This window comes from Actinoplanes missouriensis 431, from assembly GCF_000284295.1.
GTDB lineage: Bacteria > Actinomycetota > Actinomycetes > Mycobacteriales > Micromonosporaceae > Actinoplanes > Actinoplanes missouriensis.
The window spans coordinates 4416445-4470761 of sequence record NC_017093.1; the positions used below are offsets into that span (position 1 = coordinate 4416445).

64 protein-coding genes (2 of these 64 only partly in view) are annotated in these 54317 nt (G+C 71.9%); 36 read left to right on the top strand and 28 right to left on the bottom strand.

Features of this window, described 5'->3' with window-relative positions; translation table 11 throughout:
• From AMIS_RS20675 to AMIS_RS20685, 3 genes are all read left to right on the top strand, one after another.
• Window positions 1-61, top strand: partial view of a hypothetical protein gene (locus tag AMIS_RS20675; protein ID WP_014444317.1) — the 3' end only. 284 nt of this gene lie to the left of the window's left edge; 61 of the gene's 345 nt are visible here — the last part of the coding sequence; its start codon lies off the left edge, out of view; its stop codon occupies window positions 59-61.
• Window positions 48-689 (top strand): nucleotidyl transferase AbiEii/AbiGii toxin family protein, encoded by a 642-nt coding sequence (locus AMIS_RS20680; protein WP_014444318.1) that lies wholly within the window; start codon window positions 48-50, stop codon window positions 687-689. Before AMIS_RS20675 ends, AMIS_RS20680 begins: the two co-directional genes overlap by 14 nt.
• Window positions 690-854: 165 nt before the next feature.
• A complete protein-coding gene (locus tag AMIS_RS20685; RefSeq protein ID WP_014444319.1) occupies window positions 855-1271 on the top strand; it encodes a MarR family winged helix-turn-helix transcriptional regulator in 417 nt (138 codons plus the stop codon).
• A gap of 960 nt (window positions 1272-2231) precedes the next feature.
• Here the strand turns inward: AMIS_RS20685 and AMIS_RS20690 are convergent.
• The 5 genes from AMIS_RS20690 to AMIS_RS20710 form a co-directional block, all read right to left on the bottom strand.
• Entirely contained in the window at window positions 2232-3068 is an 837-nt protein-coding gene (locus AMIS_RS20690; protein WP_041831085.1) for an IS5 family transposase, read from the bottom strand.
• Window positions 3069-3387: 319 nt separating this feature from the next.
• Window positions 3388-5583, bottom strand: coding sequence for a putative bifunctional diguanylate cyclase/phosphodiesterase (locus AMIS_RS20695; RefSeq protein WP_014444321.1), 2196 nt, complete (start codon window positions 5581-5583; stop codon window positions 3388-3390).
• 3 nt (window positions 5584-5586) lie between these two features.
• Entirely contained in the window at window positions 5587-6396 is an 810-nt protein-coding gene (locus tag AMIS_RS20700) for an SAM-dependent methyltransferase (protein ID WP_014444322.1), read from the bottom strand.
• 34 nt (window positions 6397-6430) lie between these two features.
• Window positions 6431-7570, bottom strand: a complete 1140-nt coding sequence (locus AMIS_RS20705) for an acyl-CoA dehydrogenase family protein (protein ID WP_014444323.1) — start codon at window positions 7568-7570, stop codon at window positions 6431-6433.
• A complete protein-coding gene (locus AMIS_RS20710) occupies window positions 7567-8208 on the bottom strand; it encodes a TetR/AcrR family transcriptional regulator (RefSeq protein WP_014444324.1) in 642 nt (213 codons plus the stop codon). Before AMIS_RS20710 ends, AMIS_RS20705 begins: the two co-directional genes overlap by 4 nt.
• Before the next feature lie 123 nt (window positions 8209-8331).
• Between AMIS_RS20710 and AMIS_RS41255 the strand changes: the two genes are divergently transcribed.
• Both AMIS_RS41255 and AMIS_RS20720 read left to right on the top strand, forming a co-directional pair.
• A complete protein-coding gene (locus tag AMIS_RS41255) occupies window positions 8332-11364 on the top strand; it encodes a type II toxin-antitoxin system Rv0910 family toxin (RefSeq protein ID WP_014444325.1) in 3033 nt (1010 codons plus the stop codon).
• On the top strand, window positions 11364-12950 hold the full coding sequence (locus AMIS_RS20720; protein WP_014444326.1) for an acyl-CoA synthetase: 1587 nt from the start codon (window positions 11364-11366) through the stop codon (window positions 12948-12950). Before AMIS_RS41255 ends, AMIS_RS20720 begins: the two co-directional genes overlap by 1 nt.
• Window positions 12951-12974: 24 nt before the next feature.
• Here the strand turns inward: AMIS_RS20720 and AMIS_RS20725 are convergent, their stop codons facing one another.
• Together AMIS_RS20725 and AMIS_RS20730 are read right to left on the bottom strand one after the other, a co-directional pair.
• Complete coding sequence (locus tag AMIS_RS20725; RefSeq protein ID WP_014444327.1) at window positions 12975-13607, bottom strand: DivIVA domain-containing protein; 633 nt, start codon at window positions 13605-13607, stop codon at window positions 12975-12977.
• 78 nt (window positions 13608-13685) lie between these two features.
• Window positions 13686-14624 (bottom strand): LysR family transcriptional regulator, encoded by a 939-nt coding sequence (locus AMIS_RS20730; RefSeq protein WP_014444328.1) that lies wholly within the window; start codon window positions 14622-14624, stop codon window positions 13686-13688.
• A gap of 69 nt (window positions 14625-14693) precedes the next feature.
• Between AMIS_RS20730 and nadE the strand changes: the two genes are divergently transcribed.
• Together nadE and AMIS_RS20740 are read left to right on the top strand one after the other, a co-directional pair.
• Window positions 14694-15521 carry an ammonia-dependent NAD(+) synthetase gene (gene nadE / locus AMIS_RS20735; protein ID WP_014444329.1) on the top strand — a complete coding sequence of 276 codons (828 nt, stop codon included), beginning with the start codon at window positions 14694-14696 and terminating at the stop codon, window positions 15519-15521.
• Between the two features lie 111 nt (window positions 15522-15632).
• Window positions 15633-16745, top strand: coding sequence for a TDT family transporter (locus AMIS_RS20740; protein WP_014444330.1), 1113 nt, complete (start codon window positions 15633-15635; stop codon window positions 16743-16745).
• On the opposite strand, the gene AMIS_RS20745 is transcribed toward AMIS_RS20740, so the two are convergent.
• Window positions 16726-17799: a DUF3616 domain-containing protein gene (locus tag AMIS_RS20745; protein WP_014444331.1), complete on the bottom strand. Its 1074-nt coding sequence runs from the start codon at window positions 17797-17799 to the stop codon at window positions 16726-16728. The genes AMIS_RS20740 and AMIS_RS20745 overlap by 20 nt on opposite strands.
• Window positions 17800-17909: 110 nt before the next feature.
• On the opposite strand from AMIS_RS20745, the gene AMIS_RS20750 reads away from it, so the two are divergent.
• From AMIS_RS20750 to AMIS_RS20765, 4 genes are all read left to right on the top strand, one after another.
• Window positions 17910-18281 carry a YciI family protein gene (locus AMIS_RS20750; protein WP_014444332.1) on the top strand — a complete coding sequence of 124 codons (372 nt, stop codon included), beginning with the start codon at window positions 17910-17912 and terminating at the stop codon, window positions 18279-18281.
• Window positions 18269-19612: an RNA polymerase sigma factor gene (locus AMIS_RS20755; protein WP_014444333.1), complete on the top strand. Its 1344-nt coding sequence runs from the start codon at window positions 18269-18271 to the stop codon at window positions 19610-19612. Before AMIS_RS20750 ends, AMIS_RS20755 begins: the two co-directional genes overlap by 13 nt.
• Window positions 19613-19619: 7 nt before the next feature.
• Window positions 19620-20159: a hypothetical protein gene (locus tag AMIS_RS43420; RefSeq protein WP_051042084.1), complete on the top strand. Its 540-nt coding sequence runs from the start codon at window positions 19620-19622 to the stop codon at window positions 20157-20159.
• A 136-nt stretch (window positions 20160-20295) separates the two neighbouring features.
• Entirely contained in the window at window positions 20296-21579 is a 1284-nt protein-coding gene (locus AMIS_RS20765) for an MFS transporter (RefSeq protein ID WP_014444335.1), read from the top strand.
• A gap of 125 nt (window positions 21580-21704) precedes the next feature.
• On the opposite strand, the gene AMIS_RS40700 is transcribed toward AMIS_RS20765, so the two are convergent.
• The 5 genes from AMIS_RS40700 to AMIS_RS20790 all read right to left on the bottom strand — a co-directional run bounded on the left by AMIS_RS40700 (window position 21705) and on the right by AMIS_RS20790 (window position 24280).
• Window positions 21705-22376 (bottom strand): hypothetical protein, encoded by a 672-nt coding sequence (locus tag AMIS_RS40700; RefSeq protein ID WP_014444336.1) that lies wholly within the window; start codon window positions 22374-22376, stop codon window positions 21705-21707.
• A gap of 304 nt (window positions 22377-22680) precedes the next feature.
• Window positions 22681-23010, bottom strand: a complete 330-nt coding sequence (locus AMIS_RS20775) for a hypothetical protein (protein ID WP_014444337.1) — start codon at window positions 23008-23010, stop codon at window positions 22681-22683.
• Window positions 23011-23186: 176 nt separating this feature from the next.
• Window positions 23187-23492 carry a type II toxin-antitoxin system Phd/YefM family antitoxin gene (locus AMIS_RS20780; protein WP_014444338.1) on the bottom strand — a complete coding sequence of 102 codons (306 nt, stop codon included), beginning with the start codon at window positions 23490-23492 and terminating at the stop codon, window positions 23187-23189.
• 106 nt (window positions 23493-23598) lie between these two features.
• Complete coding sequence (locus tag AMIS_RS20785) at window positions 23599-23991, bottom strand: VOC family protein (protein ID WP_014444339.1); 393 nt, start codon at window positions 23989-23991, stop codon at window positions 23599-23601.
• Window position 23992: 1 nt separating this feature from the next.
• Window positions 23993-24280 (bottom strand): ArsR/SmtB family transcription factor, encoded by a 288-nt coding sequence (locus AMIS_RS20790; protein ID WP_014444340.1) that lies wholly within the window; start codon window positions 24278-24280, stop codon window positions 23993-23995.
• Window positions 24281-24365: 85 nt separating this feature from the next.
• Between AMIS_RS20790 and AMIS_RS20795 the strand changes: the two genes are divergently transcribed.
• Complete coding sequence (locus tag AMIS_RS20795) at window positions 24366-25574, top strand: globin domain-containing protein (protein ID WP_014444341.1); 1209 nt, start codon at window positions 24366-24368, stop codon at window positions 25572-25574.
• A gap of 4 nt (window positions 25575-25578) precedes the next feature.
• On the opposite strand, the gene AMIS_RS20800 is transcribed toward AMIS_RS20795, so the two are convergent.
• Entirely contained in the window at window positions 25579-26043 is a 465-nt protein-coding gene (locus AMIS_RS20800) for a hemerythrin domain-containing protein (RefSeq protein WP_014444342.1), read from the bottom strand.
• A 100-nt stretch (window positions 26044-26143) separates the two neighbouring features.
• Here AMIS_RS20800 and AMIS_RS20805 point away from each other — a divergent pair, with 100 nt between their 5' ends.
• The 7 genes from AMIS_RS20805 (at window position 26144) to AMIS_RS20835 (ending at window position 30696) form a co-directional block, all read left to right on the top strand.
• On the top strand, window positions 26144-27331 hold the full coding sequence (locus tag AMIS_RS20805) for a sensor histidine kinase (protein ID WP_014444343.1): 1188 nt from the start codon (window positions 26144-26146) through the stop codon (window positions 27329-27331).
• Complete coding sequence (locus tag AMIS_RS20810; RefSeq protein WP_231859040.1) at window positions 27316-27990, top strand: response regulator; 675 nt, start codon at window positions 27316-27318, stop codon at window positions 27988-27990. Before AMIS_RS20805 ends, AMIS_RS20810 begins: the two co-directional genes overlap by 16 nt.
• 66 nt (window positions 27991-28056) lie before the next feature.
• Complete coding sequence (locus AMIS_RS20815) at window positions 28057-28629, top strand: hypothetical protein (RefSeq protein WP_014444345.1); 573 nt, start codon at window positions 28057-28059, stop codon at window positions 28627-28629.
• A gap of 83 nt (window positions 28630-28712) precedes the next feature.
• Entirely contained in the window at window positions 28713-28901 is a 189-nt protein-coding gene (locus tag AMIS_RS20820) for a hypothetical protein (protein ID WP_041829938.1), read from the top strand.
• 9 nt (window positions 28902-28910) lie between these two features.
• Entirely contained in the window at window positions 28911-29210 is a 300-nt protein-coding gene (locus AMIS_RS20825; protein WP_014444347.1) for a hypothetical protein, read from the top strand.
• 165 nt (window positions 29211-29375) lie between these two features.
• Window positions 29376-30056, top strand: coding sequence for an alpha/beta fold hydrolase (locus AMIS_RS40705; protein WP_014444348.1), 681 nt, complete (start codon window positions 29376-29378; stop codon window positions 30054-30056).
• Window positions 30057-30072: 16 nt separating this feature from the next.
• The gene (locus tag AMIS_RS20835) at window positions 30073-30696 is read left to right on the top strand and encodes a hypothetical protein (RefSeq protein WP_014444349.1); all 624 of its coding nucleotides are present in this window, start codon (window positions 30073-30075) and stop codon (window positions 30694-30696) included.
• Between the two features lie 14 nt (window positions 30697-30710).
• Here AMIS_RS20835 and AMIS_RS20840 read toward each other — a convergent pair whose 3' ends face one another.
• A complete protein-coding gene (locus AMIS_RS20840) occupies window positions 30711-31067 on the bottom strand; it encodes a hypothetical protein (protein WP_041829939.1) in 357 nt (118 codons plus the stop codon).
• 58 nt (window positions 31068-31125) lie between these two features.
• Here AMIS_RS20840 and AMIS_RS20845 point away from each other — a divergent pair, with 58 nt between their 5' ends.
• Both AMIS_RS20845 and AMIS_RS20850 read left to right on the top strand, forming a co-directional pair.
• Entirely contained in the window at window positions 31126-31704 is a 579-nt protein-coding gene (locus tag AMIS_RS20845) for a sugar O-acetyltransferase (protein ID WP_014444351.1), read from the top strand.
• Window positions 31705-31772: 68 nt separating this feature from the next.
• Window positions 31773-32546, top strand: coding sequence for a hypothetical protein (locus AMIS_RS20850; RefSeq protein ID WP_157434958.1), 774 nt, complete (start codon window positions 31773-31775; stop codon window positions 32544-32546).
• Window positions 32547-32553: 7 nt separating this feature from the next.
• Here the strand turns inward: AMIS_RS20850 and AMIS_RS20855 are convergent, their stop codons facing one another.
• On the bottom strand, window positions 32554-33273 hold the full coding sequence (locus AMIS_RS20855; RefSeq protein WP_014444353.1) for an SDR family NAD(P)-dependent oxidoreductase: 720 nt from the start codon (window positions 33271-33273) through the stop codon (window positions 32554-32556).
• Between the two features lie 9 nt (window positions 33274-33282).
• Window positions 33283-33900, bottom strand: coding sequence for a hypothetical protein (locus AMIS_RS20860; protein ID WP_041829940.1), 618 nt, complete (start codon window positions 33898-33900; stop codon window positions 33283-33285).
• An 83-nt stretch (window positions 33901-33983) separates the two neighbouring features.
• Here AMIS_RS20860 and AMIS_RS20865 point away from each other — a divergent pair, with 83 nt between their 5' ends.
• On the top strand, window positions 33984-35120 hold the full coding sequence (locus AMIS_RS20865; protein ID WP_014444355.1) for an FAD-dependent oxidoreductase: 1137 nt from the start codon (window positions 33984-33986) through the stop codon (window positions 35118-35120).
• A 42-nt stretch (window positions 35121-35162) separates the two neighbouring features.
• Complete coding sequence (locus AMIS_RS20870) at window positions 35163-35456, top strand: hypothetical protein (protein WP_014444356.1); 294 nt, start codon at window positions 35163-35165, stop codon at window positions 35454-35456.
• Here AMIS_RS20870 and AMIS_RS20875 read toward each other — a convergent pair whose 3' ends face one another.
• Entirely contained in the window at window positions 35457-36599 is a 1143-nt protein-coding gene (locus AMIS_RS20875; RefSeq protein WP_014444357.1) for a MalY/PatB family protein, read from the bottom strand.
• 53 nt (window positions 36600-36652) lie between these two features.
• On the opposite strand from AMIS_RS20875, the gene AMIS_RS20880 reads away from it, so the two are divergent.
• Window positions 36653-37549, top strand: a complete 897-nt coding sequence (locus AMIS_RS20880; protein ID WP_041829941.1) for a prenyltransferase/squalene oxidase repeat-containing protein — start codon at window positions 36653-36655, stop codon at window positions 37547-37549.
• On the opposite strand, the gene AMIS_RS20885 is transcribed toward AMIS_RS20880, so the two are convergent.
• A complete protein-coding gene (locus tag AMIS_RS20885; RefSeq protein WP_014444359.1) occupies window positions 37486-38847 on the bottom strand; it encodes an FAD-dependent monooxygenase in 1362 nt (453 codons plus the stop codon). The two genes, AMIS_RS20880 and AMIS_RS20885, sit on opposite strands and share 64 nt — an antisense overlap.
• 100 nt (window positions 38848-38947) lie before the next feature.
• Here AMIS_RS20885 and AMIS_RS20890 point away from each other — a divergent pair, with 100 nt between their 5' ends.
• Together AMIS_RS20890 and AMIS_RS20895 are read left to right on the top strand one after the other, a co-directional pair.
• Entirely contained in the window at window positions 38948-39499 is a 552-nt protein-coding gene (locus AMIS_RS20890) for a TetR/AcrR family transcriptional regulator (protein ID WP_231859041.1), read from the top strand.
• Window positions 39500-39539: 40 nt separating this feature from the next.
• The gene (locus tag AMIS_RS20895) at window positions 39540-40232 is read left to right on the top strand and encodes a VOC family protein (protein ID WP_014444361.1); all 693 of its coding nucleotides are present in this window, start codon (window positions 39540-39542) and stop codon (window positions 40230-40232) included.
• On the opposite strand, the gene AMIS_RS20900 is transcribed toward AMIS_RS20895, so the two are convergent.
• Window positions 40221-40766, bottom strand: coding sequence for a hypothetical protein (locus AMIS_RS20900; protein ID WP_014444362.1), 546 nt, complete (start codon window positions 40764-40766; stop codon window positions 40221-40223). The two genes, AMIS_RS20895 and AMIS_RS20900, sit on opposite strands and share 12 nt — an antisense overlap.
• 175 nt (window positions 40767-40941) lie before the next feature.
• Here AMIS_RS20900 and AMIS_RS20905 point away from each other — a divergent pair, with 175 nt between their 5' ends.
• Window positions 40942-41439 (top strand): molybdopterin cofactor-binding domain-containing protein, encoded by a 498-nt coding sequence (locus AMIS_RS20905; protein WP_157434959.1) that lies wholly within the window; start codon window positions 40942-40944, stop codon window positions 41437-41439.
• A gap of 5 nt (window positions 41440-41444) precedes the next feature.
• Window positions 41445-41855 (top strand): MarR family winged helix-turn-helix transcriptional regulator, encoded by a 411-nt coding sequence (locus tag AMIS_RS20910; protein WP_014444364.1) that lies wholly within the window; start codon window positions 41445-41447, stop codon window positions 41853-41855.
• Here AMIS_RS20910 and AMIS_RS20915 read toward each other — a convergent pair.
• Both AMIS_RS20915 and AMIS_RS20920 read right to left on the bottom strand, forming a co-directional pair.
• Complete coding sequence (locus tag AMIS_RS20915; RefSeq protein ID WP_014444365.1) at window positions 41848-42432, bottom strand: class I SAM-dependent methyltransferase; 585 nt, start codon at window positions 42430-42432, stop codon at window positions 41848-41850. The two genes, AMIS_RS20910 and AMIS_RS20915, sit on opposite strands and share 8 nt — an antisense overlap.
• A gap of 6 nt (window positions 42433-42438) precedes the next feature.
• Window positions 42439-42795 (bottom strand): VOC family protein, encoded by a 357-nt coding sequence (locus tag AMIS_RS20920; protein WP_014444366.1) that lies wholly within the window; start codon window positions 42793-42795, stop codon window positions 42439-42441.
• A 56-nt stretch (window positions 42796-42851) separates the two neighbouring features.
• On the opposite strand from AMIS_RS20920, the gene AMIS_RS20925 reads away from it, so the two are divergent.
• The gene (locus tag AMIS_RS20925; RefSeq protein WP_014444367.1) at window positions 42852-43565 is read left to right on the top strand and encodes an HAD family hydrolase; all 714 of its coding nucleotides are present in this window, start codon (window positions 42852-42854) and stop codon (window positions 43563-43565) included.
• The gene (locus tag AMIS_RS20930; RefSeq protein WP_014444368.1) at window positions 43558-44295 is read left to right on the top strand and encodes an SAM-dependent methyltransferase; all 738 of its coding nucleotides are present in this window, start codon (window positions 43558-43560) and stop codon (window positions 44293-44295) included. Before AMIS_RS20925 ends, AMIS_RS20930 begins: the two co-directional genes overlap by 8 nt.
• An 83-nt stretch (window positions 44296-44378) precedes the next feature.
• Here AMIS_RS20930 and AMIS_RS20935 read toward each other — a convergent pair whose 3' ends face one another.
• The gene (locus tag AMIS_RS20935; protein WP_014444369.1) at window positions 44379-44933 is read right to left on the bottom strand and encodes a CGNR zinc finger domain-containing protein; all 555 of its coding nucleotides are present in this window, start codon (window positions 44931-44933) and stop codon (window positions 44379-44381) included.
• A gap of 70 nt (window positions 44934-45003) precedes the next feature.
• Between AMIS_RS20935 and AMIS_RS20940 the strand changes: the two genes are divergently transcribed.
• A complete protein-coding gene (locus tag AMIS_RS20940) occupies window positions 45004-45963 on the top strand; it encodes an EamA family transporter (protein ID WP_014444370.1) in 960 nt (319 codons plus the stop codon).
• A gap of 22 nt (window positions 45964-45985) precedes the next feature.
• On the opposite strand, the gene AMIS_RS20945 is transcribed toward AMIS_RS20940, so the two are convergent.
• Window positions 45986-47353 (bottom strand): M20/M25/M40 family metallo-hydrolase, encoded by a 1368-nt coding sequence (locus AMIS_RS20945; RefSeq protein WP_014444371.1) that lies wholly within the window; start codon window positions 47351-47353, stop codon window positions 45986-45988.
• 40 nt (window positions 47354-47393) lie between these two features.
• On the opposite strand from AMIS_RS20945, the gene AMIS_RS20950 reads away from it, so the two are divergent.
• The 3 genes from AMIS_RS20950 to AMIS_RS20960 all read left to right on the top strand — a co-directional run bounded on the left by AMIS_RS20950 (window position 47394) and on the right by AMIS_RS20960 (window position 49236).
• Window positions 47394-48197: an endonuclease/exonuclease/phosphatase family protein gene (locus AMIS_RS20950; RefSeq protein WP_014444372.1), complete on the top strand. Its 804-nt coding sequence runs from the start codon at window positions 47394-47396 to the stop codon at window positions 48195-48197.
• Between the two features lie 105 nt (window positions 48198-48302).
• Window positions 48303-48836 (top strand): SUKH-4 family immunity protein, encoded by a 534-nt coding sequence (locus tag AMIS_RS20955; protein WP_014444373.1) that lies wholly within the window; start codon window positions 48303-48305, stop codon window positions 48834-48836.
• A 97-nt stretch (window positions 48837-48933) separates the two neighbouring features.
• Window positions 48934-49236 (top strand): hypothetical protein, encoded by a 303-nt coding sequence (locus AMIS_RS20960; RefSeq protein WP_041829945.1) that lies wholly within the window; start codon window positions 48934-48936, stop codon window positions 49234-49236.
• Between the two features lie 4 nt (window positions 49237-49240).
• On the opposite strand, the gene AMIS_RS20965 is transcribed toward AMIS_RS20960, so the two are convergent.
• Together AMIS_RS20965 and AMIS_RS43425 are read right to left on the bottom strand one after the other, a co-directional pair.
• The gene (locus AMIS_RS20965) at window positions 49241-49822 is read right to left on the bottom strand and encodes a cadmium resistance transporter (RefSeq protein ID WP_014444375.1); all 582 of its coding nucleotides are present in this window, start codon (window positions 49820-49822) and stop codon (window positions 49241-49243) included.
• Between the two features lie 98 nt (window positions 49823-49920).
• Window positions 49921-50082: a hypothetical protein gene (locus AMIS_RS43425; RefSeq protein ID WP_172666608.1), complete on the bottom strand. Its 162-nt coding sequence runs from the start codon at window positions 50080-50082 to the stop codon at window positions 49921-49923.
• 126 nt (window positions 50083-50208) lie between these two features.
• Between AMIS_RS43425 and AMIS_RS20970 the strand changes: the two genes are divergently transcribed.
• Entirely contained in the window at window positions 50209-52149 is a 1941-nt protein-coding gene (locus AMIS_RS20970; RefSeq protein ID WP_014444376.1) for a purple acid phosphatase family protein, read from the top strand.
• 46 nt (window positions 52150-52195) lie between these two features.
• Here the strand turns inward: AMIS_RS20970 and AMIS_RS20975 are convergent, their stop codons facing one another.
• Window positions 52196-52744: an SMI1/KNR4 family protein gene (locus AMIS_RS20975; protein WP_014444377.1), complete on the bottom strand. Its 549-nt coding sequence runs from the start codon at window positions 52742-52744 to the stop codon at window positions 52196-52198.
• The gene (locus AMIS_RS20980; protein WP_014444378.1) at window positions 52741-53655 is read right to left on the bottom strand and encodes a LysR substrate-binding domain-containing protein; all 915 of its coding nucleotides are present in this window, start codon (window positions 53653-53655) and stop codon (window positions 52741-52743) included. Before AMIS_RS20980 ends, AMIS_RS20975 begins: the two co-directional genes overlap by 4 nt.
• A 70-nt stretch (window positions 53656-53725) precedes the next feature.
• Between AMIS_RS20980 and AMIS_RS20985 the strand changes: the two genes are divergently transcribed.
• Window positions 53726-54317, top strand: the 5' portion of a protein-coding gene (locus AMIS_RS20985; RefSeq protein ID WP_014444379.1) for a thiolase family protein. It continues 590 nt past the right edge of the window; only the first 592 of its 1182 coding nucleotides appear in the window; it begins with the start codon at window positions 53726-53728; its stop codon lies beyond the right edge, outside the window.

Consider the following 54317-nt stretch of genomic DNA (forward strand, 5'->3'; position numbering starts at 1 on the left):
CGTGCGCGCCGCCTGGGAGGCACGGCACCGCCCGCTGAGAGAAGCCAGTGCACGTCGATGACTTCTACCGCGACGTGGCCCGCATCGCCCTGACCGTGGCGACCAAGCACGGTTTCGTCCTCGGTGGTGGCGTGGCCTGGCTGGTCAACGGCCTGGTCGCCCGCCCGACCGAGGACATCGACCTGTTCACCGACACCGCCGGCGGGGTGCGCGCGGCGGCCGGCGACGTCACCGCGGCGCTCACCGAAGCCGGGTACCGCGTGGTCCGCGAGGAGGCCGACGAGCTGTTCGCCGGCATGGACGCCGACATCCAGGAGTTCCTGGTCGCGAGCGACGACCGCGCGCTGCGGCTCACCCTGTGCCGCCTGGACCGGCACCGCACGCCGGTGGTGATGGACGTCGGCCCGGTCATGCACCTGGACGACCTGGTCGCCACGAAGGTGGCCGCCCTCGTCAACCGCCGCGAGGTCCGCGACTACATCGACGTCGCCGCCGCCCTCGACCGCTACCCCCTGGACCGCATCCTGCACCTCGCCCACGCCGCGGACCCGGCCCTCGACCCGGAGGACATCGCCGACGCCGGCCGCTACCTGGACCGCCTCGACGACGCCCGCTTCGCCCTCTACGGCCTGGACGCCCACGCCATCCAGGAGCTGCGATCCCGCCTGTCCGCCTGGCCAAGATCATAATTGGGTACGGGGATCCCGGAACTCCCCGAGAAGCCCCCGCCGCGACCTCATCGTTCCCGCACGGCCCCTGCGGCGGCCGTGCGGGCCGAGCCGGCCGTGCGGCCCGAGCCGGCCGTCCGGCCCGGGTTTGACCTCAACTGCCCTTCACGTCCTACCGTCCGCACCATGACTGATCCCGTAGCGGAGCCGGCCGCCTACTGGACCGGCGCGGCACACCGCGCGCTGATCGCGTTCACCCGCGCCCGGGAGGCCGAGCTGGGCCTGACCCACGCCCAGTTCTGCCTGCTCCGAGCCCTGACCGAGCGCGACGACCGCACCCTCCAGGACCTCAACCGCGACCTGCGCGCCCACCTGCTCACCACCGACGACCTGGCCGCCGAGGCAGAGTCCCTCCTCGACCGACACCTGGTCACCGTCGACCGTCACGGCCGCCTCCGCATCACAGCAGCCGGCCACACCGCCCGCGACGAGCAGAGCCGGCACCTCCCCGAGATCGCCGCCCGCATCCACGCCGGCATCCCCGACGCCGACTACAACGCCGCCCTGTCCGTCCTCCGCCAGATCGTCACCAACGTCTCCTGACCTCTCTTCACGCTCGGCGCCACGACCTTCTCGCGCCTCCGGTTGATCAGCCCGCGGACAGGGAGCCGCCTGCGATACCTGCGCGACGACCCCCTGGAGACGGCCGAGGTCCGCGCCGCGGCCGCACCGCGCAGACTGGTCTTTGATAGCGCCGGATCAGCGGATCAACCAGTCGGCTGGGGATTATTGCCTGATCTGAACTTCGGGCGAACACCATCGCCGATCCCGGATGCGCCGGGAACAATTAATTCATGAGGCAGCTTTCATTGTTCCCCACGAGGCATCTGCGGGATCCGAAGCTGCGTCGCAATTATTCGCCGGAGGGTGAGGCGTTCCGGCGCGAGCACAAGAGGCACCGCGCGTGGGGTCTGGAGCAGCGCCATGCCCGGCGGCTGCGCCAGTTGCAGACCGGCGAATCAGCTCACTCGACCGACCCGCGCCCGGCGGGCGGACCCGCCTTCGTCGCTGCCCCGGTGGACACCACGCCGTTGGAGCAGAGCAGCACCATCGAGACGGTTCCAGCGCGAGACCCGGTGCCTGAGCAGGCGCCAGACCCGCTGTCGGACCCGGTGCCGGAGCAGGGGGCGCGACCCGACACGGCCCTGGACCTTGGATCCACAAGCCGCCAGGCCCCGCTCACGACGGCTGCCGCCCGCGGACGACGCAGAGCTGCCCGATCCAATTCTGCCCTGTTTGGAGCCACCCAATTCAGGCTTCTTCGGCGTAGCCCGGCTCATAAACTTTCCGCAGATGTGCATTCTTGGAAAATGAGGGCATTCGTCAGCTCGGTGCCGAGACAGACTCTCCACCGCCTCGAAAAGCAGCACAATGGTAAGCGCGGGCCTCCGAGAAAATTGACGGGCACAAAAATGTCGGGGTCCGAAGCGAGAGCAGCGAGTCCGCCGTCAGGCGGGCACCTGTTGTCGCGTGCTTCGCCTAAGTGCGTGTTTGAGAGTGCTGTTATCCGGGCGTGCTCAATGTCCGGCGGCCCTGGCGGATGGCGGGTCGGCCGCGGTCGAGACGGCGGACCATGGTGTTGATCGCGGCCCAGCGGATCAATGCCTCAGAAACCGCGGGGTCGCGTTCATAGTCACGGGCCAGCCGGCGGTGCGCGGTCAGCCACGCGAGGCTGCGCTCGACCACCCACCGCCGGGGATGGACCACGAACCCACGCTGGTCGGCGGGCTTACGGACGATCTCGATGGTGGTCTTGAGCGTTTCGGCAGCCCAGTCGACCAACCGGCCGGCGAAGCCCTGATCGGCGAACACGTGCCGGATCGACGTGGTCAGGTACGTCGACAGCAAGGTCGTCTTCGCGCCGTCGCGGTCCTGCCAGGACGCTGACATCACGCAGACTACGACCAGCAGGCCAAGAGTGTCAGTGACGATGAACCGCTTACGTCCGTTGATCTTCTTCCCGGCGTCGTAGCCGCGGCTGTCGCTGCCGACGGTGTCGGCGGCCTTGACCGACTGCGAGTCGATGACACCGGCCGACGGCTCGGCTTCGCGGCCCTCGGCCAGGCGGACCTGCTCCCGCAACTCTTCCAGGATGCGCTCGGTGACCTGGCGTTTCTCCCACTGCTGGAACTGCCAGTACACGGTCTGCCAAGGCGGGAAGTCGACCGGTAGCTGCCGCCACGAGCAACCGCTGCGGACCACGTACAAGATCGCATCAACGATCGCCCTGCGCGGATGCTTCGGGATCCGGCCCGGCGACTTGATCAACGAGAGCATCGGCTCCACGATCTCCCACTGCTCGTCAGTCAGGTCAGACGGGTACCGACGCTCACGCTCCACCACGCCAGCTTCAGACCACTCTCGCCGCACCCAGGGACACGCCGTGCGACACCACACTCAAACACTCACTAAGATCCGCAACGTGCCCGTCATCGATCTTGATTCGCCGCCTGCGGCACGGCCGAGTCGACCCGCACAGCGCCAGCGGCAGCGGCGCAGGAACCGGCGCGCGCTGATCGCGATCGCGGCGGTGCTCGTTCTCTTCGGTCCTCCCCGCGAGCGCGCCGGCTCTCCCGATCCGGCGGGTGCCGTCACACTGTGCGAGCCGCGTTCCGGTGTGGACTCTTACCGCGCGGGAGCGATCGTCCTGGACCCCGCATCAGGCGAGATCCTGCGAGCCGTCGACTGTCCCGGGTGAGGCCGGGAAGGTGGTTCGGCGCAGCAACTCGGTGATCTCGTTGGGTCGCTGTGGACGGGCGAACAGCCACCCCTGCCCCGTGTCGCACCCCAGCGCCCGCAAGCGGTCCGCCTGTGGGCGTGTCTCCACCGCCTCCGCCGTCACCGACAGGCCTATCACATGCGCCAGCCGCACGATCGTCTCCACGATCTGCTCGTCCACGGTGCGCGTCGGGGACGAGCGGTCCGCCGCCGAAGAGGAGACCGCCGGAGGGGAGGCCGGGGACGACGCTGCCGGGGACGCGGCCGGCGGGGACGCGGCCGGCGGGGACGCGGCCGGCGGGGACGCGGCCGGCGGGGACGCGGCCGGCGGGGACGCGGCCGGCGGTTGTGCTCCGCGCAGGCCGTCCACGAACGGGCCGGCCAGCTTCAGGATGTGCACCGGCAGGCGACGCAGATAGGCCAGATTCGAGTACCCGGTGCCGAAATCGTCGATGGCGATCCGGATTCCCCGCTCCGCGAGAGCCCGCAGCGGCGCCGAGTCGTTGTCCATCACGGCGCTCTCGGTGAGCTCCAGCACGAGCAGGGACGGGTCAAGACCCGTACGGGAAAGGATCTTCTCGACGTCGGCCGGCAACGTCGGCTCATGGACCTGGGAGACGGTCATGTTGACGCTCACCGACAGATGCGCCGACGGGAAAGCCCGCGCCCAGTACGCGGCCTGCCCGCACGCCTCCTCGAGGACCCAGCTGCCGAGCGCCAGGATCACCCCGGTCTCCTCGGCGAGCGGGATGAACGCGTCCGGCCCGAGCTCGCCGAGTTCCGGGTGCTTCCAGCGGACCAGGGCCTCGACCCCGGTGAGCCGCCCGTCGGCGAGGCTGACCAGCGGCTGGTAGACGAGGGTGAACTCGCGCCGGTCCAGGGCGTCCGGCATGGCGGCGGCCAGGGCGTACCGTGCGGCTTGCCGGGCGTCGCGGTCGGCGTCGTAGGTGACGTAACGCCCCCGGCCCTCCGATTTGGCGACGTAGAGGGTCAGGTCGGCGGCTTTCATCAGCTCGGCGGGGCTGGTGTCCAGGACCGCGCTCTCGACGACGCCGATGCTCGCCGAGATCCGGGTCCGGTGCCGGCCCAGCTGGAACGGCCGGGTCAGGGCGGCCAGCACGGACGCGGCGAGACGGGTCAGCTCGCCCGGCCCGTCGGGGTCGTCGACGAGCAGCACGAATTCGTCGCCGCTGACCCGCCCGGCGATCTGGTGCGCCGGCTCGCAGCAGTCCCGCAGCCGGTCGGCGACGGCCACCAGCAGGTCGTCGCCGACCTGGTGCCCGAGGGTGTCGTTGATCCGTTTGAAGCCGTCCAGGTCGAGGAAGCAGACGCCGACCCGGGCGTCCGGACCGGCCTCGGCGAAGATCCGGTCGAGGCGGTCGGCGATCATCGCCCGGTTCGGCATGCCGGTGAGCGGGTCGTGGGTGGCCTGGTGCTCGAGCCGGTCCTGCAGGCGCAGCCGGTCGGTGATGTCCTGCACCATGGCGATGGTGAACTCGGGCGCCCCGTCGTCGTCGCGGATCAGCGACGAGGTCATGTCGGTCCAGACCACGCCGCCGTCGGCCCGGTAGTACGCCTTCTCCAGCCGTACGGCGTCGCGTTTGCCGGCGATCAGCTCCTCGTAGAGCAGCCACATGTCGGGCGGGTCGCTGGGGTGCGCGAGGTCCGGCACCCGCAGCCCGGTCATCTCCTCGGCGGTGTAGCCGAGCAGGTCGGCGAAGGCCTGGTTGACCCGGACGATCTGCCCGTCCATGGTGCTGATGCCGATCCCGACGGCGGCGTTCTGGAAGACCGCGCGCATCCGGGACTCGCTGGCCCGCAGCGCACGCTCGGCGGCGGCGTGCGCGTCCAGGACGGCGCGGTTGAGGCGTTCCTGCTCGGCCATGGTGGCGGCGCGCAGGGCACGGGCGTACCCGGCCGCGACCGCCGCCGCTGCCCTTTTGTCGTCCAGGATGCCGATGATCGCCTCGAGCACCGACGGGTCGGTCAGGTGCGCCTCCACCAGGGCGGCGCCGACCGCGGACGGGTCGTGCGGCAGGAGGGCGGCGAGCCGTTCCAGCAGGGCGTCCAGGTCCGCGGAGTCGAGGGGCACGAACATCGACCGGGTCAGCTCACGCCGCCACCGCCGGGCGAACACCGGTCAACCCTTGCGAGCCACACCGGCGTACGCGCCGACCTGCTCGGGATGCTCGTCGACCGGGTCCTGCGGGTCGGGCCGCCACTGCGGGATGAACACCAGGCCCGGGTCGACCAGGTCGAACCCGTCGAAGTACGCCGTGATCTCGCCGGCCGTCCGCAGGCTGATCTCGGTGCCGGTCCGGGACGACAGCCGCTGCGCCTCGATCACCTCGGGCGGCTGGCCGTCGCCGGTGGCGTGCGAGATCAGCAGGTAGCTGCCGGGGGCGAGGGCCTCCCGCAGCGCCGCCACCGCCGAGCCCGGGTCGTCGGCGTCCGGCACGAAGTGCAGCACCCCGGCCAGCAGCACGGCGACCGGCTCACTGAAGTCGATCAATTCCAGTTTGCGGGACTCCGCGATGATCCGGTCGGCGTCCCGGACGTCCGCGCAGATCACCCCGGTCCCGCCGACGCCGGCCAGGATGGCCCGGCTGTGCTCGACGGCGACCGGATCGATGTCGACGTAGACGACCTTCGACCCGGGCGCCGCGTCGAGCGCGATCTCGTGCACGTTGCCGGCCGTGGGGATGCCGGAGCCGATGTCGAGGAACTGCCGGATGCCCTCGGCTGCCAGGAACCGCACGGCCCGGCGCAGGAAGACCCGGTTGGACCGCATGGTCTCACCGATGTTCGGGGTCATCGCGGCGATCTGCTCGGCGAGCTGCCGGTCGACGGCGAAGTTGTGCGCCCCGCCGAGGAAGTAGTCGTAGACACGAGCGGCGCTGGGCCGGTTCACGTCGATGCCGGCCGGCACCCAGTCGGTCGTCTCGGTCACCCGTGCCCCTTAGAACGATCAACGACAGTATTGATCAGCGACCATACCCGAAAATCTTCGCCGCGAGGTCGGTCATCACCTCGGTCGCTCCCGCGCCGATGCCGAGGATCCGGGTGTCGCGGTAGTGGCGCTCCACTTCGCTCTCCCGCATGTAGCCCATGCCGCCGTGCAACTGGACCGCCTCGTCGACCACGTACTTGCAGGTCTCGACGGCCGCGTTCTTCGCCATGCAGACCTCGCCGGCGACGAACTCGCCGGCCGCGTGCCGCCGGGAGACCTCGCGGGTGTAGGTCCGGGCCAGCTCGATCCGCTGCCGCATCTGGATCAGCTTGTGCTGCACCACCTGCCGGGCGATGAGCGGTTTGCCGAACGTCTCCCGTTGCCGCGTGTAATCCAAACAAAGATCAAGACAACGCTGCGCGATCGAGTACGCGTGGACAGCCGCGATGATCCGCTCCGGCACGAAGACCTGGCCGATCAGCATGAACCCGCCGTTCTCCGGCCCGATCAGGTTGGCGGCCGGCACCCGGCAGTCGGTGAACGACAGCTCGGCGGTGTCCGAGCAGAGCCAGCCCATCTTGTCGAGCTTGCGGGACACCGTGAAGCCGGGCGTGCCCTTCTCGATGACGAGCAGGCTGATCCCGGAGGCGCCGGGTCCGCCGGTACGCACCGCGGTGGTCACGAAGTCGGCCCGGACCCCGGAGGTGATGAACATCTTCGCGCCGTTGACCACGTAGGAGTCGCCGTCGCGGACCGCCGTGGTGCGCAGGTGCGCCACATCGGAGCCGGCGTCCGGCTCGGTGATGCCGAGCGCGCTGACCTTCTCGCCGGCCAGGGTGGGGCGGACGAACCGCTCGATCAGGCCGGTGTCGCCGCTCGCGATGATGTGCGGCAGCGCGATCCCGTGCGTGAAGATCGCCGCGTGCGCGCCGGAGGAGCCGCCGGCTTCGAGGAACGCCTCGGTCGCGAGCGTCATGTCGACGGTGTCGCCGCCCTCGCCGCCGATCTCCTCGGCGAAGCCGATGCCGTAGAGGCCGGCCTTGGCGACGCTGCGGTGCACCTCGCGCGGGATCTGCCCGTCCCGCTCCCAGGCGGGCAGATTCGGGAGGATCTCCCGGCCGACGAACTGCTTCATCGAGGCTTGCAGGGCCGCGCGCTCCGCGGTTTCGATCATGCCTGGCTCCTTCGAGGGGTTTCGACGAGGGTGTCCGGGTCACGGCGGCCCAGCAGGATCGCGGCGGCCCGTTTCCAGCGGCGGATCAGCAGTTCCCGGCTCGCCAGGTCGCCGCTGACGATGCCGGTCATGGCGAGTCCGGTGAGGACCTCGAACGTGAAGTGGACGACGGTGTCGACGCGCGGGTCGTCGGTGAGCAGCTCCCGGGCATGGTCCCGCAGCGTCCCGAAGATCTCCTTCTCGACGGCCACCAGGGCGTCGCGCAGGGCCGCGTCGGTGCGGGCGGCGTTCCACAGTTCGAGAGCGGCCCAGAAGATCGGCGACGAGAAGTGCCGCCACACCGCGTCGATGAACGCGTCGAGCGGTTCCACGCCGGGCGCCACCATGCCGATCTCGGTGGCCAGCCCGTCGAGGCGCCGGCGTGCCACGTGCTGCACCGCCGCGACGAGCAGGTCCACCTTCGTCGGGAAGTGGTGCAGCAGCGTGCCGCGTGGCACGTCCGCCCTGGCCAGGACCTCGGCGGTGGTGGTCTCGGCATAGCCGCGCTCGACCAGGCACTGCACCGTCGCGTCCAGGATCTTCGACCGGGTCGCCTCACTGCGCTGCGCCTGAGTGCGCCGGCCCTGTTCCGCTGTCACGGCAGTAACCGTACGACTTGACGGTTAGTTCGGTCTACTGCAGATTTCCGGAGCAGGATTCGAGGGCTTGTGGTGACACGGGTCACTCGCTTACCGTCACGCCAGACTGTTAGGGAGTCGTCTATGCCCGCTCGTCAGCGCCTCGCCATGCTCCGCGCCGTCGCCGCGTCCGCGCTGCCCCGCCGCAGCCGCCCGGCGACCGGCGGTCCGGGCGCGGCGGCGCGGGAGACGGCGGCGGGCGCGATGGTCGCGCCGCCCCGCGAGCTGAAGTACCCGTTCGCCGCGTCCGCCGAGATCCCGGCCTCGCCCCAGGACGTCTTCGCGGTGCTCGCCGACCCGGCCCGGATGCCGGACTGGCTGGTCCTGCACACCGGCTGGGCCGGTACGCCGCCGGCGCGGATCACCGACGGCGCGCGCTTCGCGCAGCGCGCGAAGCTGATGGGCATGGCCACCGAGGTCCGGTGGACCGCGTCGGGGGTACGGGAACCGGCATCCCTCTGGCTCGACGGGACCGGCCCGATGGGCATCGTCGTCGGGCTCTACCTGTCGCTGGGCAGTCTCGGGACCGCCGGGTCCGGCACGCTGGTCCGGATCGACGGCGGCGTGGAGGGCGGCTCGGCCGACGGACCGCTCGGTCCGATGGTGGCCCGCAACCTGGCCGACGCGATGACCAAGTCCCTGCAGCGCCTGGCCGCCGCGGTCGCCGACCGGCCCGGCGCAGCCGGCGCGCCCGCGTCCCGGACGTCCCCGCGCGAGCCGCGCTCCCACGACAAGGCCTCCGGACGGCTTTCCGGGCAGGCCACGCCCGAGAGGCGGGAGCCGCCACGGCCGCGCCCGGTGCGCACCCCGAAGCCCGCGCCGGTTCGCCACGAGCGGACCGGGAGGGAGATCGACGCGTGGACACCCGTCATCGTCGGCGTCGGTCAGGTGTCCGAGCGGTCCACCGATCCGCTCGGCGCCGACCCGGTGTCCCTCGCCGTCCGCGCGCTGCGGGCTGCCGAACAGGACAGCGGCGTCACCGGGCTGCTCTCCACCGCCGACTCGGTGGCCTACGTGCCGAGCGTGTCCTGGCAGTACCCGGACGGCGCCGCCCTGATCGCCGCGGCGGTCGGCGCGGCACCGGCCGAGACCGTGCGCAGCAGCACGTTCGGCGGCGACGGCGGACTCCGGCTGATCAACGACGCGGCCGCCTCGATCGTCGCCGGGCACGCCACGGTCGTGCTGGTCGGCGGCGCGGAGGCGGCGGCGACCGCGGCGGCCGCCGAGAAGGCCGGTCGCGAGCTGGGCTGGCCCGGTCAGCCCGAGGGCGCCGCGCCGGGCCGGATCGTCGGCGTCGACCTCGAGCCGAACAACGACCCGGAGACGGCGGCCGGCCTGGTCGCGCCGATCTACATGTACGCGCTGATCGAGTCGGCCGTCCGCGGCAAGCTCGGCCTCTCCGTCCCCGACCATCAGCGCCGGATCACCGAGCTGTGGTCGCGGTTCTCGGCGGTGGCGGCGGAGAACCCGTACGCCTGGCTGCCCGGGGCGCGCACCGCGGACGAGCTCGCCGGCACGAGCGGGGAGAACCGCCCGATCTCCGCGCCCTATCCGAAGCTGCTCACCGCCCACCTGCAGGTCAACCAGGCGACCGGGGTGATCCTGTGCAGCGCGGCGGCGGCCGAGGCGGCCGGGATCCCGCAGGACAGGTGGGTGTTCCCGCACGCCGGGGCGCACGCCACCGACGAGTGGTTCGTCTCCGAGCGGGCGGATCTGGCGGCCTCCCCGGCGATCCGGGCGGCGGGCGCGGCCGTCCTGAACCACGCCGGCCTGGACATCTCCGACATCACGCACGTCGACCTCTACGCGTGCTTCCCGTCGGCTGTGGAGATCGCCGCCGACGAGCTCGGCCTGGATCTGCAACGGCAGCTCACCGTCACCGGCGGGCTGACCTTCGCGGGCGGGCCGGGGAACAACTACTCCGGGCATGCGGTGGCCAACCTCGTACCCCTGCTGCGGGCCGACCCGGAGGCGTCCGGCCTGGCCACCGCCCTCGGGTGGTACCTGACGAAGCACGCGGCGGGCGTGTTCTCGGCGACGCCGCCGGAGCGTCCCTACGCGGACGTCGACGCCGATCTGCGGATGCCCCGGCCGGCGGCGCGCACCGCGGCCGGCTCCTACGCGGGTCCGGCGGTGCTCGAGGCGTACACGATCCCCTATGACCGTTCCGGATCGCCGGCCGCCGCCGTCGTCACCGCGCTCGCCCCGGACGGCGCCCGGATCGTGCGCCGCGCGACCGACCCGGAGTTGATCGCCCGGCTGCTCGCCGACGACCCTCTGGGGTGGACCGTGGAGTTCACCGCGGACACGGTGACCGTCACCGACACCACCCGGTCGCCGCTGCCGGCCCCGGCCGAACCGCCGCTGATCGTGGAGTGGCACGGGCCGGTCACGGTGTTCCGGCTCCACCGTCCCGCCGTGCGCAACGCCATCGACCTGGCCACCGCACGGGCCCTGGAACGCGCCGTCGACGCCTTCGAGGCCGACCCGTCCGCGCGGGTCGCCGTGCTGACCGGCGGCGACACCACGTTCTGCTCCGGGATGGACCTGAAAGCGGCGGCCCGCGGCGAGTACCCGATCACCGAGGGCCGCGGGCTGCTCGGCATCACCGCCCGCCCGCCGGCGAAACCGCTGATCGCCGCCGTCGAGGGATCCGCCCTCGCCGGTGGCTGTGAGCTCGCGCTCGCCGCCGACCTGATCGTCGCCGCCGAGGACGCCTGGTTCGGCATCCCCGAGGTCAAGCGCGGCCTGATCGCGGCGGCCGGCGGCGTGCTGCGCCTGGCGCAGTCCCTGCCCCGCAGCACCGCCCTGGAGATGGCCCTCACCGGCGCGCCCCTGCCGGCCCGCCGCCTGCACGAGCTCGGCCTGATCAACCGGGTCACCGGGCCCGGCAAAGCCCTCAAAACCGCCCTCGAACTGGCGCAGGAGATCGCCGCCAACGCGCCGCTGTCCGTCCGTCTCTCCAAGCGCATCGTCGACGAGCACCGCGACTGGAGCACCGCGGAGTCCTTCGACCGTCTCTCCGACTTCGCCGGCGAGGTGATCGGCTCCGCGGACGCCCGGGAGGGCATCCGCGCCTTTGCCGAGGGCCGAGCCCCCCAATGGAAGGGCATCTGATGAGCACGCTCGAACATCTGCACGCGGTCCTGCGGATGCACCAGATCGGGATCGTCAACCTCGCGCGCCCCGACCGGCTGCTCAAGATGGCCGCCACCAACGGCCGGCTCGGCCCGCAGGCCGCCCTGATCATGAAAGCGGCCGCCGAGCACCCGGACCTGCCGGCCCTGACCGACGAGCGCGGCACCCTCACCTACCGGCAGCTCGACGAGCAGTCCAACGCCCTCGCCCACGCGCTGAAGAGCTTCAACCTGCCGGACCGCGCGGTCGTCGGCGTCCTCGCCCGCGACCACCGCGGCCTGCTGCTGGCGATCAGCGCGACCGCGCGGGCCACACTGCGGCTCGCCCTGATGAACACCGGCCTGGCGCCCGGACAGCTCACGCAGGTGGTGGAGCGGGAGAAGGTGCGGGTCCTGCTGCACGACGAGGAGTTCGACGACCTGGTCGCCGGGGTGACGATCCCGCGGTACCTGACCTGGGGCTCGTCCACCGGCACGTCCATCGAGGAGCTGGCCTCGGGCCGGCCGGTCACCCCGCTGCCCCTGCCGGACAAGCCGGGCGGGTTCATCATCCTCACCAGCGGGACCACCGGGCTGCCCAAGGGCGCGCCGCGGACCAAGGTGTCCCCGCTGGCCAGCGCCCTGATCGCGGACCGGATCCCGTTCCCCCGCCAGGGCGCCGCGGTGATCGCCTCGCCGCTCTTCCACAGCACCGGCTTCGGCGCGTGGACCGTCGGGCTGTCGCTGGCCAACCACGCGATCCTGATGCGCCGCTTCGACCCGGAACGCGTCCTCGGAGCGATCGCCGCCCATCGCGCGCAGATGCTGGTCGCCGTGCCGACCATGATGACCCGCATCCTGGCGCTGGGTCCCGCCGTGATCGAGAAGTACGACACGTCCTCGCTGCGCACCGTCTTCGTCGCCGGCTCCGCCCTCCCGCCGGACCTGACCGCCCGTTTCCAGGAGCAGTTCGGCGACGTGGTCTACAACGTCTACGGCTCCACCGAGGTCGCCGTCGCCACGGTCGCGCAGCCGGCCGAGTCCCGGCGCGCCCCCGGAACCGTCGGGAAGCCGCCGGTCACCGTGCACGTGGCGCTCTTCGACGGCGCCGGAAAACGGATCACCGCGCCGGACACCATCGGGCGGGTCTTCGTGCGCACCGGGATCCCGTTCGAGGGTTACACCGACGGCCAGCACAAACAGATCATCGACGGCTTCATGTCCACCGGCGACCAGGGACACTTCGACGCCGAGGGCCTGCTCTACATCGACGGCCGCGACGACGACATGATCATTTCCGGCGCGGAGAACGTCTACCCGCAGGAGGTGGAGAACCTGCTGGCCGCCCGCGAGGACGTCCTCGAGGCCGCGGTGATCGGCGTCGACGACCCGGAGTTCGGCAAACGCCTGCGCGCGTTCGTGGTCCCGATCCAGGGCGCGGTCCTGGACGCCCAGGAGATCAAGGAGTACGTCAGGGGGTCGCTCGCGCGCTACAAGGTCCCCCGCGACGTGGTCTTCCTGGACGAGCTCCCCCGCAACCCCACCGGCAAACTCATCCGCCGGAACCTGCCCACCGGCCCTCTGTGACCGCCGGCCGCCCGGCTCGACCCGTCACTGATAGGCGCTCGGCTCGTCGGCGTCGCGCAGCTGACGGCTCACGTGCTCGCGCAGCGCCGCGAGATACGTCGACGCCAGCTGCCCGAGCTGCTCGATCTCCTGCTGCAGCGCCGCCCGCCCCGCCACGATGCCGTCCAGCGCCGTCGCGTGGTCGCGCTGCGCGGCCGCCTCCGTGCCCTCCGCGGACAGCCGCGCCTCCGCGACCAGCTGATCGGCACGGGCCTGGGCGTCGGCGATCACGCCGTCCGCCTCGCCGCGCGCCTCCCGCAGATGCTCGTCGGCGGTCCGCTGCGCCATCATCAGCACCCGCAGGTTCCGATCATCGCCACCGGCAGCCGGCGGTGGGGCGGAATGCGCACGCTCCAGCTCGGCCTGCAGGTCACGGGCGCGCTGCTCGGCCCGGTCCCGCTCGGCGCTCAACTGACCGAGAAGACCGCGCAGCGCGGCGATCTCGTCCTCCGGACGGGTGACACGCGTGCGGAGGGTGCTGTTCTCCTCCATGAGGCGGGCGAGTTCCTGCTCCACCTCGTCCAGGAACGCGTCCACCTCCTCCTCGCCATACCCACGCCGGCCGGCCGGCGGCGCTTTGAAGGCCATGTTCTGAATATCGGCCGGGGTGAGTGGCATCCTGCTCCTCGGGCGAACGGCGGCGAACGGTGACGAGCGGTGACGAGCACCGGCAAGGAGTGCAAGGCGCAGACCAGCCTACGCGCTCGGCGCACCGATATGGGTCAGCAAAGCCCGCAGCGCACCTGGCGGTGGCACACGCGGACCGGTCCAGATGGCACGAAGGTCGCGTTCCAGACGAAGACCCTCCAGGGGTACGTGTCGCAGCCGTCCCGCCCGCAGATCATCGCCCGCCGCGAGCCGGCTCACCACGGCCGGCGCCGCCCCGGCCAGCACCGCCGCCCGCACGGCAGCCGCCGTGGACAGCTCCAGGACGGGCGCGGCCTGCCGTACCCCGTCGCCGAGCGCCTCCCGCAACGCCGCCGTGAGATAGTCCCGGGTGCCCGACCCCGGCTCCCGGGTGACCAGGCCGGCCGCCGCGAGCTCACCGGCGGTCACCGGCGCACGCCGCCGCGCCCACGGATGCCCGGGCGGCACGACCAGGACCAGCTCGTCGTGCCCGACGATCCGGCTGCGCAGGCCACGCGGCACGGTGGGCCCCTCGATGAACCCGAGGTCGGCCTGGTTCGTCTCCACCTGCTCGATCACGTGGTCGCTGTTGGTGGCGGTCAGCACCACCCGGATCGGGGTCTGCCCCCGCCGCGCCGCGTCCGCCGAAAGCCCCACCAGCCAGCCGGGCAGCAGATGTTCGGCGACCGTGAGGCTGGCGCTGACCCGCAGCGTGCTCCGGCTGTCCTCGCGCAGCGCCGCCAGCCCGGCGTCCACCTCGGCGGCGAGTTGCAGGAGCCGGTCGGCCCATTCGACGACCACGGCGCCCTGCGGGGTGAGCCGCGCGCCGCGCGGGGTCCGGGTGGCCAGACGCACGCCGGTGCGCGACTCGAGGGCGGCCAGACGCGCCGAGACCGCCTGCTGGGAGAGGCCGGCCTCGCGCGCGGCGGCGCTGACACTGCCGGTCCGGGCCACCGCGAGCAGGATCTCCAGGGCGGCGAGGTCCGGCATCCGGGGGCTCAGGGTCACGGCAGTTGATCGTACGGAAGGCCGGTCCTCCGCCGACGACGCCGGGCGGGCGGCCGATAGGGTACGCGGGTGGCTAACCTTCGTGATCAGATCATCGCTGAGCTCGGCGTGAAGGCGACCGTCGACCCGGCCGGGGAGATCCAGCGGCGGGTCGGGTTCCTCCGTGACTATCTGCGGTCCACACCGGCCACCGGTTACGTGCTGGGCATCAGCGGCGGCCAGGACAGCACCCTCGCCGGCAAGCTCTGCCAGCTGGCCTGCGCCGAGCTGCGCGCCGAGGGCCGGGAGGCGACGTTCGTCGCGGTCCGCCTTCCGTACGGGGTGCAGGCCGACGAACTGGACGCCCAGGTGGCCCTCGGGTTCATCGAGCCGGACCGGTCGATCGCGGTGAACGTGAAGCCGGGCGCGGACGCGTCGGCCGCCGCCACGGCGCAGGGACTCGACGGCGGCGAGCTGCGCGACTTCGTCCGCGGCAACATCAAGGCCCGCGAGCGGATGGTCCTGCAGTACGCGATCGCCGGCCAGCTGAACATGCTTGTCGCCGGCACCGACCACGCGGCCGAGGCGGTCACCGGCTTCTTCACGAAGTACGGCGACGGCGGCGTGGACGTGACCCCGCTGACCGGCCTGACCAAGCGGCAGGGCGCGGCGCTGCTGCGCGAGCTCGGCGCGCCGGACAGCTGCTGGCAGAAGGTGCCCACGGCCGACCTGGAGGACGACCGCCCGGCGCTGCCGGACGAGGTGGCGCTCGGGGTGACCTACGCCGAGATCGACGACTACCTGGAGGGCCAAGAGGTCACCGACAAGGTCGCCGAGCGGGTGGAGACCCTGTTCCGGAACACCCGCCACAAGCGCACCGTCCCGGTCACCCCGCTCGACGACTGGTGGCGGGCGTGACACCGTAGATCACCCCACAACCTCATCCGGTACGGGGGTACAAGCTCGCCTTGTGACCCCACAACAACGCGCCCGCTACCGCGTGATCACGGTCCCGGCGATCGTGGAACCGTGAGCCCCTACGCCGAACCACAGCTCCTGCTCCCGCCCGCGCCGGCCCGCACCGCACCCGTGCCCGCGCCGGCCTCGCTCACCCCGAACTGGTTCGCCTCCGTGATGGCGACCGGCATCGTCGCGACCGCCGCGGTGTCCCTGCCGTCCGGCGCGACGGTCCTGCGGCCGTTCGCCACCGCGGTCTGGCTGCTCGCCGCCGCGCTGCTCACGACGCTGCTGGTCATCGCCGCCCGGCAGCGGCGGACAGTCGTCCGGCACGCCGCCGACCCGGTGCTGGCGCACTTCTACGGCGCGCCGCCGATGGCGCTGCTCACCGTCGGCGCCGGGACGTTGCTGCTCGGCCCGGACCCGATCGGCGACCGGGCCGCGGTCGCCGTCGCGGCGACGCTCTGGGTGATCGGCACACTGACCGGCCTGCTCGCTGCGGTCGCCGTCCCCTACCTGAGATTCACCCGGCACGCCACCGGCGGCACCGGGGAGGCGTTCGGCGGCTGGCTCATGCCGGTGGTGGCGCCGATGGTCTCCGCGACCACCGGCGCCCCGCTGGTGCCGCACGCCCCGGCCGGTCAGATCCGGCTCACGCTGCTGCTCGGCTGCTACGCGATGTTCGGTCTCAGCCTGATCGCCGCGCTGATCGTGACCACCCTGATCTGGCAGCGGCTGGCCCTGCACACGGCGGGGCCGGCCGGGACCGTGCCCACGCTCTGGATCGTCCTCGGCCCGATCGGGCAGGCGATCACCGCCGCGAACGCGCTCGGCGGGGTCGCCGCGACGGCGCTGCCCCACCCGTACCCGCAAGGGTTTGCCGCTCTCGGCGTCGTGCTCGGCGTGCCCCTGTGGGGTTTCGCGGCGCTGTGGGGCAGCCTGGCGCTCGCGGTGACCGTGCGGACCGCCCGCCGCGGGCTGCCGTTCTCGCTGACCTGGTGGTCGTTCACGTTCCCGGTCGGCACCTGCGTGACCGGGACGTCCGCGCTGGCCGCGCAGACCGGCGCCACGATGTTCCGGGTGGTGGCCGTGCTGCTCTACGCGGCCCTGGTCACCGCCTGGCTGACCGTCGGCGTGCGGACCCTGCGGATGCTGCGACCGGCCATCAGCCGGGCAGCCGGATGATGTCCGCGACGATCGCGCCGTCCGCCGTCATCCGGTCCGCCGCCGGGCTGTCGTGCACCACCAGCACCCGCCCGTCCTCGGCCGGCCCGATCAGCCCGATGCCCTCGGCGTGGTCGTCGCCCTCGCCGTAGGTCAGCTCCAGCTCCCGGACGATCCGGTCGCCACGGACGATCTCCGGCATCGCGGCCTGGCAGGCGCCCCGCCAGCGGTAGATCCGGACCGGGCCGTCCAGGGCCATCGTCGGACCGGCCAGCACCAGGATGTCGTCACCGGACGGGCAGAGGTCGCGCACGCCCAGGCCGTCCAGGTCCAGCACGTGCTTGCGGTACGGCAGGCCGTCCTCGAACTCGCGCAGCCTCAGGCGGCCCGGCTCGGCCGGGTTCACGTACGGCCGCAGCTCCAGCACGAACGCCCAGCCGCGCAGCACCGGCCCGCGCAGACCCAGGTAGACCCGGTCGCCCTGGACCGCGATGCCCTCGACGTCCAGCCCGTTGTCCTTGCTCGGGATCGCCAGGAACGGCGACAGGTGCTCGTCGTAGCGCAGCAGCTCGCGCAGGTTGTCGTGGTTGGCCACGGCCGCCGCGTGGTGCCGCTCGCCGCCGATCTCCGCCTCGGCGACCAGGGTGGGCAGCCCGTCCACGTCCACGACCGGGATCCTCACCAGGATCTGCCGGTTCTCCTGGCCGGTGACCCGGGCCAGCCGCTTGAGCGCCTTCGGGCCGCTGTGCTTCTCCTTGATCTGCCGGCGGCGCAGGCTGTGCGAGCCGACCGCCCAGAGGAAGTCGCCGGTCCGGGCGATGCCCTCGATGTCGGCCTCCTCGTCCGGGTCGTCGCCGGGCAGGGTCACCAGGTCGGCGAGGCGGAACGTGCGCTCGTCGCCGTACTCGGCCGGTTTGTCCTCGTCGTCGGCGGTGAGACGCTCGATGCTGGCGGTCTCGTCACCGGCCAGCCAGAGCACCTTGCCGTCGGTGCGTACCGCGGAGAGATTGGTGTGGGTGGCCGCGTCCTGCGAGGCCCGGCCGAACCAGAGGAGAACCGTCCGTTCAACTGTCACAAGGTCATCGTGACAGCTGGTGTCACGCCGCAGGATCGGAAAACCGGGTGACGATCCGGGGGCGGCCGGATCGTCATGGTGGCATCCGAGTTCTCTCCAGGAGGTAAACCATGCGATACGCACTGCTGATGCACTACGGCGAGCCGGCGCCCGGCGAGCTCGACCAGGAGACGGTCGCGGAGGCGATGCGGGCGTTCGACGCGTACGCGAAAGCCCTGCGCGAGGCCGGCGTGCTGCTCTCCGCCGACGTGCTGCAGCCGACCGACATGACGACGACGGTCACCCTGCGGGAGGGTTCGCCGCGGGTGCAGGACGGCCCGTTCGCCGCGACCAAGGAGGCCCTGGCCGGCATCTTCCTGATCGACACGCCGGACCTGGACGACGCGCTCGGCTGGGCGCGGAGGTGTCCCGGCGCCCAGTGGGGCGTGATCGAGGTCCGCCCGGTGTCGACGGCGTTCGTGGATGGCGCGTGGACGCGCTGAGCCGTGCCGAGTCGGCCGCCCGGACCGGTTACGGGCGGCTCCTCGCCCTGCTCGCAACGTCGTCCGGCGACCTGGCCGCCGCCGAGGACGCCCTGGCCGACGCGTTCGAGCGGGCCGTGCGCACCTGGCCGGAGCGCGGCGTCCCGGCCAACCCGGACGGGTGGCTGCTGACCGTGGCGCGCAACCGGCTGCGCGACGGGTGGCGGTCCGCGCGGGCGCGGCGCACGGTCGCCCTCGACGTCGAGCGGGACGCCCCGGCGCACCTGGACGCGATCGACGTCGACGCGATCCCGGACCGGCGCCTCGAGCTGATGCTGGTCTGCGCGCACCCGGCGATCGACCCGGCCGTGCACACCCCGCTGATGCTGAACACCGTGCTCGGCTACACGGCCGAGCAGATCGGCCGGGCGTTCACGCTGCCCGGGCCGGCGATGGCCACCCGCCTGGTCCGGGCGAAGAGGCGGATCAAGGCGGCCGGCATCCCGTTCCGGATCCCGGACCGGGGCGACCTGCCGGGCCGGATGGCCGCGGTGCTGGAGGCCGTCTACGGCGCCTACGCCATCGAGGCCCCGGCCGGGCTCGGCCCGCCGGTCGAGATCAGCGCGCCGGCCGGGCTCAGCTCGCCGGGCCGGGTCGGCTCGCCGGTCGAGCTTGCCGAGGTGCTGGCGCGGGTGGCGCCGGGCGATCCCGAGGCGCGGGGGCTGGCCGCGCTCGTGCTGCTCTGCGCCGCCCGGGCCGGCGCGCGGGTGGACGCGGCCGGCCGGTTCGTGCCGCTCGCCGGCCAGGATCCGGCCGGCTGGGACCGGCGGCTGATCGCCAGGGCCCACGAGCATCTGCGGGCGGCGCACGCGGCGGGCAGGCTGGGCCGGTTCCAGCTGGAGGCGGCGATCCAGGCGCTGCACTGCACGCCCGGCGCCGACCCGCGCACGCTGCTCGACCTGCACCGGATCCTGCACCGGCTCGCCCCGTCGCTGGGCAGCGGCGTCGCCCTCGCCGCGGTCACGGCGGACACCGAGGGCCCGGCGGCCGGGCTCACGCTGCTCGACACGCTGACGGCCGGGGCGGGCGCGGCGGGCGCGGCAGGCGGGCGGTTCCAGCCGGCCCGGGCGGTCCGCGCCGACCTGCTGCGCCGGCTGGGCCGCGAGGACGAGGCGGCGAGCGAATACGCGGCGGCGACGGCCCTGACCACCGACCCCGCCGAGCGCGAGCACCTGCGAACCCGGATCACGCGAGCACCGGGTCACGCGCCGGACCGCGCCTTCCCGGCTTGCGCTCAGCATCCGGATCCCGAGCCGACGAGCGGGCACCCCGGCATACGTCCAATGGCATGATGCCGCGGTGAGGGATTGGTCCTATTACGGCGCCGCGCACCGGCATGCCGTCCACGAGGACGAGGCCGCCAACCGGCTGTGCGATCGAACGATGGGTGCACTTCGTCTGGCCGGCGACGAAGCCGAGTTACGGCGCCGAGCCGGTGCCGGCGACAGGTGCGCCGCCATTACCCTCGTGGAGATCCTGGTCGATGCCGACCGGCTCGACGAACTGCGGGCGATGCAGGAGGCCGGGGACGATCGTGCCGGCGCCACCCTCATGGAGGCATTGACCCGGCGGGGCCGGGAGGACGAACTGCGCCGCGAGATCGCCGCCGGCCATGACGTCATGTGGCTTGTGCACTACCTCAACGACCTCGGTCGTACGGACGACGCGCTTGCTGCTCTTCAGGAGTGGGCGGCCCAGCATCCGGCCCGGGCCCGTCTGGCCCATGCACGCCGCCTCACCGTGCTGCTCGAGCACGGTCGGGTGGAAGAAGTCCGGCGCGCCGCGGAATCAGGTGACCCCACAGCCGTCCGCCACCTGCGCAGGTTCCTCAGTAGATAGCTACCAATGGACTTCGGTGTCTGGCACCGGGTCCCGCCGACGCGGTGTCCGCAGGCTGCGGCATCCCTTCCTGAGCATCAAAGGACGGGCCATCACAGCGTGGCACTCTGCGACAGTTTTGTACAATACTTACAGGATGTACAAGTCGTGGTCCGCGCCGTACGCTCCCGTGCTGCGCAACGCTCGTGTCCGGCGTCTCCTGCCCGGCTTCGCCACCTCCTTCCTGGGCGACGGTATGAGCGCCATCGCGGTGGCGTGGCTCGCGATCGAAATCGCCCCGCCTGACCGGCACAGCATGTGGGTGTCGCTGGCCATCGCGGCCTACACCTTCCCCGGAGTGATCGGCACCTTCGCGCTCGCCAGGTTGCTTCGACGACGTGGTGGTGCCCAGCTGGTCACGTGGGACGCCACCGTGCGCGGGCTCTCCCTCGGAGCCATCGCGATCGCGGCCGCCACGGGCGTGCTGAACATCTGGCTGCTGGTCACGCTGCTCGCGCTGTCGTCGGTCCTGCACTCGTGGGGGTCGGCGGGGGTGTTCACGCTGCTGGCGGAACTGCTTCCGGAACGTGACCACCTACCGGCCAACGCCCTGTTGAGCATGTTCATCCAGACCGGCACGCTGATCGGCCCGCTGGTCGCCGGCCTTCTCATCGACTGGCAGGGAGCAGGCTGGGTCATCGGACTCGACGCGGTGACCTTCCTGGTGCTCGCCGCGAGCTGCCGATTCGGCGCACCCCGGCGCCCACCGGCGCAGGCCGGTCAAGGCCCCTCCCGAGCCACCGGTCTACGGGTGATGCTCGCCGACCCCCGGCTGCTCTGGCTGCTCCTGCTGACCTTCGGTTTCTACGCCCTGTACGGACCGATCGAGGTCGGCCTGCCGATCTACGTAGCGGACTACCAGCATGCCCCCGCATCCCAACTGGCCTGGTACTTCACGGCATTCGGCGCGGGCGCGGTCGCCGGCGGGCTCGCGGCCGGATACATGCGCGACTGGCCGCTGGGGCCGACGGTCTCGGGCATCGTCATCGGGGTGGGCGTGGCCTTCCTGCCACTCGGCCTCGGCGCACCGACGATCGTGGCCGTCACCTCACTGGCCGTGGCGGGATTCATCTACGCGCCCTACGGCTCGATCACCGTGGCACTGTTCCAACGTTCCACAACACCCGACTCGCGGGCCCAGGTCCTCGCCGCCCGCAGCACCGTCATGATCATCGCCAGTCAGGCCGGGGTCGGCCTCGGCGGCGTCCTGGTGACCACCGCCGGGGTCCTCGACGCGATGCTGTTCACCGCGGCCGGCACCATCGCCCTGGGCATCCTGGGCGCCGCCACGGTCAGCCTGACACGTCATCGCACCGAGACCGGCGAGGACGAACCCCAGCTGACCTCGAGCGCCCGGCGCGGACCAGGTCCTCGGTCATAGCACGAGCCACCGCTGGTTCTGCAGGTGAGATTGAGCGCCGGATGTCCCCCAGTGAGCCACCCCCTTCGAGGTGGTGTTCGTATCGGTGAGTTTGAGCGCCAGTCGCGGTGCCGAGCCGGAGGAGATCAGTCGAACCAAGCGATAAGCCGTACGCCTTCGTCGCCGAAGCGATGCGCCAGCGTCTGCATGACGGCGAAGACGTGATCCCATCCGGTTCCTAGTCCGAGCACGTCGTGTCGGGAGATGGTGGGCTTGTACTGGAACATGGTCTTACTCTTACGTTGCCCCCAAAAGCCGTCTTGCCTCCCGGTGCCGTCTTGCCACCAGGTGCCGTAAGGAGTGTCGGCCGGTGATCCGCTCATTGGAGACAGGCCGTACTCGGCGATGAACTCGTTCGGCCATTGATCGTCGATGCGGCATTGCACCCAGGTTCCGTCGCCGGGGCTGTCACCGAAGCCGAGGATGCCGCGAGCCGGCAGCCTGACCGTCATGTCGAGGTCGCGCAGTTCGGGCCAGGAGATCCAGGTGCTGCCGTGGACTGCCCGGTCGGCTCGGGCGAGGTGCTCGTAGTCCTTGCAAACTGTTTCGGAGACGTCGGTCGGCAGGCTGCGGCCTTCGGCGACCGGTTCCCAGCCGGCCCAGTTGCGTTCGCCGAACAGGCAGCCGAAGCCGTCGTAACCGTTTCCGGGGTAGATGGGGTAGAGATTCATGCATTCGACCCACTGGCGCTTCTGGTCCGGCCATAAGGCGTTGAAGGGTTCGCGGACCTCGATCACGCCGTAGATATCGGTTCCCACGCGGAGAGATCATAGATCTTTCTAATCTTGTGGCTGCTGGTTGACCTTGTATCTGTTGCCGAGTTTGAGCGCCACTGGAACGGATCCCGATCGGGTGGATTCGATGTCAGCGAGATTCAGCGCCGCCGAGAGTGGTGGGAGCATCGGCTGGTCGGGACGGAGGTCCGTCGATGCCGCGAATGTCGAAGGTCGAACGGCAGATGTATGGGCGAGCTGGCTTCGACCTGCTCCGAAAACGAGTCCTGCTCGCCTGCTGAACGCCGGGGCATGAATCGCGGCCAGGTGAGAACGGCCCGTGACTCGCTTACTCGATGCCGTCCGCCAGGGCTCTGAGCCGCTGCGCATGCTCGTCCCAGTCCGGGCCGAAGGAGTACAGGTCGGTGGCCGCTTCCCGCAGCAGATCAGAATCGCCCGGCCGCTGCAGGCACGCCAGCCGATACGCAAGATTGCGTGCCCACGGTGGCAGGGCCATCCAATCTGCGGCCAAGACTTCGCGCAGCATGTTTCTGATGTCGTCAGGCGTCGCGAAGGTAACCCGCTCCACGAAGCTACGCATCGCTTCTTCCTTCGCCCTGACATCCTTAGCCTCGATCGCCTCGATCAAGACCCTGGCCGCCGTGATGAGCTGCGTCAACGTCGTTCCCTGATCTCCATCATGGCGACGCTACCCAATGATCCAGAGAAGGTCGCGATCGACGACACTTCCTGTGCCGGAACCTCGTTCTCGCCGACATGATCACACCGCATCACACCGTGCGAACGACTCGAGCGTCGCGCACCTTGTCAGCCGCTCTGGTTTGAACGCAGGGGCTACCTCTGCTCGCGTCCGGTGGGCGGCTGATGATGCGCGGCGAGACCGAAGCCGTGACCGCCGAACGCCGACGGCGCTCCGGCCTCCCCGACCGGCCCCCCACCGAGCCGGACGATCTGCGTGCCCTCACCGGCCTCCTGCTCCCGATCAAGGCGTTCAAGGCGCTCCAGGTCCGCCGCCGAGATCAACGCGCCGATCGGCCGGCCGTGCCGAGTCACCACGATGCGCTCGCCACCGTAGGCGGCACGATTCATCAGGTCCGCGAACTCGGCGCGCGCCTGCGTCACGGTCACCGTCTCATCCATTTCCCCACCATAGCCAGCCTGTACAGCCTGTACGGATCACACGCGGCCGAGGCGGCGGACGGCGAGGAGGCCGCCGCCGCCGGGCGCTCCGCCGGGCTGGTCGCCGTCACTGATGCATCTGCACGATCTGGATCAGGTTGCCGCAGGTGTCGTCGAGGACCGCGGTGGTGGCCGGGCCCATGTCCGCGGGCTCCTGGACGAACCGGACGCCCAGGCCGCGCAGCCGCTCGAACTCGGCCCGCACGTCGTCGACGAGGAACTGCGTGTACGGGATACCGTCGTTGACCAGCGCCTCCTTCCACGGTTTCGCGGCCGGGTGTCCGTCCGGTTCGAGCAGCAGCTCGACGCCGTCCGGATCCTGCGGCGAGACGACGGTCAGCCAGCGGTCGGTGTCGCTGATCGGGATGTCGTTCTTGGTCACGAAGCCCAGCTTCCCGGTGTAGAAACGCAGCGCCTGCTCCTGATCGTCGACCAGGATGCTCGTCACGTGAATGCGCATGTCAGTTCTCCGGCTTCTTCCATCGATCGGTGAGGTGGGCGAGCGGCGTGGTGTCGAGCTGGTGGAACTTGTAGCGCCCCTCGCGGCGGCTGGTGACCAGACCGGCGGCGATCAGCACGTCGAGATGCTGCGAGATGGCCTGGCGGGACGACCCGAGCTGGTGACGCATGGCCAGCCGGGAGCAGATCTCGAACAGCGTCTGCCCGTCCCGTTCGGCCAGCTCGTCCAGGATCTTGCGACGGGTCGGGTCGGCGAGCGCCTTGAAGACGTCCGCCCCGGGGTCGGTCACCCCGCCATGATAGGCAAGTCGCGGCTTGCCTATCAACCCCGGTGAACCCGCCACGCGGGCCCGCCGGGATGGCTACCGTCGAGGGATGTTGTCGGATAAGTCCCGTCCGGTCGTCGCGGCGACGCTGCCCGTCGTGGGCGAGCACATCGAGGAGATCGCGAACCGGTTCTACGCGCACATGTTCGCCGCGCACCCGGAGTTCCAGGACGGGATGTTCAACCGCGGCAACCAGGCCGAGGGGTCACAGCCGAAAGCCCTCGCCGGGTCGGTCGCCGTCTTCGCGACCACGCTGCTGGCCGATCCGCCGCAGTTCCCGGAGCGGCTGCTCACCCGGATCGCGCACAAGCATGCCTCGCTCGGCATCCGTCCCGAGCAGTACGCGGTGGTCCACGAGCACCTGATGTGGGCCGTCGGCGACGTGCTCGGCGACGCGGTCACGCCCGAGGTGGCGGCGGCCTGGGACGAGGTGTACTGGCTGATGGCGTACGCGCTGATCCACCAGGAGCGCGGCCTCTACAGCGCCCGGGGCGTCACCGCGGAACGGGTCTGGCGCGACTGGCGGGTGGCGCAGAAGATCCGGGAGACCGACGACGTCGTCACCTTCGTGATGCGCCGCATCGACGACCGCCCGGTCAAGACCTCACTTCCGGGACAGTACGTCAGCGTGCTCGCCACCATGCCGGACGGAATCCGCCAGCCCCGGCAGTTCAGCCTGACCCGCGCCGACGACGGCGAGCACCGGTACTTCGCCGTCAAGCGGGTGCACGGCGGCGGCAAACCCGACGGCGAGGTGTCGAACCTGCTGCACGACGCCGTCCAGCCGGGTGACGAGCTGACCATGAGCGTGCCGTACGGCGACGTGGTCCTCGACGACTCCGGCCGGCCGGTGGTGTTCGCCAGCGCCGGCATCGGCATCACCCCGATGGCCGGGATGATCTCCCACCTGGTCGCGGCCGGCTCGCACCTGGACGTGACGGTCCTGCACGCCGACAGCGACGAGCGCTCGTTCCCGCTGCGCCGCCAGATCGCCGACGACCTGGCCCGGCTGCCCAAATCCCAGCTGCACGTCTGGTACGAGAACGACGGCGGCACCGAACTGCCGGTGACCGCCGCGTACAGCGGGCAGATGGACCTCGCCGATCTCGACCTGCCGGAGGGTGCCGTCTACTACCTGTGCGGGCCGCTGCCGTTCATGAAGACGATCCGCGGCGCGCTGATGGACCGGGGCGTCGAGCCCCGCGACATCCAGTACGAGATGTTCGGCCCCGACCTGTGGGCCGCCGACACCCAGTGACGGCTCAGCCGGCGGCGCTCGCGGTCTGACGGCGGCGGACCTCGTCGACTGCGTCCCAGTCGTCGCCGCTCAGCGTGGTCAGCGCGGCCGGGAAGACGCCGTCCTGCTCCTTGAGGATGTGCTCGCGCAGCACCTCGAGGGCGTCGAGCAGCCGCCGCGGCCAGGCCGGGTCCGCGGGCGTGCCGCCGGACGCCGCGTCCAGGACCGCCTCGATCCGGCGGTGCTCGTCCTCCAGGGCCGCGATCTGCTCCGGGAAGTCGCCCGCCAGCAGCGGGAACAGGCCGTGCTCCTCGACCGCGGTGTGCGGGCCGAGCACCGCGGCGATGCGGCGGGCCACCGCGGCCATCCCGGCGACGTCGCCGGCCGCGTGCGCCGCGCGCACCTCGCCGATCATGTTGACGACGGTGTCGTGCTCCCGGGTGAGTTCGTCGATCGCGGTGACGGCCTGGCAGCCGCAGTATTCGCACATGCCTCCAGGTTCGTCCGGGCACGGCCCGGGAAAAAGGGACCTTTGGCCTGTACCACGGTCGTCGTATGCGTTCCCCGTGCGGGCCGCCTACCGTGAACGGATGCGGCGCTGGCCCCGATCCTCCCGGACCGTCGACGCGGCGGTGGCGGCTGTCGCGTGCGCGGCGGCGGCCGGGCGGGTGGCGGTCGCCCCGGTGCTGCCGGCCGACCGGGCGCCGGACCTCACCGCGTACCTGATGGTGCTCGGCATGGGCGTCGCCCTGCTCGCCCGGCGGCGCGCGCCGGCGGCCGTGCTCGCGCTGGTCGGCGCCCTGTTCTTCGGCTACCACATGCTCGAGTACCCCGGTGGCGCGCCGGCCGTCCCGCTCTGGGTGGCGCTCTACACGGTCGGGGCGGCCACCCACCGCCGGACCGGCCTGGTCGTCGCCGCGGTGATCCTCTGGGTGGACGCGCAGAGCCGGATGACCCTCACCGGGGTGGGCCCGTTCGACGCCACCCTGGACGGGTCGACGGTGGTGTTCGTGGCGGCGCTGCTGCTCGGCGAGGTGGTGCGCGGCCGGCGGGAGCGGATCACGCTTCTCGCCGCTGATCGCGATCGGACACTGACGCAGCGGCTGACCGAGGAGCGGATGAGCATCGCCCGGGAGCTGCACGACGTCACCGCGCACACCCTCGCGGTGGTGACCGTGCAGGCCGGGGTGGCCGCCGACGTGATCGAGGACGATCCGGGGCAGGCCCGGGCGGCGCTCACCGCGGTGCGCGACGCGGCCGGCGAGGCGATGGCCGAGCTGCGGGCCGCGGTCGGGGTGCTGCGCGACGGCAGCCGGCCGGACGGCCCGGTGCCGACCCTGGAGCGGCTTCCCGAGCTGGCCGCGGGCACCGGCGCGACGCTGATCCGTCAGGGCACGCCGCGGCCGCTGCCGCGCGCGGTCGAGGCCACCGCGTACCGGATCCTGCAGGAGGCGGTCGCCAACGCGGTCCGTCACGCCGGCGGCGGCCGGGTGGAGATGATCGTCGGCTATCAGCGCGACGGCCTGTCCCTCTCCGTCACCGACGGCGGCCCGGGATCGGTCACCGACGGCGGCCCGGGATCGGTTCCGGTCACCGGCAGCGACGGCGGCGCGGGATCGGTTTCGGACACCGGCAGCGGCCACAGCGACGGCCACAGCGACGGCGACGGCTTCGGGATCCGGGGCATGACCGAGCGGGCCCAGGGGCTGGGTGGCTGGCTGCGGGCCGGACCGGGTCCGGCAGGCGGTTTCCGGGTACGGGCATGGCTCCCCGGATGACCCCGGATCGGGTCCGGGTCCTGCTGGCCGACGACGAGACCCTGGTACGGGCCGGGTTCCGTGTCCTGCTGGAGCGCACCCCCGGCATCGAGGTCGTCGGTGAGGCCCGCGACGGTGACGAGGCGATCGCGCTGGCCCGCGCCCACCGGCCCGACGTGGTGCTGATGGACGTGCGGATGCCGGGCACCGACGGGCTGACCGCGACCCGCCGCATCCTCGCCGACGACCGGCTCCCCGGCGTGCGGATCATCGTGCTGACCACATTCGAGCTGGACGAGTACGTCTACGCGGCGCTGCGGGCAGGGGCCAGCGGCTTCCTGCTGAAGGACCTCACCCCGGACGAGCTGCGGCACGCGGTCCGGGTCGTCGCCGCCGGGGACGCGCTGCTCGCCCCGGCCGTGACCCGCAGGCTGATCGCGCGGTTCACCACCGCCGAACCGGAGACGCTGCCCGGCCTGGAGACGCTCACCGCGCGCGAGCGGGAGGTCGTCGCCCTGGTCGCGGACGGACTCTCCACCGAGGAGATCGCGGCGCGGCTGCGGATGAGCCGGGCCACCGCCAAGACCCACACCAACCGGGCGATGACCAAACTGGGTGCCCGCGACCGGGCGCACCTGGTCGTGCTCGCCTACCGCCACGGGCTCGCGCCGCTACCGTGAGCGTGGTAACCGGACTGCCACGGCGGCGGGATTCGCCCGGGTCAGCGCACTTCTAGCGTGACCGGCATGAATATTTTCCTGATTCTGGGGCCGGCCCTCAACGGCGCGGCCACGTTCTTCTGGCAGCCCGGCACGCAGGGCGCGACGGGCGGCACGCTCTCCGGCCTGGGCAGCGCGTTCTGGCTCATCGGGCTGCTCGGCGTCTACCGGCAGCTGCCCGAGCGGCACACCCGCGCCCTTATCCCGCTCGCCGTCCTCGGCACCGCCGGCGGCATCGCGTTCAGCGTGCAGGCGATCCACGAGCAGATGTTCGGGATCAGTCACGCGACAGCGGTGGCGATGCTCGACGAGTACCCGTTCGCGGCGAACACGCTCTACTGGTTCTGCGGACCGCTCTTCCCGTTCTCGCTGGCGGCGCTCGGGATCCTGCTGTGGCGGGAGCGGGCGGTGCCCGTACCCACGGCGGTGTTGATGGTTCTAGGAGCCGCCGCGTTCCCACTCAGCAGGATGAGCCGGGAGGTGTCGATCGCGCATCTGGCCGACCTGCTGCTGCTCCTGCCGTTCCTCATGATCGGGGTGCGCGGGCTGCGGGCCGGGGATGAACGGCGGTCGTCCCAGATGGCAACAGAAAGCGAATAGGCGGCGACATTGACCGGTTAAGCTTCTCGGTGAGTCGCGGGGAGCGTGCCGGGCCCGCCCGGCGCCGGAGGGGTGATGCCGTCATGCACAACGCCATTCTCGACCTTTTCGACGATTACCTGACCCGGATGACACTGGTCCGCGACGAGCTCTCGGCAGCCCGGCGGGTGCTGCCCGGCGAGCGGCTCTGCGCCGTCGAGGAGGCCATCGAGGCGGCGCGCGAGTTCTCCGCGTCGGCGACCGTGCTACTGCGCGGCGGCGACATCCGCTAACGTCGTCACATGACCACGCACCGGCGCCGCAGGCCGCCGATCGCCGTGGTCGCCCTGCTCCTGCTGCTGCTGACCGCCGGGCTGTTCGCCACGCCGGGCTTCGAGCACACCGCCATCGTCGCCGCGGGCGCCACCGTGGACGATCGCGTCGAGACACCGTCGCCGGAGACGTCCGCCGTGCGCCGTCCGGTGGTGCGGCCCCGCCCGGTCCCGGTGGTTCTCGCCGGCCGGCACGTCCCTCCGGAGCCGGCCGTGCCGGCGGCGCCGCTTCCCGATCCGTCACCGGCGCCGCTGGTCCTGCGGGTGTGAGAGGGCCGCGCGCACCTCGCTGCGCGCCGCCTCTCCCCCGTCCCCGTCGCGTTCGTGACCTCGCCGCGGTTTGGCTGCCCCCGTGGTCTCGCCGCCCTCGGTCCTGCCGCCCCCGCGGCTCGGCCGGCCCGTTGCCGGACGCGCGCCTCGCAGGAAGCCCCCGCCATGCACCCCCGCCCGCCCTGCCGGAGCACGCACACCTTTGCCGCCGCCGGAAGCCACCTCGTCTACGACCGCTGGGACGGCGCCGCCCGTCCCGTCCTGCTGCTGCACGCCCTGCTCTTCGACCGCACCCAATGGTGGCCGCTCGCCGCCGACCTGGCCGGATCGTGCACGGTCGTCGCCCCCGACCTGCCCGGCCACGGCGAGACCCCGCTGCCCGCCGGCCTCACCCCGGACCAGGTGGCCGGGGTGCTCGCCCGGCTCGTGGAGAGCTTCGGCCTGCGGCGGGCGCCGATCGTCGTCGGTCACGCCACGTCCGCGCCGCTGGCCACCGCATTCGCCCGCCAGTTCGCGGTGCACGGCATGCTCACCGTCGACGAGCCGGCCGGCGTGGTCGGCACCGGCGCCGACGCGACGGCGATGGACGCGGTGGTGGCCCCGACCGGTGTCGACGCTGTGGTGGCCGCCACCGGGGTCGACCGGGTGCCGGAGCAGTTCCGGTCGTTCGCGGAGCCGCGCCGCGATCCGGTGCTGGTCGCCGCGTACCGCTCGTGGCTCGACCAGCCGTCCAGCCGCCGGCCCGTCCCGCACGCCCACCGCCCTGGCGACGACCCGGCCCCGCCCCGCTTCACGCCGCTCTCCGACCCGGAGGGACTGGCCGCGCGCATCCAGTACCTGCTGTGATGCCAGACTCGTCGGCGTGTCTCTGCTCCGATATTTCCTCGACGCCGCCGACGGCCGGTTCCCGCCGGTCGACGGCGAGGTCACCGTGCTGCCCGAGCTACCCGGCGGCCTCGCGTGCTCGGTGGCGTTCACCGGGCATGCCGTGGTCGCCACCGCGCTGCCCGCCGCCGAGGTGCACGCCCGCAAACCGGACGGTTTCGGCGGCTCCATGGCGCCCGATTTCCTCCGCTTCCTGGCCGGGCCGGACGGCTGGATCGGCGTCATCGACGTGACGCTGGTCAGCCGCGGCACGGGCGGCACACCCCGCCTCGCCCCGCTCACCGGCGCCGACGACCACCCCCGCATCCGGTACGCGCGGGAGATGCGCACCGGCGTCCGGGTCTTCGGCGACGAGCGGGGCCTGATCGCGGTCGCCGCCGGTCTGGCCGGTCGCACCGAGCTCAGCATCGAACTGCACCAGCCCCGGCAGGGCGGCCGGGGATTCGGCAGGTCCCTGATCGCCGACGCGCTCACCCTGGTGCCGGAGGGCGAGCCGGTCTTCGCCGCGGTCTCCCCCGGCAACGCCCGCTCCCTGCGAGCGTTCCTGTCCAGCGGCTTCACCCCGATCGGCTCCGAGGTCCTGCTCAGACCGGCCCCCTGACGGGTCGGCCCGCCTCAGGGCGGCCCGTCAGGGTCGCTCGGTGATAGGCGGGGTCCGTCCGGCTGATCACGAAGCGGTGCCGCCGTGGCGGGCCCGGCCGCCCGCCGCCGGCGGAGGACCACGATCGCGAGGCTGCTCCAGAGCAGGACGGCGATCGTCGCCTTCCCGGCCCGCTCGAACGCCGGCCGTCCGTCGCCCAGCGCAGCGTCCCCCGTCCAGACGAGCAGAACCAGCAGGAACGGCCAATACCGGCTGGGGCGGGGCAGCCGGGCCGCCGGGGTGCGGATCGCGGCGACGAGCACGCCGAAGCTGCCCACCACCGTCAGGAGAACGGCCAGCCCGTAATGCCACGACTCAGGACGGAAGCTCACCCCACCAGTATCAGGACGCCCGCCACAGATTGAAGACCGCGAGCATAGAGTGATCACCATGGATGATCGTGAGGCTGAGGTGCTGGACCGGATCGGGCGGGGACTTCTCTACACCGAGTCGGAGGCGGCCTTCCAGAACCCGCGGCGACGCGCCGACCTGATCTTCGAGTACAACAGCACCCGCCCCGGCGCCACCGATCAGCGTCGTGAGCTGCTGGAACGCATCCTCGGCTCGGTCGGCGCCCGGACGGTGCTGCTGTCGCCGTTCCACGCCGGCTTCGGCAGCAACGTGCACATCGGCGACGACTTCTTCGGCAACGTGAACCTCACGTTCGTCGACGACGTGGAGATCCGGATCGGCGACGGCGTCATGATCGCGCCGGGCGTCACGCTGACCACCACCGGCCACCCGATCCACCCCGGCCTGCGGGAGGACTTCCGCCGGTTCTCCCGGCCGATCGTGATCGAGGACAAGGTGTGGATCGGCAGTCACGTGGTGGTGCTTCCCGGCGTGCGGATCGGGTACGGCTCGGTGATCGGCGCCGGCAGCGTCGTCACGCACGACATCCCGCCGATGACCGTCGCGATGGGGGTGCCGTGCCGGGTGGTCCGCCCGATCACCGACGCTGACCGTTGACCGCCGGCCACTGACAACTGACCGCTTTCCACTGACTGGGACATCGAAACTGGCCGTGGTCGCCTACGGTGACTTCCGTGATGGTGGTGGCGACGACGATGTTCTGCCTGGGCGGCATCCTGGTGGGTGGCGCCGGCATCTTCGCCCTGCTCGCCCTCGGTGATCTCCGGGCACTGTGGACGCTACGCCGGATCCCCGTCACACCGGTCACCGTGCGTGGCCGGGTAGCGGTGGAGGGCGTCACCGAGTACGGCACGGCCGGCCCGCAGCTCGCGCCGGTGACCGGTGAGGACTGCGCATGGTACCGGGTCACGCTGCTCCGCGAGCCCAGCCGCGACTCCACCACCGGCGACTACGGCCCCGACCATGATGTGCTTCTGGAGATCACGTCACCGTCGTGGGCGGCTCTCGGGGACGCTTCCGGACGCGTACCCATCGATCCGCGCCTGCTGGACCACCCCCGGGCCCTGCGCGATCCCACCCCGGGCGAGCCGCTCGTGTCGATCACCACCGAGATCGAGCACCGCGGATCCCAACCGGCCCGCCTCCCCCGCATCGTTCCCCCGGACGTGGTCCGTGACCTGCGCCGCAGCGAACGTCTGCGCCTCACCGAGGTCCGCGTCCCGCGCGGCGTGAAGGTCTTCGCCCTGGGCCGCGTCACCGCGACCGGCCTGCTGCCGAGCCGCGCCGGCCTCACCCTGCTCACCCCGCGGTCCCGCGCCGAGGTGATCACGTCCCGCCGCGACGCGATCGGCATGGGCGGCCGCCTGGCGGTCTGGTTCGGTCTGATCGGCCTGGTGCTCGCCGCCGGCTCCGCCGTCTGGCTGCGCACGATGGGATGAGACCCGGTCACTTCCGGTCCGGCGGGTCGCCGCCCCATATTTCCACCACCTGCCCACCGGCCCCCGCGCGGATCAGGTCCAGGACGGCGGCGATGACCTCGCCCGGCGGGATCAGCGGCCGGGACGCGGCGCGTTCGGCGGCGCTCATCGCCCGCCACCGGGTCTGAGCGCGGTCCAGCCCGATCCAGTCCGGCGCCACACACATCACCCGGACGTCGCCGAGCCCGCCGAGGGTCGCGGTGAACCGGATCAGCCCGGCCTTGGCCGCGCCGTACTCGGGCGAGCCGTAGGCCTCCGCGCCGATCCCGCCACTCGACGCGATGTTGACGATCGCCCCGCCGCCGCGCTCCCGCATGGCGGGGATGACCAGCTGGCTGAGCGCCATCGGGGCGATCAGGTTGAGCTCGATCGTCGCGGTCCAGGCGCTCTCGGCGGCGTGCGGGTACTGGTCCCCCGGCGTCCAGCCACCGGCGTTGTTGACCAGCACTCGGGGTCCGCCGAGCTCGCGGGCCGCCGCCAGGACGCGGTCCCGGTCGTGGCGATCGCGGACGTCGGCGCGCAGGGCCCGGGCCGGCACGCCGGACGCCTCGACCAGGCGGGCGCATTCCCCGGCGGCCCGCTCATCGGTGTCGGCGACGACGATGCCGTAGCCGGTGCGGGCCAGTCCGAGGGCGAGGTGCCGCCCCAGTCCGCCAGCGGCGCCAGTGACAATCGCGCAATCGATCATCGTCACCCCTTACCCGCTCGCCGGCGGGCGCACTCCGCCCTGACGGCTCGCCGGCGCCGGTGCGCAGATCGCGGTCACCGCCCGGCCGATCCGGGCACGTGCCTCCGGCCCCAGCCCCTCGGTCAGCGCGACATGCTGCATCACCCCGGCCAGCGCCAGCGCCAGCGACGCCGTGTCCACCCCGGACGGCACCCGGCCCAGCTCCTGCTCGGCGGCGAGGTAGCCGGCGGCCGACCCGGCGACCACCCGCAGCCCCGCGCTCCCGGGACCGAGGACCCGCTCCACCTCGGCGGTCAGCGACGGGCGGAAAGCCGTCAACCGGGTCAGCGTGAGCACCACGTCCAGCGGCAGGGCGAGGATCGCCGCGCTGAGGTTGCCGTCCACGGTGCCGCTGCCGAGCCGCTCCGGCAGGGCGGCCAGGGACGCGGCGATCTGGAAACTGCGGTCCACCCCGTACCCGATGAGGAAGTTGTCGAAATTGCGGAAGTGGGTGAACAGCAGGCCGGTCGCCACCCCCGCCTCCTGGGTCACCGCCCGGCTGGTCAGCGCGCCCTCGGCGGCGATCACCCGCTCCAGCGCGGCGAACAGCTGCTGGCGGGCTTCCGGCACGGCGACTCCACGGGGCATGCCCCGATGCTAAGCCTTGCGCAGGTATGAGCAAACGCTCATAGTGGTTTGAGCAAACGCTCATACCTTAGGAGGGGCACGTCATGAGACGAGCGGTGATCGTCGGTGCGGGGATCGCGGGACTGGCCACGGCGGTACGGCTCGGGCGCGACGGGTGGCAGACCGTGATCGTCGAGCGGGCGCCCGCCCGGCGGCGCAGCGGCTACATGGTCAACCTGATCGGCGCCGGGTTCGACGCCGCCGAACGCCTCGGCCTGCTGTCCGCGTTGACCGAGAGGGATCTCGGCGTCTTCACCACGGTGCTGGTCCGGGCCGACGGCAGCCCGAAGTTCACCGTCCCGGCGGCGGTGGCCGAGGCGGCGGTCGGCCCGCGCGCCATGACCGTCTTCCGCGGCGATCTGGAGGCGGTGCTCTTCGACCAGGCCACGGCGCTGGGCGGGACCGCGCCGGACTTCCGCTTCGGGACGACCGTCACGGCCGTCGACCAGCACCCCGACGGGGTACGGGTGGAGCTCTCCGACGGCACGACGGAAGAGGCGGATCTGCTGGTCGGGGCGGACGGTGTGCAGTCCCGTACCCGGACGATGTTCTTCGGTCCTGACTTCCGGGTGGACTTCCCCTACGTGGTGCTGGCGTTTCCGGTGGCCGGCGACGCGTCCGGCACGGCGGTGACCCATATCGGACCGGGCCGCACGGCAGCGGTCGTCAATCTCGGGCCGGAGCGCTCCTCGGCGTTCGTCACCTACCGCTGTGACGACCCCGGCGCGGAACTCAGCCAGGGGCCCGCCGCCGCCCTGGCCGGCGCGGTCGGCGACCTGGCGGTCGGACTGCCGGCGACCGTGCCGGACGACGCCTACTTCGACCGGGTCAGCCAGGTCGCCATGCCCCGATGGAGCGACGGCCGGATCGTGCTCGTCGGCGACGCGGCCTGGTGCGTGACCCTGTTCGCGGGGCACGGGGCGACGCTCGCCCTGACCGGCGCCGACCGGCTCGGCGCCTGCCTCCGGGAGCACTCGTCGATTCCGGACGCGCTCACCGCGTGGGAGGCGACGCTCCGGCCCGAGGTGGTGAGACGGCAGGCCACCGCCAAGCGCGGGATGATGCAGTACGCGCCGCCGACCCGCTTCCACGTCGCCATGAACGACCTCACGATGCGAGCGATCACCCTGCCCGGAGTCCGCAACCTGGTCCGCCGGGCCATCGAACGCCAGAGCCGGTGAGACGGCAGGTGTAACCCGGGCCCGGCCGGGAACGCCACCCGCATGGCGAAGGCACGCGCCGCCTCGGTGGCGGCATCGAGTCAGTTCACCGGCGACGACGGGATCCGGCAGCCGGCCGGCGAGGTCCACGCCTGGACCCCCGGCATGAACCAGACCCTCTGCGGCCTGGCACTGAGCCGCACCCGGCTGCGCACCTTCCCGCACGTCAAGTTCGACTTCCGGGCCACCGACGTGGTCACCGCCGAGGACGAGGTGCGCTACGTCTGCCCCCGCTGCGTCGCCGCCACGAGCCGGCGCGGCGAGCGGTCCTGGACCCGCACCGCGCCCCGCCCGTGATCACCGGAGGACCATCCGCCGCACCGCCTCGGTGATCACCTCCGGCGACGTGCCGATGTTGAGGCGCACGTGCCCGGCCCCACCGGTCCCGAAGTCCGGGCCGGGCACGAACGCCACCCGCCCCTGCTCCAGGAACACCGCCGCCGGATCGTCGCCGAGCCCCAGCTCCCGGCAGTCCAGCCAGGCCAGATACGTCGCCTCGCCCGGCCGGTACCGCACCGCCGGCAACTCCGTGTCCAGCAGCGACGCCAGCAGCCGCCGGTTCTCGCCGATGCCGGCCAGCACCGCGTCGAGCCACTGACCGCCGTCCCGGAACGCGGCGGTGTGCGCGATCACGCCGACGTGGCTGGCCCCCTCCACCACCCACTGCGGGATGCCGGCGAGATCGCCCGCGGCGTCCGGTCCGGCGACGACGAGGGCGGCCTTCAGCCCGGCCAGGTTCCAGCCCTTCGTCGCGGAGAGCAGCGCGAACCCGCGCGAGGCGCCCGGCACACTGAGGTACGGCACGAACGACGCCCCCGCCAGCACCAGCGGCGCGAAGATCTCGTCGGACACCACTCGCACCCCGTGCCGATCGGCGAGGGCGGCCAGCGCGGACAGCTCGGTCACCGTGTGCACGGCGCCGGTCGGGTTCTGCGGGTTGCACAGCAGATAGGTGGCGCCCGCCCCGGCCCGCGCGAACGCGGCATCGAGCGCCGCGAGGTCCAGCCGCCCGTCCGCGCCGAGCGGCGCCTCCGCCACCGTCCGCCCGGTCCGCCGAACATAGGCGTAGTAGGGAGGATATGTCGGGCTGCTCACCACCACCGTCCGCCCCGGCGCGCTGATCACCCCGAGCACCTCCAGGATCCCGGCCATCACATCCGGGACCACCCGGGTCAGCGCCGGATCAACCCCTTTCCACCCCCATCGGGTACGGGCGAAGCCGTCCACCGCCTCCGCGTACGCGCTGCCGGCCGCATAGCCGGTGTCGCCGAGCCGCACCGCGTCGGTGATCGCCCGCACGACGGGATCCGCCAGCGGCGCGTCCATCTCCGCCACGAAGACGGGCAGCACATCCTCGGGATAGGTGCGCCACTTCTCACTCGTACGGCGGCGAAGTTGATCCAAAGAAAGGCGCCGCAGCGGGTTTCCATCGACAGCCATGCGCCCCAGCCTATGTCCGAGCGGACCGGTGAGGGTCCTGACAGGATGGCGGGATGGACTTGGATCTCGACGCCGCGGTCTCGTTCGTCGCCACCCACGCCCGGGCGCTGGAGCGACGCCGCCTCGCCTTCCTGCTCGGCCGGGGGCAGCCCGAGCCCGTGCTCGCCGCGCTGGACGGATACCGCAATCCGGACGGCGGGTACGGCTGGGCGCTCGAACCCGACCTGCGCTCGGTGACGAGTCAGCCGGTCGGCGCGATGCACGCCCTGGAGATCTGCGCGGAGATCGGCGACACCGGCCCGGAGCGGGTGCCCCGGCTGCTGGACTGGCTCGCCGAGCAGTCCAACGACGACGGCGGCATCGCCTTCAGCCTGCCGTTCGCGGACACCGAGGGATGCGCACCGCACTGGGTCGCCGCCGGTCCGGACTCGTCGCTGACGATGACCGCGCAGCTGGCGGCGCAGGCCCACCGGCTCGCGCGCCGCAACCGCACGGTGGCGCGGCACCCGTGGCTGGCCGCCGCGACGGCGTACTGCCTGGACACCATGGAGGGCGTCGCCGAGGAGCCGCACGCGATCGAGCTGATGTTCGCGATGTACCTCCTGGACTCGATCGCCGCCGACGACACCCGGGCGCGGGCGCTGCTGGAGCGGTGGACCGGTTTCGTTCGCCTGGACGGCCCGACGCCGGTGGCCGGCGGCGCGGAGGGCGAGGTGCTGCGTCCGCTCGACTTCACGCCGCACGCGGACGCGCCGTCGCGGGAGTGGTTCAGCGCCGAGGCGATCGCCGCCGACCGGGAGCGGCTCGCCGGTGAGCAGCGGGCGGACGGCGGCTGGGACGTCACGTTCCAGACGTTCAGCGCGGCGGCCGCCCTGGAGTGGCGCGGTTACGCCACGGTGCAGGCGGTCACGGTGCTGACCGAGGCGGCCGGTCCGCGCCAGGCGACGTAACCGTCGGGGCGGACCAGCATCGCCTGATCGGTGTCGGTCATCGGCGCCGCCACGCGCAGACGGTCACGGTGCCCGACGGCGCCGGCGGTGATCAGCACGTGCCGGCCCTCGCGCAGCGCCTCGTAGAGGCGCTCTCCCCCACGCAGCGGGAGATCGGCGGCGCGCGGCGCGCCGGGATAGTCGATGCCGATCCCGGAGATCACCCCGGCCGCGCGCCGGGTCACCGCGGGGAGCGCGAGCAGGGCCGAACCGGCGGCGTTACGCGCGAACCGGGCCGGGCGCGACCGCAGCATCGCCATCCGGATCAGGGCGCCGCTGCTGCGCAGCACGAGCCTGCCGACCGGGTGACGTTCCTCCTGGTACGTGTCGAGCAGGCCCGCCGCGGCCTCCCCCGTCATCGTGGCGGCCAGTTTCCAGGACAGGTTCGCGGCGTCCTGCAGGCCGGTGTTCATGCCCTGCCCGCCGGCCGGCGAGTGCACGTGAGCGGCGTCCCCGGCGAGGAAGACCCGGCCGTTCCGGTATCGCGGGACCTGCCGCTCGTCGCTGTGGAAACGGGACAGCCAGCGGGACTCGGTCAGGCCGAAGTCGGTGCCGTGGACGCGCCGGGTCACCTCGCGGATCTCGTCGAGGGTGACCGGCACGGTGTCATCGACCTGGTGCCGGCGGTCCCAGGCGAAGATCCGGTACCAGCCGTCACCGAACGGCGCGACCATCGCGAACGCGTCGCCGACCGCGTTCACCGCCAGCACGTCGTCCGGCGGTTCCGCGAGCCGGACGTCCGCCAGCATGATCGAGGTCAGCACGGCCCGGCCCGGGAAAGGCAGACGCAAAGCCGTGCGTACGGCACTGTGCACGCCGTCGGCGCCCACGACATAGCCGGCTTCCTCGGTCCGGCCGGGGAACTCCAGCGTGACCCGGTCGTCGTCCTGGCGCACGCCGGTGAGTTCGGCGCCGCGCACGATCCGGGCACCGAGCTCGAGCGCCCGCCGTTCCAGTGCCTGCTCCACCCGGTACTGCGGGGTGATCAGCAGGTAGGGGAACCGGGACGGCAGGGTGGACAGGTCGAGCCGGATCCGGTCGAACAGCCGAAGGCTGCCGATCCGGGCGCCCCCGGCGACGATCTCGTCGGCGAGTCCGCGGGCGTCCAGCACTTCCAGGGTGCGGGCGTGCACACCGAAGGCGCGGGTGAGGTTCGAGGCGCCGGTACGACGCTCGTAGACGGTGACCGGCACCCCGGCCCGGGCCAGATCTCCGGCGAGCAGCAGCCCGGTCGGTCCGGCTCCGATGATCGCAATCATGACGCCCTCCCTTTGTCAACGCTTGTTGGCAACGGTAGGCCGGTTGACGAGCTTAAGTCAACACCTGTTGGCCAACGGTTGTTGGCATATGCTGACGGGCATGCCACGCCGCTCCGACAACACCCGCGCCGCGATCCTGGCCGCCGCCCGCGAACGATTCGCCGCCGACGGCTTCGAGCGCGCCACCATTCGCGCGATCGCCGCCGACGCGAACATCGACCCGTCAATGGTGATGCGTTATTACGGCAACAAGGAGGGTTTGTTCGCGGCCGCCGCCGAGTTCGACCTCCGGCTTCCGGACATATCGGAAATTTCACCCGATGCCGTGGGCCTGACGCTTGTCACCCACTTCTTCGACAGGTGGTCCGGCGACGAGACGCTTATGGCGCTGCTCCGCGCGGCTGTCACCCAGGATTCCGCAGCGGAGCGGATGCGCACCATCTTCGCGGCACAGCTCGGTCCGGTGGCCGCCCGCGTCACCCCCGACCCGGACGAAGCAGCGACACGCGCGGGACTGGTCGCCACCCAGATCCTCGGCTTCGCGCTGTGTCGTTTCGTCCTGCGGCTCCCACCGGTGACCGACATGGACCGCGACCAGGCGATCGCCTGGCTGGCGCCCACCATCCAGCGCTACCTCACAGCCGCCGGATGAACCGATGCGTCCGGCGGCGGCCCGCCCTAGTCTCCGGCGCATGGCCAGCCGACTGTCCGCGCTCCGCTTCGACGCCCTCGACCCTGGGCATCTCGCCCGGTTCTGGTCCGGTCTGCTCGGCGGGGAGACGACCGCCGACGCCACACTGCTGCCCGGCGACGACACCGGCTTCGCGATCCGGTTCGTCCTCTCCGACCAGCCGAAAGCGGGCCTGAACCAGGTCCACTTCGACCTGTCCAGCAACCTGTCGCCGCAGCAGGAGACCGTCGACCGGGCCTTGGCGCTCGGCGCCCGGCACTTCGACGTCGGCCAGAAACCCGAGGAGGACCACGTCGTCCTCGCCGACCCGGAGGGCAACGAGTTCTGCGTGATCCCGGCCGGCAACCGGTTCCTCGCCGGCTGTCCCCCGATCGGCGCCCTCTCCTGCGACGGCACGCAGGCGGTCGGCTACTTCTGGAGCCGCGCCCTGGACTGGCCCCTGGTCTGGGACCAGAACGAGGAGACCGCGATCCGCTCCCCGCGCGGCGGCCCGAAGGTCAGCTGGGGCGGCCCACCCCTCAACGAGCGCACCGGCCGCAACCGCCTCCGGTTCGAGCTGGTCCCGGACGGCGACCACCAGGCCGAGGCAGCCCGCCTGATCACGCTGGGCGCCACACTGGTCGGCACCGACGAGGACAGCACGCGACTCGCCGACCCGGACGGCAACGAGTTCCACCTCCGCTCACACCAGTGAGATCGCCCGCCCGGCCGCTGCGATGATCGGCTCAGCCGCCACCGTCACCCGGGCCTCGGCGATGCCGTGCGCGGGCCAGGAGCAGACGAACATCAGCGGTCCGGGCGGCGGCAACGGCCACACCCAGTGGTTCATCTCGTAACGCCGCGATCCTCCGCCGCCGCTCTGCCGCATCAGCACCGGTCCCGCGCCCTCCCCCTCCGGCGGCCAGCCGGCATTCGTGGCGACGCGCCCGTCAGCGAAGCGCACGCCCAGCCGCAGGAACTCGGGCCCGTAGTCCTGCTCGAACCCGCGCCGGAACACCCGCCCCTGACGATCCTCATCCCGCAGAGCGATCACCAGGTCAAAACCGAAACCGTTCGGGTACGCGATGAGCCCGCTCACCCCCACGGCGGCATCATCACCGCGCGCCAGCAGGAACTGCTCCGCCACCCCGCCGCCGAGCATCGTGGCCGGCCTCTCCCACGGTGGCGGTGGCGGCTCCTCGTGCTCCGGCTCCGGGGGCGGCGGCGGAAAGTCATCGAAGAAGCTCACTCCGCCACAGTAGAGCCCCGCGCCCCGGGTCCGCAGCGCCCCGCCGCACGCTGGCAGCGGCCCAGCCGCGGGTTCACAGCGGCCCAGCCGCGCAGGTCCGCCGCGTAAGTGCCGCGCAGGTCCGCCGCGTAAGTGCCGCCCGCCCGGCCCCACCGCCCGGCCCCACCGCCCCGTGGTGGATCTTGGAACGTTCGAGGCGAGCTGGCTCTCAGTGTCGTGCGGGCACACGCCCGGGTGCACGGAGAACCAGCCGGTTCACCCGAGCTGGCTCGTAGTGCTGCCGGCGTGCCACCTGGATTACGGCTCGGCGATCGCGGTCCTGGTCTCGACCGGCCCGATGCGGGTGACGGCGGCCGTCGACGTCGGCGTCCCGGTGCACCCGTCCGGCGTGACGGCGCAGGTCGAGGGCGGGATCATGGACGCGGTGTCCACGGTTCTCGGTGCCCAGATCACGGTACGTGACGGCGCGGTCGTCCAGTCCTCGTTCCGGGACTACGCCTGGGCCCGCATCGGTGACTGCCCGGAGATCGACGTGATCCTGGTGCCGTCGCACGCCCCGATCGGCGGGCTCGGCGAGCTGGCCTATCCGCCGGCGGCCGCCGCGATCGCCTCGGCCCTGGCCGCCGGTGGCGACCCGGTGGAGGGAATGCCGTACGGCATCGGAGTAGGTTGATTGCTGTGGAGGACGTCGAATCCTGGCCGACCGGCCGCCTGCTCTCGGCCGCGGCGCGCATGGTGGAGCGACGGTTCGACCGCTTCCTGACCGACCTGGACCTCACCCACGCCGGGATGATCGTCCTGCATCATCTGGAGGGCGGCCCGCTCTCACAACGCGAGCTGGCCCACCTCTGCCGGGTCACGGATCAGACGATGAGCCGTACCCTCGAACGCCTTGCCCGCACCGGCCACGCCGCCCGCACGCTGGACCCGCAGGACCGGCGCCGCACCCTGGTCGCGCTCAGCGAGAAGGGCGCCGAGGCGCTGGCGGCGGCCCGCGCCGAGGAGCGGCGGTTCGAGCGCGATCTGGGGTACGAGCAGATCCGCCCGCAGCTGATCGCCCTGATCAAGAAGGGGTCCTCGATCAGTTGATCGCCCGGGCCGCGATCGCGCCGTGCGTGCGGTGGCCGTCTCCGGCAGGGCGGAGCAACCGTTCGATCTCGGTGAAACCGGCGCGCTCCAGCCGGGTGGCCATCGCGTCCGGCGGCCACCGGTAGGCCGTCGTCACCTTGTGATCGAAAGCCGCCACCTCGTCACCGACGAAGAACCCGATCACCAGACTCCCGCCCGGCCGGACGGCACGGCGGAACCGGGCCAGCACGGCGTCCATCTCGTCGGGATGCCGGTGGATCGTGGAGTACCAGGCGAGGATGCCGTCGAGATCGGTGACCTCGAGGTCGTCCATCGACTCGACCCGGAACTCGATGCCGGGATGCGTCGCCCGGGCGTGCGCCACGAACGACGGCGTCAGATCGATTCCGGTCACGTCGGCGCCGAGCCCGCGCAGGTATCCGGTCAGGTGGCCGGGACCGCACCCGGCGTCGACGACCCGCCCGCCCAGATGGCGGGCGATCAGCGCCAGGTCCTCGGCGTGCGCACTCTCCACCGACCCGAACAGGTCGATGTAGAGGCCGGAGACGTTCTCATAGGCCTGCTCGATGTCGGTCATCGCCGGTCATTGTAGTGCGGCCAGGAACTCCAGGCGGTTGCCGTGGGCGTCCTCGGTGTGGAAGCGGCGCATGCCGGGCAGCTCGTCGTCGCCCCACACGACCGGGTGGCCGGCCGCGGCGAGGCGCGCGGCCAGGCCGTCCAGGTCGGGCCAGAGCAGGCCGGGGTGCGCCTTGCGGGCGGGGCGGAAGTCGTCCTCGACGCCGAGGTGCAGCTCGATGCCGTGACCGGCGAACCAGCACCCGCCGCGGGCCGCGAGCACGGGCGGTTTGGGGATCTCGGTCAGGCCCAGCACGCCGGCGTAGAACAACCGGGAGACGTCCTCCGCGCCGCGGGGGCAGGCCAGTTGCACGTGATGGATCACGTCACTCCCCTTACAAGACGTACGTACGGTTTTGTTCGTGAGGTGATACTAGCAACGTGACGATCAAGGCGCTGATCTTCGACTTCGACGGGCTGCTGATGGACACCGAGACCACGCTGCTGGACAGCTGGCGGTGGGAATGGCGGCGGCACGGCCTGGAACTCGACCCGGCCGGATTCTTCGCCGACCACGGCGGGGACATCAACGAGTCGCGGTACGCCGCCCTGGCCGCCGCCGCCGGAGCGGGATACGACCGGGAGACCAGTCATGCGCTGCGCAGCGCGTACCGCAAGGAGTTGAACGCCGCGCTGCAGCCGGCACCGGGCATCACCGGCTGGCTGGACCGGGCCGCCGACCTGGGACTGCGGCTCGCGGTGGCGAGCAGCTCCCCGCTCTGGCACGTCGGCGCGATGCTCGACCAGGCCGGGCTGCGGTCCCGCTTCGAGGTGCTCGCCACCGGCGAGGAGGTGGCCGCGCACAAGCCGGATCCGGCGGTCTACCTGCTGGCGCTGGAACGTCTCGGGCTGCCGGCCGGCGCGGCGGTCGCCTTCGAGGACACCGCGCACGGGGTCGCGGCCGCCCACGCGGCCGGGCTGCGGTGCGTGGCCGTCCCCAACCCGCATGCCGACCACGCCCGGTTCACCGCGGCCGAGCTGCTGCTGACCAGCGCGGCCGATCGGTCGCTGGACGAGGTGCTGGCGGCGCTCGCGCCGCCGGGAAATCCGGTGCGCCGCCGGGCCGAGCATGGGATGCTGCCCGCCGATGACTGATCTCACCGAGGCGTTCTGGCGCGCCCACCACGACCTGCCCCGCGAGGCCCCCGGCTCACCCGCCACCACCGAGCTGCTGCTGCGCCTGGCCGGCCGGCTCCCCGCCGAGCCGCGCGTGCTCGACCTCGGCTGCGGCACCGGACCTGCCACGATCGTGCTGGCCCGGCTCACCGGCGGGCACGTCACGGCCGTCGATCTGCACGAGCCGTTCCTGGAGCGCCTCGCCGCGAACGCCCGGGCCGCCGGTGTCGCCGACCGGATCGAGACGCGCGTCGCGTCGATGGAGGACCTCGACGTCGCGCCCGGGACGGCCGACCTGATCTGGGCCGAGGGCTCGGCCTACGTGATCGGGTTCGACGCCGCGCTCGCCGCGTGGAAACCACTGCTGGCACCCGGCGGCGTACTGGTGCTCACCGAGGCGGAGTGGCTGACCCTCACGCCGTCGGCGGGCGCCCGGGAGTTCTGGGATCCGGGTTACCCGGCGATGCGTACCACCGCCGGCAACGTCGAGGCCGCCCAGCGGGCCGGGTGGACCGTCCGGGCGACGTACGTGCTGCCGGACAGTGACTGGGACGAGTACTACGGGCCGCTCGCCGCGAGCATCGAGCGGCTGCGCCACGAGGGTGTCCCGGCCGATCTGCTGGACCAGGTCGGCGCCGAGATCGGCGTCCGGGCCGAACACGGCACGGACTACGGCTACACCGGGTACGTGCTCCGGCCCCGCCCCTGACGGTCACCGCCCGGGGTACGCACCCCGGGCCCCACCCTTCACGGTCACCGCCCGGGATACACACCCCGGGCCCCCCTTCACGGTCACCGCCCGTCGGACTTGCGCGCCCGGTAGTTGACCATGTTGACCCGGTTACCGCAGCGCACACTGCAGAACCGCTTCGATCCGTTCTTCGACAGGTCGATGAAGATGCCCGTGCAGTCGTCGGCGCCGCAGACCCGCAGCCGGCTCGTCTCCCCGGTGCGGATCACGTCGATCAGCGCGAGCGCCGCCTCCACCCGGATCCGCTCGGCGAGCGGCGACGTCGGCTCGGTGGCATGGATGTGCCAGTCCGAGCCGTCGTGGCGGGTCAGGAAGGGCAACGCGCGCGCCTCCCGCAGTATCCGGTTGACGGCCTCCACCGCGGCGTCCCGCTCCAGTGTCCACACCTCGCGCAGCAGCGCCCGCGTCTCCCGTACCGCCGCTAGTTCGGCCTCGTCGTGGTCGATGCGTCCGGAGTAGACGTACCCGCGCAGCAGCTCGCTCAGCTGGTCGATGGTGGCGATCTCGTCGTCCCCGGAGCGGGAGGCGCCGGGACTCGTGTTGACGAGTGTCACGACGAACTCCAGCGACTCTTCGGTGTCAGGGGCAAAAAGCAATTTGACTCCCTACAGAACCCGGCCTAGCGTCAGGGACGAAGCTAATTTAGCCCATGACAGGGGACCCGCCGTGAACCTCTCGCCGCGCTCCACCGGACTCGTCGCCGCAGTGATCTCGGCCGCCACCTTCGGCACGTCCGGCGCGTTCATCAAACCGCTCCTGGAAGCCGGCTGGTCCCCGGCGGCCGCGGTCACCGCCCGCGCGCTGATCGCCGGTCTGCTCCTGCTCCCGTTCGTGCTCGTGGCGCTGCGCGGGCGCTGGGACACGCTGTGGCGGGCCCGCTGGCGGATCGCCGGCATGGGCGTCATCGCCGTCGCGTTCACCCAGCTCAGCTACTTCGCCGCGATCAGCCGGATCCCGGTGTCGACGGCGCTGCTGGTGGAGTACCTGGCGCCGCTGCTGCTGGTCCTCTGGGTCTGGGCCACCACCCGGCGGATGCCGCGCCCGGCCGTGCTGCTCGGCTCGGCCCTGGCGATCGGCGGCCTGGTGCTGGTGATCGGGCCGGGCGCGCTGCAGGCCGTGGACCCGCTCGGCATCCTGCTCGCGTTCGCGGCCGCGATCGGCTGCGCGGTGTACTTCGTGGTCGCGGCCCGGCCCGCCGACGGGCTGCCCCCGGTCGCCCTGGCCGGTGTCGGGTTGCTGCTCGGCGGCGCGGTGCTCGGGCTCACCGGCCTGGCCGGGATCGTGCCGATGACCGTCACGTTCACCGACGTCACGCTGCTCGGCACGATCGCGCCGTGGTGGGTGCCGCTCGCCGTCGTGGCCGTCTTCGCGACGGCCATCGCCTACGCGACGGGCATCTTCGGCTCCAGCCGGCTCGGCTCCCGGCTCGCGTCGTTCATCGGGCTGCTGGAGGTCGTGTTCGCGTCGGTGTTCGCCTGGGTCGTCGTCGATGAGGCGCTCACCCCGCTGCAGATGGTCGGCGGCGCGCTGATCCTGGCCGGCATCGCCGCGATCCCCGCCGAGCCCGCCGCCACCGACGCCACGCCGGCGGAGGACGCCACCCCCGCGCTGGTCAAGACCGCCTGAACGGCTGCCAGAAAACGGCGGGTCAGGACCGCCTGAACCGCTGCCAGAAACCGGCGAGGGTGTGCGCGCCCTTGAGCAGCACCTCGATCGACGCCCGTTCGTCGCTGTCGTGCCAGCGGTCCTCGGGCAGGCCGGTGCCGAAGTACACCACGGGCGCACCGGTCATCCGGTTCAGCAGGTCGGCCGGGCCACCGCCGGCGTTGCCCATCCGGCCCACCGGGGCGCCCCAGGCCTCCGCCATGGCCTCGGCCAGGAGAGTCACCGCCGGGTGGTCCGGCGGTGTCCGGTACGGATCCTGCCCGCTCTCCTCGGAGACGGTCAGCTCGTACCCGAATCGGTCGTTGATCTCCTCGGCCACCCACCGGCGCAGCTGATCGCCGACCGCGAGGGCGGTCTGATCGGGCACGATGCGGATGCTGATGGTCGCCTCGGCGGCGGCCGGCACCGCGCCCCGCGAGGGTCCCACCGGATCACCGCCGAGGATGCTGATCACCTCGGCCGCCGGGCGCAACCAGAGCCGTTCCAGGACGGTGTACCCGGCCTCCCCGCCGATGCTGCGGGTGTCCGATCGGGTCAGCCAGTCGTCCTCGGTGAACGGCAGCGCGGCGAGCTCGGCGCGCCGCCGCTCGGACGGCTCGTCGACGTCGTCGTAGAAGCCCGGCAGCGTGATCCGGCCCTTGTCGTCGTGCATCTGCCCGAGCAGCCGGGACAGCTCCAGGACCGGGTTCGGCGCGGGGCCGGAGACCGCACCGCTGTGCATGTCCCGCAGCGGCCCGAAGACCCGCAGCTGGGCCAGGATCATGCCGCGCATGCTGGTGCAGATCGCCGGGTGCTCGGCGTGCCAGAGCAGCGTGTCGGAGAAGAGGACCAGGTCGGCGGTGACGCCGTGCTCCTTCAGCAGCGTCTCCAGCTGCCCGGATCCGGTCTCCTCCTCGCCCTCGACGAGCACCGTGATGTTCACGGCCGGCGCGCCCGCCTCCGCCAGGTACGCCCGCAGTCCCCACACGTGCGCGATCACCTGCCCCTTGGCGTCCGAGGCGCCACGGCCGTAGACGTACCCGTCCCGGACCACCGCCTGGAACGGCGTGGTCTCCTCCCACTCCTGCTCCTTGGCGGCCCGCACGTCGTGGTGGCTGTAGATCAGCACGGTCGGGGCGGCGGGATCCGTGCGCCACTGCGCGTAGACGGCCGGGGCGCCGTCCGCCTTCCACACCTCCACGGTCGGGAAACCGGTCTCGCGCAGCACCCCGGCCAGCCAGTTCGCCGAGCGCAGCAGATCCGCCTCGTGCTCCGGAACACCGGCGACCGAGGGTACGCCCACCCAGTCGGCCAGGTGCCGGACGAGGTCGTCACGATGGTTGTCGAGGTAGGTGCGCGCAGCCGTGGACATGGCGCGCGGACTACCCCGTACCGGACCGGATAATCCGGGGATGCGGATCGTGAGTGTGAACGCCTGGGGCGGCGCCCGGGCCGACGAGCTCCTCGCCTGGCTGCCGGTGAGCGGCGCGGACGTGGCCTGCCTGCAGGAGGTGACCCGGACGCCGGGGCGCAGCGGCTGGACCCGGTTCGACGACGGCGAGCGGCAGCTGCCGCAGCGGGCCGACCTCTTCGCCGATGTGCGGAGCGCGCTCCCCCGCCACCAGGGCATCTTCGTGGCGAGCGACTCCGGCCCGGTGCACGACGACGACGGCGGGCGGCACCGGCAGGACTTCGGCCTGGCCACCTTCGCCGGCGAGCGGTGGCCGGTGATCGGGCTGGACTCGGCGTTCGTGCACGGCGAGTTCACCGACCACCCCGAGTGGACGATCGCCGACCGGCCGCGGGCCGCGCTCGCGATCCGCACCACCGACCGGTCCGGGCCGGACGGCGGGCGGCCGGTCTGGGTCGTCCAGGTGCACGGTTTGCGGGATCCGGCCGGCAAGGGCGACACCCCGGCCCGGCTGCGGCAGGCCACCCGGCTGGCCGAGCTGGTGGACCGGATCCGCGGGCCGCGCGATCTCGTGGTGCTCTGCGGCGACTTCAACGTGCTGCCGTCCAGCGAGACCTTCGCCGTACTGGCGGACGTGGGTCTGACCGACCTGGTCGGCGACGCCGACACCCGCACGTCGAGTTACCCCAAGCCGGTACGGCACGCCAGTTACCTGCTCGTCTCGGACCTGGCGGCGGTCAAGCACTTCGCGGTGCTGTCCACACCGGAGGTCTCCGACCACCGCGCCCTGGTCCTGGACATCTGAATCGAGCAGTGGTTTTGCGCCGTGGCACCACATGTCGATAACAATGAGATCCTGCGTGCTGATATCGGCGAGCATCGACCGAACAGTCCTACTATTCTCGCTGCCGTGCCTACCGATGCTCTTCCCACACCTCCGGACTTCGAAGCGGTCGAGAACTGGGCGGGTGCCGGGCGGGTGATCCGCGCGGCCGGGCCGGACGTGGCCGCGTGGCAGCTGCCTGACCAGCAGAAAACCGCACTCACGTCGAGTGGTGTGCCGATGATCGAAGGGCTGGTGGACGTCGTGTCCTTCCAGGCCAAACCGACGATGTACCAGCTCGCGCACGCGCACGGGCTGGACCGGATCTTCGGGGCCGCCACGGCCACCGGCGCGGTGATGGAGCATTCGCCGGAAGCCGGGATGCGGTTCGTCAACTCGTCCATCGTGCATTGGCTCTGGTCATTGCATCTGGTCGGCAGCTGGGTGAAGGGGTCGGCGGCGCTGGCCCGGTGGGACGAGGACGCGGAGGCCGAGGAGCAGACGTTCGCGGAGATCGCGGCGCTGCTGGAGCAGATCCGCGCCCTGGACCCGCCGGCGGTCGGCGACGGCAGCCACGACAAGCACTTCTGGCCGGCCGTCCTGGACAGGTGGCTGTACTAAAGACCCGGATGGCGGCCTCCGCGGGCGCGCCCGGCCACTCCCCGGACACATGTCCCGCCTGCTGGCAGCGGAAGCGGCCGCCACTAGGATCTGCCGGATGACGAACGCGTTGGTGCCGCTGAGGTGGTACGCGGGACTGGCAGTGGTGTTCTTCGGCCTGCTCCCCGCGACGATGGTGACGTTGCTGGTGGCGCGCGGGAACACGCCGTCGGCGGTCGGTTTCCTGCTGATCGGCGGGATCCCGCTGGTGCTGGCCGCCGTGGTGTTCGCGGTGCGCGGCATGCTCGGCGCAGCGGAGCCCGAGGTGGCGGCGCGGCGGCTGAACCTGAGCATGGCCCTGGTGGCCGGCGCGGACGTGCTGCTGCTCGGCGGCAACGCGCTGATCCGGATGGCGTCCTGAGGTTCTAGAAGGCCTCGCTCAGGATCAGCAGGCCGATTCCGATCAGCACGATCGGTAGCAGGACGTGGCCCCATCGGCTGAGTGCCTTCGCGATCACCGGGCGGGTGGCGAAGAACCGGCCGGCGGCGACCCAGACGGCGACCAGGATCAGGAAGACGGTGACGTAGGCGGCGGCGCCGGTGGCACCGGCGGTGGCGAGGACCGGGACGTAGACGCCGATGTTGTCGCCGCCGTTCGCGAACGTGACGGCCGCGATCGTGAGGGCGCCGACGTCGCCGCCGGTCGGCTGTTCATCGTCCTGATCGTCGCGGGCGCGCCAGGACTGGATCGCGGCCTTGATGCCGAGCCCGAGCGGGAGCAGGCCGAGGAACGGGATCACCCGCTCGGGCAGGAACGTCGCGCCGAACGCGGCGGCCAGCGCGACCGCGAGGATGCCGATGAACCCGAGGTACTGGCCGGCGGCGATGCTGCGGCTCAGGTGCGGCCGCCCGGCCCCGCGCGCGAAGTAGAGCGCCAGGAGAAGAATGTCGTCGATGTTGGTGACGGCGAACAGGCCGACCGCCTGTCCGATGATGCCCAGGTTCACCGGGTCAGGGTAGGTCCTGTGCGGCGCTCGCTGAAACGCCGCACAGGCGTGCCGGGTTCACGGGATGGGGTCACGGGGCCGCTGTCACGGGCCGGCGGTCATGCCGGTTCCGGGACGGCGTCCGGCTCGGCGGGCTCGGGTACCGCCTCGGGCGGGGGCGGCGGGAGCGGATCGGGGTTGTCCGGCGACAGCTCGCCTGGGTCGTCGGGGATCGGCGCGCCAGGGTCGAGTGGCGGATATTTGTCGGGGTTCGTAGGCATCGTGCGCTCCTCTCATGGCCGATTTATGGAGATCATCGGTACCCGGCGGCCTCGACGATCAAACAGAATCCGGCATTTCGGACGCGTTACCGGGTTCCGGCGCGACACCGTCGCGCGCGGGACACGATGGCAAACGTGAAAGCTGACGAGTCCAGCGAATGGAACGCCCGGCTCCTCGCCCGCGAGCAGGTCAGCCGGCGGTCGCTGTTACGGGCCGTGATGGCCGGGGCGGGTGGTTACGCGTACGCGCAGTTCCACCTCGCCAACGCGGCGTTCGCGGCCGGCGGCGGCACGGCGGGGCCCGCCGGGGTGGTCGTCTCCGGACGTCACCTGTCGTTCGTACCGGCGACCGACGGCACCCTGAAACCGGCGATGGCGGTCACCGCGCAACTCGTCAGCACGACCGGCTCCCTGCCCGCGGCGATCCGGGCGTACGTCGACGTAGGTTCGGTCCCCGGCCGATACGGGACACATTTCGAAGCTGACATCCGCCATCTGACCGGCCAATACGCCATTCCCGGCGGACCGGTCGGCAGCCAGTTCTATCTGAAGGCGACGGTCCGCGGGCTACGGCCCGGAACCGTCTACCACTATCGGATCCGGCTCTCCGACGGAACCGTCAGCGGCGACTCCCATTTCTCCACCGCGCCGGCCCGCGGCACGACGGTTCCGGCGCCGTTCACGTTCACCGCGTTCGCCGACGTCGGCACGAACACCGCGCCGACCGACCCGCGATTCGCGTGGGGACAGAACCCGGCATCGGTGACCGCCAAGAACGGCACCTGGCCACCCGGAGTCTTCGACAACAACTCCTATCTGCCGGACGATCCGGTGGCCGGGGCGAACGGCACCGACAAACGACCGGCGCTCACCCAGACCATGCTGCTCGCCACCCAGCAGCCCGTTTTCACGCTGCTCGCCGGGGACATCTGTTACGCCAATCCGTCCGGTTCCGGGTTACCCGCCGACGACACCACGGCGCTGACCAGGATCGCCCCGAAGAAAAAGAACCTCTACAACCCGTACGTCTGGGATGTCTTCCTGAATCAGATCGAACCACTGGCGTCCACCACACCCTGGATGTTCACCACCGGCAACCACGACATGGAGCCGCTCTACGGGAAAACCCGGTTCCTCGGCGACAGCCCCTCCCACGGGTACGGCGGTCTGGTGGAACGGCTCGACTTCCCGTCGAACGGGCCGCACACCTGCCCGTCGGTCTACCGTTTCGTCTACGCCAACGTCGGATTCATCTCGGTCGACGCCAACGAGCTCTCCACCGAACTGCAGACCAACACCGGTTACTCCGGCGGAGTCCAGGCGAAATGGCTGAAACGCAGCCTGCGCGAATGGCGGACCAGCCGCGCCGACATCGACTTCGTCGTCGCGTTCCTGCACCACTGCGCGTATTCCACGACGAACAGCCACGCCTCCGACGGCGGCGTCCGCGACGTGATCGACCCGTTGTTCAGCGAGTATCAGGTGGACCTGGTCGTGCAGGGACACAACCATCTGCTCGAACGCACCGACCCCATCCGGTACGGCCGGCGCACCCGCCACGCGCCGGACGGCGCCACCATCTCCCCGGTGACCGACGGCGTCACCTATCTCTGCGTGGGCTCCGGCGGCCGGCCGCGCTATCCGTTCCGGGCAGCGCCGTCGAAGGCCGCTCCCCCGCCGAAAGGCGTGAAACCGTCCGGCCCGCAGTTGCTGCCGGCCGGGCAGCGCTACCGCGGATATCAGCCACCGGGCGGCCCGAACGCGGCCGAGAACAACACCGAGAACATCGTGAACAGCTACGTCTGGTCGGCCGACCGCAAAATCCGCCCGGCCGGTCACCCGACCGGAACCCGCGTCCCTGAGACCGTGGATTGGTCACAGGTCCGTTACGACGCGTACGCGTTCCTCGCCGTCGACGTGACGCCGGCGGCGGCGGGCGCTCGCACCACGATGACGGTACGCAGCCTGGCGGACGCGCTGCCGGGCAGCAAGCAGCCGTTCACCGAGATCGACCGGATAACCCTGACCCGGGTGGCAGGCCGCGGGTTGATAGCCCAGCCCGATTGATCGCCGCTGCCGATGGATCCCCCACCAACACGGCCGGGGCGGAGGATCACGTCGCTGGCCGGCCGGTGACCTCTTCATAGACGGCGTCGTAACCGGCAGCGTCGATCACGTCGAGCAGACCACTCTCGTCCACCGCGTACACCGCCCGGGCGAAGCACCCGTTCGTGACCGCGACCAGCTCCGCGATGGAGTCGAACTCGACGACCGGCTGCCCCGGATCCAGCAGGGACACGACCACCGGCTCGTCGCCCGCAGCGGACCAGGCGGCCACGTACAGGTCGGCGCCGCCGTCGCGCAGCAGCGGAACCCAGCGGGGGTACGGCACCTCGACCGACCAGTCGAGGCGGGTCTCGGCAAGAGCGACCGGCCAGTAGCCGGGGATCACCCAGCAGTCGCCGATCGTCTGACCGGGCGCATCCTCCACGCCGTCGCACCACGAGAACCAGGTGAGCACCGACGCGGGCAGATCCGCCCCGAGCACGGCAGTGATCTCCTCCGGCGACCGCCCGGGACGCAGCGAGGAGGCGACCGGCGCACCCACCCGGCCCAGCCACCCGCTCCACTCGCGCAGGGCATCTGCCAGGCCTTCGTTCACGTCGGGAAAGCTAGCAAACCGTCACAGCGACGGCTCATCGCGGTGACGATCTCGGCCACCTGGCGGATCGCCGGTGAGGTGTCACCGGCCCTGGTCGCGATCGCGAGATCGACGACGGGCGGGTCGGCGAGCTCGGCGTAGGTCACGCCGTCGAGGGTGAGGCTGCGGACCGGCTCGGGGACGAGGGCAACGCCGAGACCCGCCGCCACGAAGACGACGAGTGTCGCGGTCTCCCCGACTTCGGTGATCGGTTCCGGACGGAAGCCGGCGGCGGCGCACGCGGCGAGGACGTGTTCGTGCATTGACGAGCGGTGACCGGAGAAGTGCATGACGAACGGTTCGGCGCTCAGCTGGGCGAGATCGATCCGCGATCGGCGGGCGAGCGGGTGCCGGTCGGGCAGGACGGCGACGAGGCGTTCGGTGCGCAGGACCTCGACTGTCACGTCCGGGCGAGCCACCCCGTCGGGGCGGAGCACCACCAGGTCGTAGGTGCCGTCGATCAAGCCCGTGAGCAGGGCCGGACTGAGCAGTTCGCCGTGCAGCTCCAGGCGTACCCCGGGAAGTTGGTCTCTGATCCGGCGGGCCGCGGCCGGCAGCAGGTCGTAGGTCGCGGTGCCGATGAAGCCGGCCGACACCCGGCCGGCCTGGCCGGAGGCGACAAGGGCCATGTCGGCCGACGCCCGGCTCACCGACCCGAGCACGGTACGCGCGTGCTCCGCGAACCGGTGACCGGCTTCGGTCAGCTCGACCCGCCGGGTGGTACGGGTGACCAGGTCGACGCCGAACTCCCGCTCCAGCTGCTTGATCTGCTGGGAGAGGGCGGGCTGGGCGATGTGCAGGCGCTCGGCGGCGCGGCCGAAGTGCCGTTCCTCGGCGAGGGCGACGAACGAGCGGAGATGCCGCAGTTCCATAACGGCAGATTATCAATAGGTTCGTATTGAGTATTGGCTTCAATCGGTCCACGGGACATAGGTTGGAGACATGAACTCCGCGTACCTCTATGCCGCGGCCCGCACGCCGTTCGGCCGCTTCGGCGGCGCCCTCGCCGAGGTCCGCCCCGACGACCTCGCCGCGACGGCGCTGCGCGGCGTGCTCGCCAAGGCTCCCGGGCTCGACCCGTCCACCATCGGTGACGTGGTGTGGGGCTGCGCCAACCAGGCCGGCGAGGACAACCGCAACGTCGGCCGGATGGCGGTCCTGCTCGCCGGGCTCCCCACCTCGGTGCCCGCCACCACCGTGAACCGGCTCTGCGGCTCCTCGCTCGACGCGGCGATCATCGCTTCCCGGGCCATCGAGTCCGGTGACGCCGACGTGGTCGTGGCCGGTGGCGTCGAGTCGATGACCCGCGCGCCGTGGGTGCTGCCCAAGCCGTCCCGCGCGTTCCCGGCCGGCAACGTGACGGCCGTGTCGACGACGCTCGGCTGGCGCCTGGTCAACGAGCGGATGCCGGCCGAGTGGACCGTCTCGCTCGGCGAGGCCAACGAGATGCTCGGCGACAAATACAAGATCGACAGGGTACGGCAGGACGAGTTCGCCGCCCGATCCCACGCACTCGCCGCGACGGCGTGGGACG

Excerpts from the sequence above, each read along its gene's own strand:
- AMIS_RS20685 (WP_014444319.1), top strand. The coding sequence starts at position 855 with ATGACTGATCCCGTAGCGGAGCCGGCCGCCTACTGGACCGGCGCGGCA.
- AMIS_RS20705 (WP_014444323.1), bottom strand. The coding sequence starts at position 7,570 with ATGATCGAAACCGCGGAGCGCGCGGCCCTGCAAGCCTCGATGAAGCAG.
- AMIS_RS41255 (WP_014444325.1), top strand. The coding sequence starts at position 8,332 with ATGCCCGCTCGTCAGCGCCTCGCCATGCTCCGCGCCGTCGCCGCGTCC.
- AMIS_RS20720 (WP_014444326.1), top strand. The coding sequence starts at position 11,364 with ATGAGCACGCTCGAACATCTGCACGCGGTCCTGCGGATGCACCAGATC.
- AMIS_RS20725 (WP_014444327.1), bottom strand. The coding sequence starts at position 13,607 with ATGCCACTCACCCCGGCCGATATTCAGAACATGGCCTTCAAAGCGCCG.
- AMIS_RS20750 (WP_014444332.1), top strand. The coding sequence starts at position 17,910 with ATGCGATACGCACTGCTGATGCACTACGGCGAGCCGGCGCCCGGCGAG.
- AMIS_RS20765 (WP_014444335.1), top strand. The coding sequence starts at position 20,296 with ATGTACAAGTCGTGGTCCGCGCCGTACGCTCCCGTGCTGCGCAACGCT.
- AMIS_RS20780 (WP_014444338.1), bottom strand. The coding sequence starts at position 23,492 with ATGGATGAGACGGTGACCGTGACGCAGGCGCGCGCCGAGTTCGCGGAC.
- AMIS_RS20785 (WP_014444339.1), bottom strand. The coding sequence starts at position 23,991 with ATGCGCATTCACGTGACGAGCATCCTGGTCGACGATCAGGAGCAGGCG.
- AMIS_RS20795 (WP_014444341.1), top strand. The coding sequence starts at position 24,366 with ATGTTGTCGGATAAGTCCCGTCCGGTCGTCGCGGCGACGCTGCCCGTC.
- AMIS_RS20800 (WP_014444342.1), bottom strand. The coding sequence starts at position 26,043 with ATGTGCGAATACTGCGGCTGCCAGGCCGTCACCGCGATCGACGAACTC.
- AMIS_RS20805 (WP_014444343.1), top strand. The coding sequence starts at position 26,144 with ATGCGGCGCTGGCCCCGATCCTCCCGGACCGTCGACGCGGCGGTGGCG.
- AMIS_RS20810 (WP_231859040.1), top strand. The coding sequence starts at position 27,316 with ATGGCTCCCCGGATGACCCCGGATCGGGTCCGGGTCCTGCTGGCCGAC.
- AMIS_RS20815 (WP_014444345.1), top strand. The coding sequence starts at position 28,057 with ATGAATATTTTCCTGATTCTGGGGCCGGCCCTCAACGGCGCGGCCACG.
- AMIS_RS20820 (WP_041829938.1), top strand. The coding sequence starts at position 28,713 with ATGCACAACGCCATTCTCGACCTTTTCGACGATTACCTGACCCGGATG.
- AMIS_RS20825 (WP_014444347.1), top strand. The coding sequence starts at position 28,911 with ATGACCACGCACCGGCGCCGCAGGCCGCCGATCGCCGTGGTCGCCCTG.
- AMIS_RS40705 (WP_014444348.1), top strand. The coding sequence starts at position 29,376 with ATGCACCCCCGCCCGCCCTGCCGGAGCACGCACACCTTTGCCGCCGCC.
- AMIS_RS20845 (WP_014444351.1), top strand. The coding sequence starts at position 31,126 with ATGGATGATCGTGAGGCTGAGGTGCTGGACCGGATCGGGCGGGGACTT.
- AMIS_RS20855 (WP_014444353.1), bottom strand. The coding sequence starts at position 33,273 with ATGATCGATTGCGCGATTGTCACTGGCGCCGCTGGCGGACTGGGGCGG.
- AMIS_RS20860 (WP_041829940.1), bottom strand. The coding sequence starts at position 33,900 with ATGCCCCGTGGAGTCGCCGTGCCGGAAGCCCGCCAGCAGCTGTTCGCC.
- AMIS_RS20865 (WP_014444355.1), top strand. The coding sequence starts at position 33,984 with ATGAGACGAGCGGTGATCGTCGGTGCGGGGATCGCGGGACTGGCCACG.
- AMIS_RS20870 (WP_014444356.1), top strand. The coding sequence starts at position 35,163 with ATGGCGAAGGCACGCGCCGCCTCGGTGGCGGCATCGAGTCAGTTCACC.
- AMIS_RS20875 (WP_014444357.1), bottom strand. The coding sequence starts at position 36,599 with ATGGCTGTCGATGGAAACCCGCTGCGGCGCCTTTCTTTGGATCAACTT.
- AMIS_RS20880 (WP_041829941.1), top strand. The coding sequence starts at position 36,653 with ATGGACTTGGATCTCGACGCCGCGGTCTCGTTCGTCGCCACCCACGCC.
- AMIS_RS20885 (WP_014444359.1), bottom strand. The coding sequence starts at position 38,847 with ATGATTGCGATCATCGGAGCCGGACCGACCGGGCTGCTGCTCGCCGGA.
- AMIS_RS20890 (WP_231859041.1), top strand. The coding sequence starts at position 38,948 with ATGCCACGCCGCTCCGACAACACCCGCGCCGCGATCCTGGCCGCCGCC.
- AMIS_RS20895 (WP_014444361.1), top strand. The coding sequence starts at position 39,540 with ATGGCCAGCCGACTGTCCGCGCTCCGCTTCGACGCCCTCGACCCTGGG.
- AMIS_RS20915 (WP_014444365.1), bottom strand. The coding sequence starts at position 42,432 with ATGACCGACATCGAGCAGGCCTATGAGAACGTCTCCGGCCTCTACATC.
- AMIS_RS20930 (WP_014444368.1), top strand. The coding sequence starts at position 43,558 with ATGACTGATCTCACCGAGGCGTTCTGGCGCGCCCACCACGACCTGCCC.
- AMIS_RS20945 (WP_014444371.1), bottom strand. The coding sequence starts at position 47,353 with ATGTCCACGGCTGCGCGCACCTACCTCGACAACCATCGTGACGACCTC.
- AMIS_RS20950 (WP_014444372.1), top strand. The coding sequence starts at position 47,394 with ATGCGGATCGTGAGTGTGAACGCCTGGGGCGGCGCCCGGGCCGACGAG.
- AMIS_RS20960 (WP_041829945.1), top strand. The coding sequence starts at position 48,934 with ATGACGAACGCGTTGGTGCCGCTGAGGTGGTACGCGGGACTGGCAGTG.
- AMIS_RS43425 (WP_172666608.1), bottom strand. The coding sequence starts at position 50,082 with ATGCCTACGAACCCCGACAAATATCCGCCACTCGACCCTGGCGCGCCG.
- AMIS_RS20970 (WP_014444376.1), top strand. The coding sequence starts at position 50,209 with ATGGCAAACGTGAAAGCTGACGAGTCCAGCGAATGGAACGCCCGGCTC.
- AMIS_RS20980 (WP_014444378.1), bottom strand. The coding sequence starts at position 53,655 with ATGGAACTGCGGCATCTCCGCTCGTTCGTCGCCCTCGCCGAGGAACGG.